Here is a 54711-nt window from a genome sequence, read left to right as displayed (position 1 = left end):
TGTGCGCGTGGAGCGGCGTCGCGCTGCGCCGCACGCGTGCCGACCGTCCCCGCTGGCCGTGGGAGCGCCGCGACGAGGAGTGACCGCCAGCCCGCCCGAGATGTGGGGGACGACGTCCGGATGCGCCGTTTCGGACGTCCGGATGTCGAAGAGGCGTGCATCTCGCAAGCCGGCGGGCAAGCAGCGACGAGCGGAATCCCGCCGATCTCCCCGCAATCGGTGCCGGATGTGCCTACCCTGGTGGGGTGGAGCGTTCGCTGGAGACGCAGGTCAGCCAGGCAGTTGATGCCTGGCTGCGCTGGTTGCCGCGCTGGGAGCCGGCCACTCACCGCGGCCGTGTCGCTCCGTGCAAGCGCTGCTTCGGATCGCCCGTCCTCGAGGCAGCGGGGCTGGGCGCTGACGTGCCGCACGGCGTGCAGCACGGGCTGTCCACCAGGGTGAAGACGATCATCGATCGGCACGTCGCCCGCTATACGGAGATGAACCTCCCCATGCTGCAGGCGGAGCTCGACCAGCAGACGGCCCGCAATCGGGCGCGCAGCTATCGCCCGGACGAAGGGCTCGAGCCGGAGCACGAGGGGATGCCGCTCGATCCGGAGCCCGTGCCCGGTGCACCGTTCCTGTTCACGATCGAGGGGCTGGCGACCGAGGCGGCTGCCGATGTGCCCAGCCTTCCTCCGCTGTCGGAGGAGGCGAAGGCCGCGCTGCGGCAGGAGGTCGCGCTCGCCGACGACTATGCGAACATGGTCGGCCGCGAGGCGTGCCAGCTGCTGGCGGAGCATCGGATGCGTGTTCAGCGAGCCGTCTCGGAGTTCGTCGAGCCGCAGGTGGAGAACATGCTCTCAGAGCTCACCCAGTCGCTGGACGCCCCCTTCGACCCTCGCGACTTCCACTAGCTGATGTCGGCTTACACCCATCCGGCGCGTCGGCGGCGCATTCCTTTTGACCCGGCGTGTCATTCCGCGTAATATGAATGGGCGTGCGCTCGAGCGCGCCCAACTCCGTGCCTCGGTGCGGACACGGGTGCTGGGCGCCGCATCGGGACCGGGCTGCGAACAGTCCGCCCCCACGGCATACCCGCCACGTTCCGACCACACCGGGCTTCCCGGGGTTCAGGCGGGTCTTACGTGAAACTTCACGAGCTGTCACCGTGCAGCACTGACAAGGAGAACTAGTGCCAACTATTCAGCAGTTGGTTCGCAAGGGGCGCCAGTCGAAGAGGACTTCGACGAAGGCGCCTGCTCTGAAGGCGAACCCGCAGCAGGCCGGCGTGTGCACCCGTGTGTACACCACCACCCCTAAGAAGCCGAACTCGGCGATGCGCAAGGTCGCTCGTGTGAAGCTGCGCAACGGCACGGAGGTCACGGCCTACATCCCCGGTGAGGGCCACAACCTCCAGGAGCACTCGCTGGTGCTCGTCCGCGGCGGTCGTGTCAAGGACCTCCCCGGTGTCCGTTACAAGATCGTCCGCGGTGCTCTCGACACCCAGGCCGTCAAGAACCGTGGCCAGGCTCGCAGCCGCTACGGCGCGAAGAAGGGCTGACCGCTATGCCACGTAAGGGACCCGCTCCGAAGCGTCCGGTCGTCAACGACCCGGTCTACGGCGCTCCGATCGTCACGCAGCTCGTCAACAAGATCCTCGTCGACGGCAAGAAGTCGCTCGCCGAGTCGATCGTGTACGGCGCGCTGCAGGGCGTCGAGGCCAAGAGCGGTCAGGACGCTGTTCCCACGCTCAAGAAGGCGCTCGACAACGTTCGCCCGACGCTTGAGGTCCGCAGCCGCCGCGTCGGCGGTTCGACCTACCAGGTGCCGGTCGAGGTCAAGCCGCACCGCGCGAACACTCTCGCGCTGCGCTGGCTCGTGAGCTACGCGAAGGGCCGTCGTGAGAAGACGATGACCGAGCGTCTCATGAACGAGATCCTCGACGCCTCGAACGGCCTGGGTGCCGCGGTCAAGCGCCGCGAGGACACCCACAAGATGGCCGAGTCGAACCGCGCCTTCGCGCACTACCGCTGGTAACCAGCTGTTCACGCAGGTTCCGGATGATCGGAGCCACCGGTCATCCGGAACCCGTCTGGAAATTTTCAGCCCTCCTACACGTAAGGACACGCCCGTGGCACAAGACGTGCTCACCGACCTCAAGAAGGTCCGCAACATCGGCATCATGGCGCACATCGATGCCGGCAAGACGACGACGACCGAGCGCATCCTGTACTACACGGGTGTGAACCACAAGATCGGCGAGACCCACGACGGTGGCGCGACGACTGACTGGATGGAGCAGGAGCAGGAGCGCGGCATCACGATCACGTCTGCCGCCGTGACCTGCTTCTGGGACGACAACCAGATCAACATCATCGACACCCCGGGTCACGTCGACTTCACCGTCGAGGTGGAGCGTTCGCTCCGCGTCCTCGACGGTGCTGTTGCCGTCTTCGACGGCAAGGAGGGCGTGGAGCCGCAGTCGGAGACGGTCTGGCGTCAGGCCGACAAGTACAACGTGCCCCGCATCTGCTTCGTCAACAAGATGGACAAGCTGGGCGCCGACTTCTACTTCACGGTCGACACCATCATCAACAAGCTGAAGGCCACCCCGCTTGTGATGCAGCTGCCGATCGGCAGCGAGAGCGACTTCGTCGGCGTCGTCGACCTGCTGCACATGAAGGCTCTCGTGTGGCACGGTGACGCCAAGGGCGATGTGACCATGGGCGCCGCGTACGAGACGCAGGAGATCCCCGCAGACCTGCAGGTCAAGGCCGAGGAGTACCGCCAGAAGCTGATCGAGGCCGTCGCTGAGACGGACGACGAGCTGATGGAGAAGTACTTCGGCGGCGAGGACCTCACGGTCGATGAGCTGAAGGCGGGTATCCGCAAGCTCACGATCGCGGGCGACGCGTACCCGGTGCTGTGCGGTTCGGCATTCAAGAACCGCGGCGTTCAGCCGATGCTCGACGCAGTCGTCGACTTCCTGCCTGGCCCGCTCGACGTGCCGGCCATCGAGGCGCACGACCCGAAGGACGAGGAGAAGATCATCGAGCGTCACTCCGACGCCGAAGAGCCCTTCGCCGCCCTCGCATTCAAGGTCGTCTCGCACCCGTTCTTCGGTCGCCTGACGTATGTGCGCGTGTACTCCGGTCATCTCGACTCGGGTGCGCAGATCATCAACTCGACCAAGGGCAAGAAGGAGCGCATCGGGAAGATCTTCCAGATGCACGCCAACAAGGAGAACCCGGTCGAGTCGGTCACCGCTGGCCACATCTACGCGGTCATCGGGCTCAAGGACACCACGACAGGTGACACCCTGAGCGACCCGAACTCGCAGGTCGTGCTCGAGTCGATGACGTTCCCTGAGCCGGTGATCGAGGTCGCCATCGAGCCGAAGACCAAGGCCGACCAGGAGAAGCTCGGCGTCGCCATCCAGAAGATGGCGGAAGAGGACCCGACGTTCCGCGTCGAGAACAACGCCGAGACCGGTCAGACCACGGTCAAGGGCATGGGCGAGCTGCACCTCGACATCATCGTCGATCGCATCAAGCGCGAGTTCCGCGTCGAGGCGAACGTCGGCAAGCCCCAGGTGGCGTACCGCGAGACGATCCGCAAGGCCGTCGACCGCCATGACTACACGCACAAGAAGCAGACCGGTGGTTCCGGCCAGTTCGCGAAGATCCAGTTCAAGATCGAGCCGCTCGAGGTTGAGGGCGACAAGATCTACGAGTTCGTGAACTCCGTCACCGGCGGTCGCATCCCGCGTGAGTACATCCCGTCGATCGACGCCGGCTTCCAGGACGCCATGAACGTCGGCATCCTCGCCGGCTACCCCATGGTGGGCGTGAAGGCGACGCTGAACGACGGCCAGTCGCACGACGTCGACTCCTCGGAGATGGCGTTCAAGATCGCCGGCTCGATGGGCTTCAAGGAGGCCATCCAGAAGGCGGGCCCCGTGCTGCTCGAGCCGCTCATGGCGGTCGAGGTGCGTACTCCTGAGGAGTACATGGGCGACGTCATCGGCGACCTGAACTCGCGTCGCGGTCAGGTGCAGTCGATGGAGGACGGCCAGGGCGTCAAGGTCGTCTCGGCCCTCGTCCCCCTCTCGAGCATGTTCGGCTACATCGGCGATCTGCGCTCGAAGACCTCGGGCCGTGCGGTCTACTCGATGGAGTTCCACAGCTACGCCGAGGTTCCGAAGGCTGTCGCCGACGAGATCATCCAGAAGGGCAAGGGCGAGTAGACTCGCCAGCCCCTTTGGCCAACGGGTGGGCCGTTCGTATGACGGCCCACCCGCGAAAACTTCACACTGACTGTCTATTAGACTGAAATCACCCATGTAGCAGGCCGGTCGCAATCCGGTGCCCGGTGCTGTTACTCGACCGTCCTAGGAGGACATAGTGGCTAAGGCCAAGTTCGAGCGGACCAAGCCGCACGTCAACATCGGTACGATCGGGCACGTCGACCACGGCAAGACGACGCTGACTGCCGCGATCTCGAAGGTGCTTGCGGAGAAGTTCCCGTCGAATGTCAACGTGCTGCGCGACTTCGGCTCGATCGACTCTGCTCCTGAGGAGCGCCAGCGCGGCATCACGATCAACATCTCGCACGTCGAGTACGAGACCCCGCAGCGTCACTACGCGCACGTCGACGCCCCGGGTCACGCTGACTACATCAAGAACATGATCACGGGTGCCGCCCAGATGGACGGCGCGATCCTCGTGGTCGCTGCGACTGATGGTCCGATGGCTCAGACGCGTGAGCACGTCCTTCTCGCCAAGCAGGTCGGCGTTCCCTACCTGCTCGTCGCCCTGAACAAGTGCGACATGGTCGATGACGAGGAGATCCTGGAGCTCGTCGAGCTCGAGGTTCGCGAGCTGCTGTCGTCGCAGGACTTCGACGGTGACAACGCACCCGTCATCAAGGTCTCGGGCTACCAGGCGCTTCAGGGCGAGGAGAAGTGGGTCAACTCGATCGTCGAGCTCATGGAAGCCGTCGACAGCTCGATCCCCGACCCGGTTCGTGACCGCGACAAGCCGTTCCTGATGCCGATCGAGGACGTCTTCACGATCACCGGTCGTGGCACGGTCGTCACCGGTCGCGCCGAGCGCGGCACCCTCAAGATCAACTCCGAGATCGAGATCGTCGGCATCCGCAACACCCAGAAGACCACGGTCACGGGTATCGAGATGTTCCACAAGCAGCTCGACGAGGCATGGGCAGGCGAGAACTGTGGTCTGCTGCTTCGCGGTCTGAAGCGTGAGGACGTCGAGCGCGGCCAGGTCGTCGTGAAGCCGGGTTCGGTTACGCCGCACACCAACTTCACCGGCACCGCCTACATCCTCTCGAAGGACGAGGGCGGCCGTCACAACCCGTTCTACACGAACTACCGCCCGCAGTTCTACTTCCGCACCACGGACGTCACGGGCGTCATCACGCTGCCCGAGGGCACCGAGATGGTCATGCCGGGCGACACCACTGACATGACGGTCGAGCTGATCCAGCCGATCGCCATGGAGGACGGTCTCGGCTTCGCGATCCGTGAGGGTGGCCGCACCGTCGGCGCCGGCACGGTGACCAGCATCATCAAGTAATCATCTGATTGCTGAGAAGGGCCCGAGCATCACGCTCGGGCCCTTTTCGCATGCCATGGCGCCGTGAAGCGATGCCCGCGAGATGCGCACCTTTTCGACATCCGGACGTCAGAACCGGCGCATTTCGACGAGGAGTGCGCATCTCGGCAGTCGGGTGCGCGGGATCCGCGAGAATGGGGAGGATGCGAGAGTCGTTGGGGCGGTCAGAGTCGGTGTGGCGCGCGCCCGGCATGCGGGCGCTGCTGGCGATGTCGGCGCTCGGGTTCGCCGGGTACGCGATGCTGCTGCCGACGGCTCCGCTGTGGGCACGGAGCAGTGGCGCGGACGAAGCCGGCGCGGGGCTCGTCAACGCTGTGCTGATGCTGGCAACGGTTCTCGTGCAGACGACCGTGCCGTGGGCGCTGCGCACGATCGGGTGGCGCGGCACGATGATCGCAGGGATGCTGCTGCTCGGGGCGCCGTCGGCGCTGTTCATCCTCACGGATGCGCTCTGGGGGATCCTGGCGCTCTCCGCGGTGCGCGGTGCCGGATTCGCCGTGCTCACCGTGTGCGGGGCGAGCGCCGTGGCACACCTCGTGCCGGAATCCCACCGCGGTCGCGCGATCGGGGCCTACGGGCTGTCGATCGCCGTGCCCCAGTTCTTCCTGCTGCCGGTGTCGGCGTGGATCGCCGAATCCGTCGACTTCCGCATCGTGTTCGCGCTCGGATGCCTGCCGGTGCTCGCTGTGCCGTTCGCCGCGCTGCTCGGCGCCCGCATACACAGAGGCGACGACGCGGTCGAGGAAGGCGCAGGCGCCGCGGAAGCGATCGGGAGGGGGCGGGTCCTTCTCTCGCTGGCAGTTCCGGCGCTCGTGCTGCTCGCCATCACCACGCCGGGCGGCGCGATCATCTCCTTCGCACCCCAGTTCGGATACGCGGCGGTCACCGTCGTCGTCGGGCTCTTCGCCTTCACCGGCGTCGCGGCCTTCACGCGATGGCTTGCCGGCGGTCTCGCCGATCAGTTCGGCCCCCATCGGTTCATCGCACCGCTGCTGATCATCGGCGCCGTCGGGCTCGTCGTGGCGGCGTGGGCCGTGGCCGCACCGGATCGCAGCCCCGTCGCGCTCGTCGGCGGCATGGTGCTCACAGGGGCCGCGTACGGCGCGCTGCAGAACCTCACGCTCGTCGTGTCGTTCGCCGTGGTGCCGAATCGGCTCCGCGACGTCGCGAGCACGATCTGGAACATCGGGTTCGACACCGGGACGGGGCTCGGATCCCTTGCCGTCGGCTTCATCGCGGCAGGCACGAGCTTCACCATGGGGCTGGCGGTGACGGCGGCGTTCTGCCTGGTCGCCGCTGTCGTCTACGGGCTCCGCCTCACCGGCCTGCGCCGCCGAGCCCGCACAGCACCGCCGGCGTTCTAGACCGACGCGCGTGCTCCATCGGGACACCGCGAAACCGCAGACGCAAGCATCGCGAGATGCGCACTTTTTCGACATCCGGGCGTCAAAACCGGCGCATCTCGACGAGAAGTGCGCATCTCGGCAGCCCTGGCGCGGCACCCCACGACTGAGAGGATGACCCGGCGCGACGCGATTCGCGCCTGAGCGCGTGCAGCGCAAGGCGGAGGAGGAAGGCGCATCCTCATGCGCCGACGACGACAACGCCGCGCTGTGCGCGCTCAGGCGCGAATCAGGCGCGGCCCAGGGCTCGGTAGGTCCAGCCGGCGGAGCGCCACTCGGCGGGGTCGAGGACGTTGCGGCCATCGAAGATCGAGCGGCGGGCGACGAGCTCGGCGGTCTGCTCGGGGTCGAGGTTGCGGAACTGACGCCATTCCGTGACGAGTACGACGGCCTCCGCCCCGGTCAGCGCGGACGCGAGCGAGTCGGCGTAGCCGAGCTGCGGATGCGTCCGTGACGCGTTCGGGATCGCTTCGGGGTCGTAGGCGACGACGTCGGCGCCGAGCTCGTGCAGCCGGGCGGCGACTTCGAGCGCGGGGGAGTCGCGGATGTCATCGCTGTCCGGCTTGAACGCCAGCCCGAGCACCGCGATTCTGCGGTCGGTCGCGTCGCCGTCGAAGGACTCCGTGACGATGTCGACGAGGCGCTGCCTGCGGCGCAGGTTGATCTGATCGACCTGCTTCAGGAAGGCGACCGACTCGCCGTTGCCGATCTCCTCGGCGCGGGCGGTGAACGCCCTGATGTCCTTGGGGAGGCAGCCTCCGCCGAACCCGACGCCGGCGTTGAGGAACTTGCGGCCGATCCTGGTGTCGTGCCCGATCGCGTCGGCGAGCGTGGTCACGTCGGCGCCCGTGGTCTCGGCGATCTCCGCCATCGCGTTGATGAACGAGATCTTGGTGGCGAGGAACGCGTTCGCGGAGACCTTCACCAGCTCTGCCGTCGCGTAGTCGGTGACGATTCGCGGAGTGCTGCGCTCGATGATCGATGCGTACACCTCGTCGAGCAGCGCGACGTCCTCGTCGTGCGTGGCGTCGGCGACGCCGTAGACCAGGCGGTCGGGGTCGACGGTGTCCTTCACCGCGTAGCCCTCACGCAGGAACTCGGGGTTCCACGCCAGGCGCGCTCCGGTGTCGGCGATCTCGCCTGCGAGGCGCGCCGCCGTTCCCACCGGAACGGTCGACTTGCCGGCGACGAGCATGCCGTGGCGCAGATGGGGCCTCAGCGAGGCCATTGCGGCATCGACGTATGTCAGGTCGGCACCGTCGCCGTCGCGGCTCTGCGGAGTGCCGACGCCGATGAAGTGCACGACCGCATCGGCGATGTCGGCGTAGTCGGTGGAGAAGCGCAGGCGACCGGATGCGAGACCCGCCTGCAGCGTCTCAGTGAGTCCCGGTTCGAAGAACGGCGCCTCTCCGGCTGTGAGCTTCGCCACCTTGGCCTCGTCCACATCGATTCCGACGACGTCGTGCCCGAGCGATGCCATGGCTGCTGCGTGCACGGCACCCAAGGAGCCGCATCCGATGACCGAAACTCGCATCCGTTCTCCCTCATGTCCTGCGCGGGCGCCCGCGCGGGCGACTCACCTCCGACAACGATACGGGGTCATGGCAGGCTGATCGGTCCGTCGACTGTGACGTGGGATCAGGGGCCAGGATGTCGCGGTGCGCGACAGGCGAGACCCGCATGATTACGGGGCGCACAGCGCGACACGCCCGGGTTGCAGGAAACCCCGGATCGATGGCAGAATAAACAGGTTCGACATTCTTGTGCCCACTTCGGTGCCGGCGCAGGATCACTGCCAGGGCAGTGCATAGGCGGCGTGGGTTCTTCTGAACCGCGTGACGAGTCTAGGCCGCGGGCAGCAGGACGATCCACAACCACTTTCGAGCGCGATGAGTCGTGCCCAGGAAGCGGTAGGGCGCTGTACAGCGTCCGGCTGACAGCAGAACAGTGGTGCGAACGCGTACAGCGCGGCACGTGCCAGGCATGCGAACCGTGTGCCGATGTGCGTCCAATGCCCTCGAGGTACGACGCGAGAAAGAGAGTGAACATGGCGGGACAGAAGATCCGCATTCGCCTGAAGTCGTATGACCACGCCGGTCTCGACTCCTCGGCGCGCAAGATCGTTGACACGGTCACGCGGGCAGGCGCCCAGGTCGTGGGCCCGGTGCCCCTTCCTACCGAGAAGAACGTGGTGGCGGTCATTCGTTCGCCCCACAAGTACAAGGACAGCCGCGAGCACTTTGAGATGCGCACGCACAAGCGTCTCATCGACATCGTCGACCCGACGCCGAAGGCCGTCGACTCGCTCATGCGTCTCGACCTCCCGGCTGACGTCAACATCGAGATCAAGCTCTGAGGTTCGACATGGCTGATATCAACACAAAGACTTCGAAGGGTCTGCTCGGCACCAAGGTCGGCATGACCCAGGTCTGGAACGAAGACGGCAAGCTCATCCCCGTCACGGTGATCGAGGTTGCTCCGAACGTCGTGACCCAGGTCCGCACGCCGGAGAAGGACGGCTACAACGCCATCCAGATCGCTGCAGGCGCGATCGACCCGCGCAAGGTCACCAAGCCCCTCACTGCCCACTTCGAGGCCGCCGGTGTCACGCCGCGTCGCCGCCTCACGGAGATCCGCACCGCTGACGCTGCCGAGTACACACTCGGTCAGGAGCTCACGGCCGACGGAGTCTTCGAGACCGGCCAGCTGGTCGACGTCGTCGGGACGAGCAAGGGCAAGGGCACCGCCGGTGTCATGAAGCGTCACAACTTCTCAGGTGTCGGCGCCTCGCACGGCCAGCACCGCAACCACCGCAAGCCCGGCTCCATCGGTGGCGCGGCGACTCCTGGCCGCGTGTTCAAGGGCATGCGCATGGCTGGCCGTATGGGCCACGAGCGTGTGACCGTCCTCAACCTCACGGTGCACTCCGTCGACGCCGAGAAGGGTCTGTTGCTCGTCAAGGGCGCCGTCCCCGGCCCGCGCGGCCGCGCCGTGTACGTCCGCAACGCTGTGAAGGGGGCCTGAGTTAGATGGCTGACTCGACTCTCGCTCTCGACGTCCGCGACACTGACGGCAAGAAGGTCGGCTCCGTCGACCTGCCCGCCGAGGTGTTCGACGTCAAGACGAACATTCCGCTGATCCACCAGGTCGTCGTCGCGCAGCAGGCTGCGGCGCGCCAGGGCACCCACTCGACCAAGCGTCGCGGTGAGGTCTCGGGCACCGGTGCGAAGCCGTTCCGCCAGAAGGGCACCGGTCGCGCTCGTCAGGGCTCGATCCGCCAGCCCGAGCACCGCGGCGGTGGCATCGTGCACGGCCCGAAGCCGCGCGACTACTCGCAGCGCACACCGAAGAAGATGGTCTCGGCCGCCCTCGCCGGCGCGCTCAGCGACCGTCTGCGCGGGGAGCGCATCCACGTCGTCGACGCGTTCGGCTTCGAGGCGCCCTCGACCAAGGCCGCTGCCGGCTACATCTCCGCCACTGCCCCGGGCAAGCGCGTCCTCGTCGTGCTCGACCGCACCGACGACTTCAGCTTCCTGAGCGTGCGCAACCTGCCGAGCGTCCACATCGTGACGCCGGATCAGGTCAACGCCTACGACGTGATCGTCTCGGACGACATCGTCTTCACCAAGGCCGCCATCGATGCGTTCCTCGCGCTCAAGGTCGGCGCCGCAGAGGAGGTCTCGGCATGACCGCGATCAACAAGGACCCGCGTGACATCATCCTGAAGCCGGTGGTGTCGGAGAAGAGCTACGGGCTCATCGACGAGGGCAAGTACACCTTCATCGTCGACCCGAATGCGAACAAGACGGAGATCAAGCTCGCGATCGAGAAGATCTTCGACGTCAAGGTCGCCTCGGTGAACACGATCAACCGTGTCGGCAAGTCCCGCCGCACCCGCTTCGGCACAGGCAAGCGCAAGGACACCAAGCGCGCGATTGTCTCGCTCAAGTCGGGCACCATCGACATCTTCACGGCAGTCGCCTGATAGCCGGAAGGATCTGAACAACTATGGCTATTCGCAACCACAAGCCCACGACCCCGGGTCGTCGCGGCTCCTCGGTGGCTGACTTCGCGGAGATCACCCGGTCCACGCCGGAGAAATCGCTGCTTCGTCCGCTGCCCAAGACGGGCGGCCGCAACAACCAGGGCCGCATCACGACGCGTCACATCGGTGGTGGCCACAAGCGCCAGTACCGCGTGATCGACTTCCGTCGCAACGACAAGGACGGCATCAACGCCAAGGTCGCTCACATCGAGTACGACCCCAACCGCACGGCACGCATCGCGCTGCTTCACTTCTTCGACGGCACGAAGCGCTACATCCTCGCGCCGAACAAGCTGAAGCAGGGCGACGTCGTCGAGTCGGGTCCGAACGCCGACATCAAGCCGGGCAACAACCTGCCGCTGCGCAACATCCCGACGGGTACCGTCGTGCACGCCATCGAGCTCCGTCCAGGTGGCGGCGCGAAGATGGCGCGTTCGGCCGGCGCCGCCGTTCGCCTCGTGGCGAAGGACGGCCCCTACGCCCAGCTGCGCCTGCCCTCGGGCGAGGTCCGCAACGTCGACGCGCGCTGCCGTGCCACGATCGGCGAGGTCGGCAACGCCGAGCAGTCGAACATCAACTGGGGCAAGGCAGGCCGCAATCGCTGGAAGGGCATCCGCCCGACAGTTCGCGGTGTCGTCATGAACCCGGTCGACCACCCGCACGGTGGTGGTGAGGGCCGCACATCCGGTGGTCGTCACCCCGTTTCGCCGTGGGGCCAGGCAGAGGGCCGTACCCGTCACGCCAACAAGGAAAGCGACAAGCTCATCGTGCGTCGCCGTACTGCAGGCAAGAAGCGTAAGTAGGAGTCAAGAAGATGCCACGCAGTCTGAAGAAGGGCCCCTTCGTCGACGAGCACCTGCTTCGCAAGGTTGTCTCGCAGAACGAATCGGGCGCGAAGAACGTCATCAAGACCTGGTCGCGTCGCTCGATGATCGTCCCCGCCATGCTGGGGCACACGATCGCCGTGCACGACGGACGCAAGCACATCCCCGTGTTCGTGTCGGAGTCCATGGTCGGCCACAAGCTGGGCGAGTTCGCGCCCACCCGCACCTTCCGCGGCCACGTGAAGGACGACAAGAAGGGCCGTCGCCGCTAACCCGGCGACGCAAGAGGAGAAGAAATGGTGGAGTCCATCGCACGCGTGCGACACATCCGCGTGACCCCTCAGAAGGCTCGTCGTGTTGTTGCGCTCATCAAGGGCAAGCAGGCCGAGGAAGCCCTCGCCATCCTGAAGTTCGCCGCGCAGAGCGCCAGCGAGCCGATCTACAAGCTTGTGGAATCGGCCATGGCCAACGCGCAGGTGAAGGCTGAGAAGGACGGCGAGTACCTCGACACTCAGGATCTGTTCGTGAAGAACGCCATCGTGGACGAGGGCACGACGCTGAAGCGTTTCCGCCCCCGTGCGCAGGGTCGTGCCGACCAGATCAAGAAGCGCACGAGCCACATCACGGTCGTGCTCTCGACGCCGGAGATCGCGGAGTCCGCGACCGCCGGCAGCGACAAGAAGGCGAGCAAGTAATGGGCCAGAAGATCAACCCTTACGGCTTCCGCCTCGGTGTCACGACGGACCACGTCTCGCGCTGGTTCTCTGACTCGACGAAGCCGGGCCAGCGGTACGCCGACTACGTGGCCGAAGACATCAGGATCCGCGAGATGCTGCAGAAGTCGCTCGATCGGGCCGGCGTCAGCCGTATCGAGATCGAGCGCACGAAGGACCGGGTCCGGATCGACATCCACACGGCCCGCCCCGGCATCGTGATCGGTCGTCGCGGCGCGGAGGCCGAGCGCATCCGCGGTGAGCTCGAGAAGCTGACCGGCAAGCAGATCCAGCTGAACATCCTCGAGGTGAAGAACCCCGAGGCAGACGCTCAGCTCGTCGCGCAGGGCGTCGCAGAGCAGCTTGCTGCTCGCGTGGCGTTCCGTCGCGCGATGCGCAAGGGTCTGCAGGGCGCCCAGCGCGCCGGTGCCAAGGGCATCCGGATCCAGGTCTCCGGCCGTCTCGGCGGCGCTGAGATGAGCCGCAGCGAGTTCTACCGCGAGGGTCGTGTGCCGCTGCACACGCTGCGCGCGAACATCGACTACGGCTTCTACGAGGCGAAGACCACCTTCGGCCGCATCGGCGTGAAGGTCTGGATCTACAACGGCGACCTCACCAACAAGGAGCTCGCGCGCGAGCAGGCCAACCAGAAGCCGGCACGCGATCGCGGCGGTGCTCGCCGCGGTGGCGCACCGCGCCGTGGCCAGAACGACGCGCCCGCGCAGAAGGCACCGGAAGGAGCGTCGGCCTGATGCTTATCCCACGCAAGGTCAAGTACCGCAAGCAGCACCACCCGAAGCGTTCGGGCCAGGCGACCGGCGGCACCAAGGTCACCTTCGGTGACTACGGCATCCAGGCGCTCACGCCCGCGTACGTGACGAACCGTCAGATCGAGGCGGCTCGTATCGCCATGACGCGTCACATTAAGCGCGGCGGCAAGGTGTGGATCAACATCTACCCCGACCGTCCGCTCACCAAGAAGCCTGCCGAGGTCCGCATGGGCTCCGGTAAGGGTTCGCCGGAGTGGTGGGTCGCCAACGTCAAGCCGGGTCGCGTCCTCTTCGAGGTCGCCGGTGTCAGCGAGCAGCTTGCTCGCGAGGCCCTGACCCGTGCCATGCACAAGCTGCCTCTCAAGGCACGCATCATCACTCGCGAGGAGGGCGACGCGTAATGGCCGTCGGCACTAAGGAGCTCGCTGTTTCCGAGCTCGACACGTACGAGGACCAGCGCCTCGTCGAGGAACTGCGCAAGGCCAAGGAGGAGCTGTTCAACCTCCGCTTCCAGTCGGCCACCGGCCAGCTGGACGCTCACGGTCGCATCCGCGCCGTCAAGCGCGACATCGCGCGCCTCTACACCGTGATCCGCGAGCGCGAGCTCGGGATCCGCGCCACCCCGGCCCCGGCCGAGAAGAAGGCGGCGAAGAAGAAGTCCAAAAAGGCCGAGGACGCCCCGGCCGAAGGAGAGGCTGACTGATGGCCACTGAGAACAAGACAGAGGAGACCGTCGAGCGCGGCTACCGCAAGTCTATTCGCGGCTACGTTGTGAGCGACAAGATGGAGAAGACCATCGTCGTCGAGGTCGAGGACCGCGTGAAGCACCCCCTCTACGGCAAGGTCATCCGTCGCTCCAGCAAGCTGAAGGCTCACGACGAGCAGAACTCCGCCGGCATCGGCGACCTCGTTGAGATCCACGAGACCCGTCCGGTCAGCGCCTCGAAGCGCTGGCGCCTGGTCGAGATCCTCGAGAAGGCGAAGTAAGAGATGATCCAGAACGAATCCCGCCTCAAGGTCGCAGACAACTCCGGCGCCAAGGAGCTGCTCACCATCCGCGTGCTCGGCGGCTCCAGCCGCCGCTACGCGGGCGTGGGTGACACCATCGTCGCCACCGTCAAGGACGCGATCCCCGGCGGCAACGTCAAGAAGGGCGACGTGGTCAAGGCCGTCGTCGTCCGTGCCGTCAAGGAGACCCGTCGCGCTGACGGCTCCTACATCAAGTTCGACGAGAACGCCGCCGTGATCCTGAAGAACGACGCGGAGCCCCGCGGCACCCGTATCTTCGGGCCGGTCGGCCGTGAGCTGCGCGACCGTCGGTTCATGAAGATCGTCTCGCTCGCCCCGGAGGTGCTGTAACTCATGGCGAAGATCAAGAAGGGTGACCTCGTAGAGGTCATCACCGGTGCCAAGCAGGACCGCGGCGGCGACCGCGGCAAGCAGGGCAAGGTGCTCGAGGTCATCGAAGGCGGCAACCGCGTCGTCGTCGAGGGCGTCAACTACATCACCAAGCACACGCGCGTCGGCCAGACCCAGCGCGGCACGAAGACCGGTGGCATCGAGACGCTCGAAGCCCCCGTGCACGTGTCGAACGTTGCGGTCGTCGATCCCGAGACGAAGAAGCCGACCCGTGTCGGCTTCCGCCTCGAGGAGCAGGTCAAGGACGGCGTCAAGAAGACTGTTCGCGTTCGTTACGCGAAGAAGTCGGGTAAGGACATCTGAGAATGAGTGACAACGCTACGCAGGCTGGCAAAATCCAGCCGCGGCTGAAGTCGGTTTACCGCGACGACATCCGTCAGAAGCTGCACGACGAGTTCGGCTACGAGAACGTCATGCAGATTCCGGGCCTGGTCAAGGTCGTCGTGAACACCGGCGTCGGTGAGGCTGCGCGCGACAGCAAGGTGATCGAGGGTGCGATCAACGATCTCACCGCGATCACCGGCCAGAAGCCGTATGTCTCGAAGGCGAAGAAGTCGATCGCCCAGTTCAAGCTCCGCGAGGGCCAGGCCATCGGCGCGCACGTCACCCTTCGCGGTGACCGCGCGTGGGAGTTCCTCGACCGGCTCATCTCGCTGGCGCTGCCGCGCATCCGCGACTTCCGTGGCCTGTCGGAGAAGCAGTTCGACGGCAACGGGAACTACACGTTCGGCGTTCAGGAGCAGTCGATCTTCCACGAGATCGACCAGGATAAGATCGACCGCGTCCGCGGCTTCGACATCACCGTCGTCACCAGCGCGAAGTCGGACGACGAGGGACGCGCACTTCTGCGTCACCTCGGCTTCCCCTTCGTGAACAAGGCGACGCAGGAAGCCTGATCGGGTCCGCCCACTTGGGCGGGCCCCTTCATAGAAGGTCGTCTGTCGTGTAACGGCAGCCGAAACCTCATGAGCAAAGGAAACACATCATGACAATGACAGACCCGGTCGCAGACATGCTGACCCGTCTGCGCAACGCGAACTCGGCGCACCACGACTCCGTGACTCTGCCGTCGAGCAAGCTGAAGACGCGGATCGCTGACCTCCTCCAGGTGGAGGGTTTCATCTCGGGCTACGAGGAGTCCGACGCGCGCGTCGGCAAGAACCTCACGCTCACGCTGAAGTACGGCCCGAAGCGCGAGCGCTCGATCGCCGGTATCAAGCGCGTGTCGAAGCCCGGCCTGCGCGTGTACGCGAAGTCGACTGAGCTGCCCACGGTGCTCGGCGGCCTCGGCGTTGCCATCCTGTCCACCTCGTCTGGGCTTCTCACGAACCGCCAGGCCGAGCAGAAGGGCGTAGGCGGGGAAGTCCTCGCTTACGTGTGGTGATCTAAATGTCGCGTATTGGACGTCTTCCCATCGACATCCCCGCCGGCGTCACCGTGACGATCGACGGGGACCAGGTTGCAGTCAAGGGCCCGAAGGGCGAGCTCGCTGCCCGCGTGGCCGCGCCGATCGAGGCCAAGGTCGAGGAGAACCAGGTTCTCGTCACCCGCCCCGACGACGAGCGCGAGTCGCGTGCCCTGCACGGCCTGACCCGTACCCTCATCAACAACAACATCATCGGCGTCACCACGGGTTACTCCAAGAGCCTCGAGGTCGTCGGCACGGGTTACCGCGTGCAGCAGAAGGGCCAGAGCGTCGAGTTCGCCCTCGGCTTCTCGCACCCCGTACTCGTCGAGCCGCCTGCAGGCATCACGTTCCAGGTCGAGGGCAACAACAAGCTCACGGTCACCGGAATCGACAAGCAGGCTGTCGGCGAGGCCGCCGCGAACATCCGCAAGATCCGTAAGCCTGAGCCCTACAAGGGCAAGGGTGTGCGGTACGCCGGCGAGCAGATCCGCCGCAAGGCCGGAAAGGCTGGTAAGTAACCATGGCTGTGAAGTCGAAGTCCGTCGCGCGCAAGCGCCGCCACGCTCGCCTTCGCAAGAAGGTCGTCGGCACCGAGGAGCGTCCGCGCCTGGTCGTGACCCGGTCCTCGCGCCACGTTTTTGTGCAGCTCATCGACGATGGCGCCGGTCACACCGTCGCCAGCGCGTCGACGCTCGAGACCGACCTTCGTGCCGCTGAGAGCGACAAAACCGCCAAGGCACGTAAGGTCGGCGAACTCGTCGCCGAGCGTGCGAAGGCCGCTGGCATCACCGACGCGGTATTCGACCGCGGCGGAAACCGCTACGCCGGTCGTGTTGCCGCGATCGCCGAGGGCGCCCGCGAAGGAGGGCTGAACCTGTGAGTGACAACAAGGAGACCGAAGTGACCACCGAAGCAGCCGCTCAGGCCGCCGCCCCAGAACAGGGCGCAGGCGAGCAGCCGCGCGAAGAGCGCCAGCAGCGTCGTGGCGGTCGTGGCGAGAAGCGCGGCAACGACCGCGGTGGCCGCGGCAACGACAGCAACTTCCTGGAGCGTGTCGTCACGATCAACCGCGTGTCGAAGGTCGTCAAGGGCGGTCGCCGCTTCAGCTTCACGGCCCTCGTGGTCGTGGGCGACGGCAACGGCCTGGTCGGCGTCGGCTACGGCAAGGCGCGCGAAGTGCCACTGGCGATCTCGAAGGGTGTCGAGGAAGCCAAGCGCAACTTCTTCCGCGTGCCCCGTGTCGGCAACACGATCCCCCACCCGATCCAGGGTGAGGCCGCCGCAGGCGTCGTGCTGCTCCGTCCGGCCGCGGCCGGTACCGGTGTCATCGCCGGTGGTCCGGTGCGCGCCGTGCTCGAGTGCGCAGGCATTCACGACGTGCTCTCGAAGTCGCTCGGTTCGTCGAACACGATCAACATCGTGGGCGCGACCGTCGCGGCGCTGAAGGGGCTCGAGGAGCCGCGTGCAGTTGCCGCGCGTCGTGGTCTCGAGTACGACCAGGTCGTGCCGGGAATCATCATCCGTAACGAGGCGAAGGCCGCCGCTGCCGCCGCCGAGAAGGCAGGTGCGTGATGGCCGAGCGTCTGAAGGTGACGCAGATCAAGTCCAGGGTGAGCGAGAAGCAGAACCAGCGTGACACGCTGCGCAGCCTCGGCCTCAAGCGGATCGGCGACTCCGTCGTTCGTCCGGACGACGCGCAGACGCGCGGTTACGTCAAGGCTGTTGCTCACCTCGTGAACGTCGAGGAGATCAACTAATGGCTGAGAACAGCGAAGAGAAGCGCCCAGGCGTTCTCAAGGTGCATCACCTGCGCCCGGTTCCCGGCGCCCACGCCGCGAAGACCCGCAAGGGTCGCGGTGAGGCATCGAAGGGCAAGACCGCAGGTCGTGGTACCAAGGGCACGCGGGCACGCAACACGGTGCGCGTGGGCTTCGAGGGTGGCCAGATGCCGCTGCACATGCGCACTCCGAAGCTGCGCGGGTTCAAGAACCCGTTCCGCACCGAGTACCAGGTGGTCAACCTGGCCAAGCTCGCGGAGCTGTACCCGTCGGGCGGCGACGTCAGCCGTGACGACCTTGTCGCAAAGGGCGCGGTTCGCAAGAACCAGCTCGTCAAGGTCCTCGGCGACGGCGACATCACCGTCGCGCTCAACGTGACGGTCGATAAGGTCTCGGCATCTGCCGAGCAGAAGATCGTCGCCGCGGGCGGCAGCATCAACTGACGCTCTGAGGGGTCGGGGGCCGTTGCGGCCCTCGACCCCTCTTGCGTACCCCTCGATCAATCGACGAAGCGCAGGCGGATGCAGCTCAGATCCTGAGAGGCTTCCTCGTGCGTTAGGCTGGTCCAGGTTGCGCCACCGCACAACTGTGTTCCCCAGGGAGGCTCCCCTTTGTTCAGCGCCATCGCGCGAATCTTCCGTACGCCCGACCTGCGTCGGAAGATCGGTTTCACCCTCGGCATCATCGTGCTCTACCGTCTCGGTGCGCACGTGCCGGCCCCGTTCGTCAACTTCGTCAATGTGCAGACCTGCGTTGCCGAGACATCCGGGACCGACGGCCTGCTCTCCCTGGTCAATCTCTTCTCAGGCGGCGCTCTGCTGCAGCTGTCGATCTTCGCACTCGGCGTGATGCCCTACATCACCGCGACGATCATCACCCAGCTGCTGCGCGTCGTCATCCCTCACTTCGAGGCGCTGCACAAGGAGGGGCAGGCCGGTCAGGCCAAGCTCACCCAGTACACGCGCTACCTCACGATCGCGCTGTCGGTGCTGCAGTCGACGACCCTCGTCACCACGGCGAGGACGGGCCAGCTGTTCGGCGTCAACGACGTCACCGAATGCACGCAGGTGCTCACCAATGACGTCTGGTGGGCACAGCTGCTCATCATCATCGCGATGACCGCCGGAACCGGCCTGATCATGTGGTTCGCCGAGCTCACCACCGAGCGCGGTGTCGGCAACGGCATGTCCCTGCTGATCTTCACATCGATCGCTGCGACGTTCCCGTCCGCGCTGTGGGGCATCTGGCAGGCGCGCGGCTTCGAGTTCTTCCTGCTCGTCATCGCCATCGGCGTCGTCATCATCTGCGCCGTCGTGTTCGTCGAGCAGTCGCAGCGGCGCGTTCCTGTGCAGTACGCCAAGCGCATGGTCGGCCGTCGCACCTACGGCGGCACGAACACCTACATCCCGATCAAGGTGAACATGGCCGGCGTCATCCCGGTCATCTTCGCCTCGTCGCTGCTGTACATCCCGTCGCTGATCGCGCAGTTCAATGCGACCCCGGACGCCGACGGCAACGTGCCGGCGTGGGTCAGCTGGATCAACAGCTATCTCGTCTCAGGCGACCACCCGGCGTACATGGCGCTGTACTTCCTGCTGATCATCGGATTCACCTACTTCTACGTCGCGATCACCTTCAACCCCGTCGAGGTCGCCGACAACATGAAGAAGTACGGCGGGTTCATCCCAGGAATCAGGGCAGGGCGCCCCACCGCGGAGTACCTCGACTACGTGATCACCCGCATCACGCTGCCCGGCTCGATCTATCTCGGCCTCGTCGCGCTGATTCCGCTGATCGCCCTCGCCACAGTGCAGGCGAACCAGAACTTCCCGTTCGGCGGCGCCTCGATCCTCATCATGGTGGGTGTCGGCCTCGAGACGGTGAAGCAGATCGACGCGCAGCTGCAGCAGCGCCACTATGAAGGGCTTCTTCGATGAGCAGGCTTCTCATCGTCGGACCGCAGGGGTCCGGCAAGGGCACGCAGGGCGCGGTGATCGCCGACGAGTACGGCGTCCCCGTCGTCTCGACCGGCGACATCTTCCGCGAGAACATCAAGAACGACACCGAGCTCGGCCAGAAGGTGAAGTCCATCACCGCGGCGGGCGACCTCGTTCCGGATGAGCTCACGGGCGAGATCGTGCGCGATCGGCTCCGCGAGGACGACGCGGCCGATGGCTTCCTGCTCGACGGCTACCCGCGCAACACGACTCAGGTCGGGCACCTCGACGAGTTCCTCTCGGAGCGCGGCGAACAGCTCGACGCCGTGATCCTGCTCGACGTGCCGCGCGATGAGAGCCTGAAGCGCCTCACGCTGCGCGCGGAGCAGGAGGGGCGCGACGACGACACGGCAGACGTGATCGCCAACCGCCTCGACATCTACGAGTCGGAGACGGCGCCGATCATCGACGTGTACGAACGGCGAGGCATCGTCGACCGGATCGACGGCGTCGGCTCGCTCGACGAGATCACCGAGCGCATCCGCACGGCCCTCGCAGCGCGCGGCATCGTTCGCCCCGCCAGCTGACCCGTGTTCCGCCGCTCGATGTACAAGACCCCTGCGCAGCTGCGCGGGATGGTCGAACCAGGGCGCATCACGCGGGAGGCGCTCGAGGCGGTTCGCGGTGCCATCCGTCCCGGCATGACGACGCTCGAGCTCGATCAGGTGGCCGAGGCGTCGATCCGTGCGCAGGGTGCGCGTCCGAACTTCCAGCTGGTGCCCGGCTACAGCCACACCATCTGCGTCTCGGTGAACGAGGAGGTCGTGCACGGTATTCCCGGGGCGCGCATTCTCGAACCCGGTGACATCGTGTCGATCGACTGCGGCGCGGAGACCGACGAGGGCTGGAACGGCGACTCAGCGATCTCGATCGTGCTGCCGGACCCGGATCGACCGGAGCTGGTCGCCGAGCGCGAGGAGCTGTCCAGGATCACGCGTGAGTCGATGTGGGCGGGAATCGCCGAGCTGGCATCCGCTCGCGGCCTCGGCGAAGTGGGTGCGCGGATCGAGCAGTTCATCGACGAGAACCCGCACCCCGGCACCGATCGCTCCCTCGGCATCCTGCGGGACTATGTCGGGCACGGCATCGGCCGCAAGATGCACGAGTCGCCCACGCTGTTCCACTATGCGACCCCGCAGCCAGGCGCACGGGTGAAGCCGGGCCTCTGCGTGTGCGTCGAGCCGATGATGGTCATCGGTGACGAGCACGTGCTGGTCGCGGACGACGACTGGACCGTGGTCACATCCGACGGTTCGTCCGGCGCACACTGGGAGCACAGCGTCGCCGTGCATGATGGAGGCATCTGGGTGCTGACCGCCGCCGACGGGGGCGCGGACGGTCTGGCACCCTTTGGGGTCACCCCGGTACCGATCGACTGAGGCGCCCGCGCCGAGAACGAAAGAGCAACTCATGGCAGCTGCCCGCAGGACCAATTGGCTGGCGATCTGGATCACCGCAGGGGTGGTCGTGGTCGTGGTGGCGATCGCCGCTGTCGCGGTGTGGATGAACAGGCAGGCGCTCGCGCTCGCGGAATCGCCGGGTGCGGCGGTCGTGAACGAGGAGACCGGCGTGATCACCATCGGCGACGGGCCGAATGTGCTCGATGAGTACGTCGACTTCATGTGCCCGTTCTGCGGCCAGTACCATGACTCGTTCAGCGAGACGGTCTCCGGTCTCGTCGAGGACGGCGACGTCACGCTGAACCTTCACCCCATCGCGATCCTCGACGCCAACTCGCAGGGCACCCAGTTCTCGACTCGTGCCGCGAGCGCCATGTACTGCGTGGCGGACGACAATCCCGATGCCGTGTACCCGTTCATGGATGCGCTGTTCGCCAACCAGCCGCGCGAGAACACGACGGGCCTCGACAACGACGAGATCATCGGATACGCGAAGGAAGCCGGTGCGTCCGACGCGGTCGAGAGCTGCATCGAAGAGACGGAGTACGCGGACTTCGTCGCGGCTCGCACTCAGGAGATCCCTCCCAACCCGTCGACCGGCAGTGTGTCGGCGCCGACGGTGGTGCTGAACGATGAGTACCTCAACCTCACGATGGACCCCGAGGTCGACCTGCTTCCGAAGCTGAACTGACGTGTCGAGACGACGCACCACTGGGTCGCATTTGCCGATCCGGGTCGCGTCGTCTAACATAGATCCTTGGTGCTTTGCGCCTCATTTCGGTGTGTCCTCTGACCCCGTCGAGAGCTGAGCACCCACCCACCCACCGCAGACCGATCGGTCTGCTTGAGCGATAGCGAGTTTATGGCTAAAGACGGTGTCATCGAGATCGAGGGCACAGTGTCCGAGTCGCTGCCGAACGCGATGTTCCGCGTGGAGCTGTCGAACGGCCACAAGGTGCTCGCCACGATCTCGGGGAAGATGCGGCAGAACTACATCCGGATCATCCCCGAGGACCGCGTGGTCGTGGAGCTCAGCCCCTACGACCTCACACGCGGGCGCATCGTCTACCGCTACCGCTGAGCCCGATCGGAAAGTAACGTCTCCCGGCTTCCGGGGAACGAAGACAGCGAACAGGAACATCATGAAGGTTCAGCCCTCCGTCAAGCCGATCTGCGACAGCTGCAAGGTCATCCGTCGCAACGGTCGCGTGATGGTCATCTGCAAGAGCAACCCGCGCCATAAGCAGCGCCAGGGCTGATTCGGCGCCCCGGATGATCCGGGGCGTGCAGATCACACAATTCAATATCTGAAACGGCAGGATCAGAACCCGCGCAATGCGGGGGACACCTCGGGTCGGAGGCCCGGGCACCGATCCTGCTCCACACCTCCACAGACCACAGGAGAAAGTCGCATGGCACGTCTCGCCGGCGTCGACATCCCGCGTGATAAGCGCGTGGTGATCGCCCTTACGTACATCTACGGCGTTGGCCGTACTCGCTCGAACGAGATCCTCACCGCCACGGGGATCGACGAGAACGTTCGAGTCAAGGACCTCACGGACGAGCAGCTGATCGCGCTCCGTGACCACATCGAGGGCACCTACCGCGTCGAGGGTGACCTCCGTCGCGAGGTCGCCGCTGATATCCGCCGCAAGGTCGAGATCGGCTCCTACCAGGGTCTGCGCCACCGTCGCGGTCTTCCTGTGCGCGGTCAGCGCACCAAGACGAACGCTCGCTCCCGCAAGGGCCCGAAGCGCACCGTCGCCGGTAAGAAGAAGGCCCGCTGAGCGCGGATAAGTAGGAGACGAGAGATATGGCTACCCCCAAGACCGCCGCGCGCAAGCCGCGCCGCAAGGAAAAGAAGAACATCGCGTTGGGCCAGGCCCACATCAAGTCGACGTTCAACAACACCATCGTTTCGATCACCGACCCGGCCGGCGCTGTCATCAGCTGGAAGTCGTCGGGCGGCGTGGGCTTCAAGGGCTCGCGCAAGTCGACGCCGTACGCCGCAGGCATGGCCGCGGACACCGCCGCCAAGGAGGCTCAGGCCCACGGCGTGAAGAAGGTCGATGTCTTCGTGAAGGGGCCCGGATCGGGTCGCGAGACGGCGATCCGCTCGCTGCAGGCTGCAGGCCTCGAGGTCGGTTCGATTCAGGACGTGACGCCGCAGGCCCACAACGGCTGCCGTCCGCCGAAGCGCCGCCGCGTCTGATGACGGGTGCACCCCGGGGGCCCATCGAGGCCTCCGGGGCACACTCGTTCTCGCGGGCGCCGCTCCGCCTGCGCTAACTCAATACCTCATTCACCAAGTGTCATATAGCGGTCACTTGATCGAAAGGAACACATAGTGCTTATTGCACAGCGTCCTACCCTGACCGAGGAGAAGGTCTCGGAGTTCCGCAGCAGGTTCGTCATCGAGCCCCTGGAGCCCGGCTTCGGGTACACGATCGGCAACTCGCTGCGCCGCAGTCTGCTCTCGTCGATTCCCGGCGCGGCCGTCACGAGCATCCGGATCGATGGCGTTCTGCACGAGTTCAGCACCATCCCCGGTGTGAAGGAAGATGTCACTGAGATCATCCTCAACATCAAGCAGCTCGTCGTCTCGAGCGAGCGGGATGAGCCGATCACCGCGTACCTGCGCAAGACGGGTGCCGGCGAGGTCACCGCCGCGGACATCTCCGCTCCGGCCGGCGTCGAGGTGCACAACCCCGAGCTCGTCATCGCCACGCTGAACGACACGGCGAAGTTCGAGCTCGAGCTCACGATCGAGCGCGGCCGCGGCTACGTGTCGGCCGTGCAGAACCGCAACGAGTACGCCGAGGCCGGCCAGGTTCCGATCGACTCGATCTACTCGCCCGTCACCAAGGTCGCCTACCGCGTCGAGGCGACGCGTGCCGGTGAGCGCACTGACTTCGACAAGCTCGTCGTCGACGTGGAGACCAAGGCGTCGATGGCGCCGCGCGACGCCGTCGCCTCGGCCGGTCGCACGCTCGTCGAGCTGTTCGGCCTCGCCCGCGAGCTGAACGAGGAGGCCGAGGGCATCGAGATCGGTCCCGCACCGGTCGCCGAGGTCCTCTCGAACGAGCTGTCCATGCCGATCGAGGACCTCGATCTGTCGGTCCGCTCGTACAACTGCCTCAAGCGCGAAGGCATCAACACGGTCAGCGAGCTCGTCGCTCTCTCGGAGACGCAGCTCATGAACATCCGCAACTTCGGGCAGAAGTCCGTCGACGAGGTGCGCGACAAGCTCGTCTCGCTCGGTCTGTCGCTGAAGGATTCGGTGCCCGGTTTCGACGGCGCCAACTTCTACAGCGGCTACGACGAAGAGCAGATCTGACCCGGCCTCGCCCTTCACCACATCTGGAGTAATCGAAAATGCCTAAGCCCACTAAGGGTGCCCGCCTCGGTGGCGGCGCAGCCCACGAGCGTCTGCTCCTCGCGAACCTCGCGTCGGCGCTGTTCACGCACAAGTCGATCAAGACCACAGAGACGAAGGCCAAGCGCCTGCGTCCCGTCGCCGAGCGACTGGTCACGTTCGCGAAGCGCGGCGACCTGCACGCGCGCCGTCGCGTGCTGTCGATCCTGGGGAACAAGGAAGCTGCGCACATCCTGTTCACCGAAATCGCTCCCCTCGTCGCCGATCGTGACGGCGGCTACACCCGCATCACGAAGATCGGCCCGCGTAAGGGCGACAACGCGCCGATGGCCGTGATCGAGCTCGTCACCGAGCCCGTCACCCCCAAGGCGAAGAAGTCGGTCGCGACTGAGACGCCTGTCGCGGAGGAGACTCCCGCCGAAGAGGTCGTCGAGGAGGGCGAGGCTGCGGCCGAGGCCCCCGCCGTCGACGAGACCGCCGACCCGGCTGCCGACGCCGGCGCAGAGTCGCCCGAGGAGGGCGAGGCTGCGGCCGAGGCCGCTGAGGACGCCGTCGTCGACAAGGACGAGGAGAAGTCGGAGTAACATCCGCTCACCCGACAGAAGAGGCCCGCACCGATAGGTGCGGGCCTCTTCTGCGTTCGCAACGGTGCCGCCTCGAGCGGAAGGTGGGGGTGATGCGCCAAAGCCGCTCCGAGTCGCGTCTGATTCAGAGCGCGGTCGCGAGGCGGCTCAGAGACGCGAAGGGACTCGGTCCGGCGGGTATGAGCACGCTCGTCGATGCGCCGGCCGCGCGGCGTGCGGTGAGCCCGGCGCTGACCCGCTCCGATGTGCCGGCGAGTGCGAGGTGAGGGATCCACGCATCGGGCAGCGAAGCGGCGAACTCATCACCATCGCGGCAGCCGGCCCGCAGTGCGGCGAGCTCGTCGGAGAAGGGGAGACCCGCCAGGTGCGGGCGCCAGTCCGGCTCGCCGAAGGGCGCGAGAGCAGGGCGCACAATCGTCCACGCCGCGGCGTCGGTGTCGGCGACCGCTGCGAGATCGTAGGTGACGACCTGGTGCGGGCCCGTGCCGCCGTCGTCCATCCGGTCGATGGCGGCCGCGATGTACGACGGCGGGGAGGGCTCTGCGAGCACGACGCCGTCGGAGACCTCCCCTGCGGCGGTGAGCGATTTCGGGCCACGAACGCCCAGCAGCACCGGCGGCGGCGTCGCGGGGATCTCGGTCAGCACGGTGCCGCCGACGTGCACGTGCGCTGTGTCCGGGGCGGGTTCGCCGCGTAGGAGCGCTCGGAACACGGTGGTGCAGTCGCGCAGCAGACCGAGAGGGCGTGCGGGCCACGCATCGACCTGCCGCATCCAGTCGGGCATGCCGTGTCCGATGCCGATCGTCACGCGCCCTGGATGCAGCTGAGTGAGGGTCGCGGCCTCCATCGCGGCGAAGGCGATGTTTCGGGCGCCCGCGGGGAGGATGCCAACGCCGACCCGGATGTTCGTCGTCGCCGCGAGCACGGCCGTCGCCTGAACGAAGCCGCCGCGGAAGCCGAGGTCCTCGACGACCCACAGCTCGCGGAAGCCGAGCTCCTCCGCCCTGCGAGCGAACGGCAGCACCTGCTCGATCGGAAGGTCTCTGGGCAGCAGGACGCCCACATCGGGCAGATCGGCGGCGCTCATGCCCTCACCGTAGTCCAGAGGCGGGGCCCTGTGACCCTCGCGGGTGCGCTCCTGCCTGAGCGCGGTGGGTTCGGGGGCGCGCCGACGTCGACCGGTGCACCCCCGAGGGGCTACGGGCGCTTCGCGTCCCTGCCTGCTTTCTCCGTTCGTCGCCACTCCTGCCATCCGGGATCATCTGCCATGAACGTCTCGATCTCCTCCTGCGTGGCCGTGAGCTTCGGGTCATGGCGCAGGTAGGCGCGGGTCTCCCGCGCGACGAGGCCGGAGAGCACCAGCAGTCCGATCAGGTTCGGCAGCGCCATCAGGCCGTTCATCACATCGGAGAACGCCCACACGACGCCGAGCTCGGTCGTGCAGCCGACGAAGACGACAAGAGCGAACAGCACGCGGAACGGCATCACCGAGCGGAGGCCGAGCAGCTTCTCGATGGCGCGCTCGCCGTAGTACGACCAGCCCAGGATCGTGGAGAACGCGAACAGTACGAGGCCGGTCGTGACGATCCAGTGCCCCCATTGGCCCGGCAGGCCCTGGGCGAACGCTTCACCGGTCATCAACGAGGCGTCCAACTGCTCGCCATCGGAGCCGGTGAACGAGTATGCGCCCGTCGTGACGATCACCAGGCCGGTCATCGTCACGACGATGATCGTGTCGATGAAGGTCTGCGTCATCGACACGAGACCCTGTCGGACGGGGTGGCTGGTGCGGGCGGCGGCCGCCGCGATCGCCGCGGACCCCATGCCGGACTCGTTCGAGAAGATGCCGCGCGCGACGCCGAACTGGATCGCGATGATGATGACCGATCCCGCGAAGCCGCCGGCGGCGGCGCTGCCGGTGAACGCGTCGTGGAAGATCATGCCGAGGGCCGCAGGGATGTCGCCGACGTTGACGAGCAGGATGTAGAGGGCCGCGACCACATAGATCACGATCATGATCGGAACGAGACCGGCCGTGACCCGGCCGATCGACTTGATCCCACCGACGAGCACGATGAGCGCGACCACCGTCAGCACGATCCCGGTCACCCAGGTGGGAACGGAGAAGCTGCGCTCGAGGTTGGCCGACACCGAGTTGCCCTGAGTGAGGTTTCCGATTCCGAAGCAGGCGAAGATCGTGAACAGTGTGAAGGCGACGGCGAGGGTCTTTCCGAACCAGTTCCGGATGCCGCGCTCGAGGTACTGCTGCGGCCCGCCGTTGCGCTCACCTGCGGCGTCGGTGGTGCGGAAGCGCACGCCGAGGAACGCCTCGGAGTACTTCGACGCCATGCCGAGCAGGCCGGTGACCCACATCCAGAACAGCGCGCCCGGCCCGCCGATGGCGAGCGCCGTGGCGACGCCGACGACGTTGCCGGTGCCGACCGTGGCCGCCAGCGCCGTGGTGAGGGCCTGGAACTGCGAGATGTCGCCCTCGGCGCCGGAGTCCTTCCTGCGGAAGATGCCGAGTCGCAGGGCCGCGCCGAGGCGCACGAACTGCAGTCCGCCGAGCCGGATGGTCAGATACAGCCCGGTTCCGAGGAGCAGGGGGATGAGCAGCCACGGCCCCCAGATGACTCCGCTGACGGCTTCGAGTGCGGCTTGGATGGCATCGGTCATTGTGCGATTCCCCGTCCTGTCGTGCGCACGGTCGCCCCACCTCCACCGGCCGCGCTCGATCGGTTTGGGGGAGAGTGTAGCGCCAAGCCGCCGAACTGCGCCGATATCGCCGAGACGCGCCGATATCGACGTGCTCTCGTCGAAGAGGTGCGCATCTCGCGGGCGCCCGAGACACAGCGAAGGCCGGGCATCCGCCGCAATGGGGATGCCCGGCCTTCGGAGTCTCTGGTCAGGGCAGGTTGCCTGTGAGCCTGCCGTGGAAGTCGCCGCTGGCGGTGTTGAGACCGATGATCTCGACCTCGGTGCCGTGGTCGCGATACTTCTGCTCGATTCCGTCGAGGGCCGCAACCGTCGACGCGTCCCACACGTGCGAGCGCGACATGTCGATGACGACGCGCTGAGGGTCCTCTGCGTATTCGAACTGCGTGGTCAGGTCATTCGACGAGGCGAAGAAGAGCTCGCCGTCGACTGCGTAGTGCGCCGTCGACTCGTCCGGGCTCACAGAGCGCGTCACGGTCGTGAAGTGCGCCACGCGGCGCACGAACAGGATCGCCGCGACGAACACCCCGATCACGACACCGATCGACAGGTTGTGTGTGATGAGCACCGGGATGACCGTGACGAGCATCACGATCGTCTCGCTCTTGGGCATCCGCTTCAGCGTCGCGGGCCGGATGGAGTGCCAGTCGAAGGTGAGGATCGCCACCATGAACATGACCGCGACGAGCGCGCCGATGGGGATCAGGCTCATGATCGGCCCGAGGAACCACACCAGGATCAGCAGGAAGACTCCTGCCGTGAACGTCGACACTCGCGTGCGGGCGCCGGATGCGCGCACGTTGATCATGGTCTGGCCGATCATCGCGCAGCCGCCCATGCCGCCGAAGAAGCCGGAGAGGATGTTCGCGCCGCCCTGGCCGATCGACTCGCGCGTCTTGTTCGAGTGCGTGTCGGTGATGTCGTCGACCAGTTTGGCCGTCATCAGCGACTCCATCAGGCCGACCGCCGCCATGCCGAGCGCGTACGGCGCGATGATCTGCAGCGTCTCGAACGTGAGCGGCACATCCGGGAAGTACGGCAGCGGCGGACCGCCTGGCAGCGTGCCGAGGTCGCCGACGCTCTTCACATCGAGGTCGAGTGCCCACACCGCCAGTGTCGCCACGATCACGACGACGAGCGGCGCAGGCACGGCCTTGGTGAGCTTCGGGAACAGCCACAGGATCAGCAGGCCGACGGCGACGATCGGGTAGATCATCCATGACGCGCCCTCGAAGTGCTCGAGCTGTGCCACCGCGATGAGGATGGCGAGAGCGTTGACGAAGCCGACCATCACGCTGCGGGGGATGAATCGCATCAGCTTGCCGACGCCGAGCAGACCGAGCACGACCTGGATGACGCCGCCGAGGATGACCGTCGCGATCAGGTAGTCGAGGCCGTACTGGTCGGCGACGGGCCGGATGACGAGCGCGATGGCGGCCGTCGCCGCGGTGATCATCGCCGGACGTCCGCCGAGGAACGCGATCGAGATCGCCATCACGATGGAGGAGAACAGGCCGACCTCGGCTGGCACGCCGGCGGCGAGGGCGAACGCGATGGCCTCCGGAATCAGTGCGAGACCGACCACGACGCCGGCGAGCACCTCCTTGGTGAGGAGCTTCGGCGAACGGAGGGCGTCCATCACCGTGGGGCGCGGACGGTAGCGATCCTTTTCGCGCGTGGTCGCGGACATGGGGCCTCCAGGGGCGGTGCGAGAAGATGGCGTGGCTGAGATGCCGGAGGGGCCGAGAACAGGCCCGATGCACAACTCTACCGTTACGGTAGGGTTGGGTGCCAAATCGAGGAGCGGTGGACATGGCGGGAACCATTCACATCGGCGAGGTCGCCGAGCGCACGGGGCTCTCGCTGCGCACACTGCGGCACTACGACGAGCTCGGGCTCGTCACGCCGAGCGACCGTACTCCAGGCGGGTTCCGGCTCTACACGGAGGCCGACGTGGATCGGCTGCTGCTCGTGCGCCGGATGAAGCCGCTCGGCTTCTCCCTCGATCAGACGGGTGAAGTGCTCGCGGCAGCCGACGCCCTCGCGGCGAATCCGGACGATCCGGGTGCTCGCGCCGCCCTGGGAACGTTCGTCGTCGATGCGGAGGAACGTCGAGACAAGCTCGCACGTCAGCTCGCCGCCGCCGACGAACTCATCGCCCGCCTCCGCGGCGTGTGACACCCCGGCACACCACTGCCGAGATGCGCACTTCTCGTCGAGATGCGCCGTTCTGGACGTGATTCTGTCGAAGAAGTGCGCATCTCGTGAGCCGGTGGGCGGGGTGCGGGCGCCGTGTTCCTGCAACGGACATCCGGATGAGCGCTTCATCCGGATGACTTAGCCTCGTATGGTGACGGCGAACCGCGTATATGTGATCCAAGTGGCGATGGACGAGGAGGCGCAGCCCTTCCTCGAAGCCGCGGGCGAGGTGAGCGAACCCGTGAGGATCGGCGGGGCCGTGCACCGTGGGCTCGACCTGGGCGGACGTACGGTCGTGCTCGTCACGAGCGGAATCGGCATGATCAACGCCGCCGGTGCGACCGCAGGGGCGATCCACCGCTACGGCGACGACGTCGCGATCATCGTCGCCGGCAGCTGCGGCGGCCTCGCCGCGGGAGTCTCGGTCGGTGACGTCGTGGTCGGCACCGACACGATCAACGTCGAGGCGGACGCCACGGCCTTCGGCTACGTTCCCGGCCAGACGCCAGGCATGCCCGCGTCCTATTCGGCTGACGCCGAGATCCGCGCCGCGCTCGCCGCGACGGCGCTCGACGGAGCCGTCGTGCGGGAGGGAGTGATGGGCGCGGGCGACAAGTTCGCGACCGTCGACATCGCGCACGAGCTGCGCGAATCCTTCCCAGGACTCCTCACGATCGACATGGAGACGGTCGCGGTCGCGCAGACTGCCCATAGCCACGGCGCGGCGTTCGCCGTCGCGCGTGCGGTCAGCGACCTGTGCGCACCGGACGGCACCGAGTTCGAGACCCACATCGACGATGCCGCCGAGCGCTCCGCGCGGGTCGTGATCGCCGCACTGGGAGCGCTGTGAGCACGCCGGATGGGAATGGGAGCGCGCCTCGCGATGCGGGCTCCGGCGCAGCTCCGAACGCGGGTGCGGCTCATCCCGGCACGTCGGATGATGCGCTCCGGCGCATCCGGTTCGACATCGCCTACGACGGCACTCAGTTCAAGGGGTGGGCGCGGCAGCCAGGACTGCGCACGGTGCAGGGCGTCCTCGAGGACGCGCTCGCGCGGGTTGCCGGCTCGGCGGTGCGGCTCACCGTCGCGGGGCGCACCGATTCGGGCGTGCACGCGACGGGTCAGGTCGCTCACGCCGACCTGACGCCTGACCAGTGGGAGCGCGTCACACGCCGACGCCGCATCGACAAGCCCCGCGAGCACGCCGGCGCAGAGGCGGATCGCGACCCCGCGTCCGTGCTGGCGCACAGGGCGACGGGTGTGCTCGGGCCGTACTCAGACGTCACGGTGACACGGACGTCGACGGCTCCCGACAGCTTCGACGCGCGCTTCTCAGCGGCGTGGCGGCGCTACGAGTACCGCATCGCCGACCAGACGGCGGGCTATGACCCGCTTCAGCGGCTGCGTACGACGCGGGTCAGGGGAAGGCTCGATACGGACACGATGGACAGGGCGGCCCGCGGGCTCATCGGCCTGCACGATTTCGCCGCCTACTGCAAGCCGCGTCCCGGCGCCACGACCATCAGGACCCTGCTCGAATTCGATTGGCGGCGCGACGAGCGCGGCCTGCTCATCGCGAACGTCAGAGCCGACGCGTTCTGTCACTCGATGGTGCGTGCGCTGGTCGGCGCCTGCGTCGCCGTAGGGGAGGGACGTCTCGCCCCAGGCGATCTCGAGGTGCTGCGCGACGAGCTCGTGCGCACGAGCTCGTTCAAGGTGCAGGAGGCGCGGGGCCTGACGCTGACCGACGTCGGCTACCCGGCCGAGGAGCAGCTGGCCGCGCGCGCCGAGCAGACCCGCAACCGCCGCGACCGCGAGTCGTGACCTCGCGACGGCCGAGTTCGTGCGCGGTTCGACGGCCGGAGGCGCGGTCCGAGGCGTAGCGTTGCGATCATGAAGGTGCTGTCCTACAATCTCCGCAAGCACGCGGCTGCCGGAGAACTCGCGAGACTCGTCGAACGCAATGAGCCCGACGTGCTCTGTCTGCAGGAGGCCGACGTGTCGGATCTTCCTGACCGCGTACAGGGTCTTCGACAGGCGGCCGCGACGGACAAGAACCGGCTCGGCCTCGCCGTCTACTACCGCGAGAACACCTATCGGCTCGTCGACAGCGTCTCGCTGGGGCTGAAGAAGTCGCTGCACGACATCGTGCTGCGCCCCGCGCATGAGCGGCTGCTCGGCGTGCAGCTGCACGACATCGACGCCGGCCGCGAGGTGACGATGGCGTCGTTCCACGCCGCACCGCTGACTGCGCTGAACTCGCTGCGGCGGTCGCAGATCACCTCGGCGCTGCAGGCGCTCGAACAGCTCGGGCCAGGCACGCCGACGCTGATGGTCGGCGACTACAACTATCCGATCTTCAAGGAGCGGCTCGGCGATCGCGTGCGCGAGCACGGCTACGACCTGACCCTCAGCGATTCGCGCACCTATACGCGCTACCGCTACTTCCGCGGGCACTACGACTTCGTCACCTCGCGGCAGCTCTCGATCGGTGACGTGCAGACCCTGCCCCAGGGATCGAGCGACCACCTCCCGATCCTCGTCGAGGCCGACTACCGCTCAGGCATGACGGGCAGAATCCAGCTCGTGTGACCCGGATCTCCGGATGCGGCGGCCGTGGGCCATCCGGCGACGCGCGTTCGGCAACAGAATGCGCGCAACTCAACAGATTCTGTGCGAGGCGATGTTCGGGAACGCGCGTTCTGTTGCGCTGTGCGCGCGGGCACCGGATGCGGGCGGCTCCGCCCGCGCCTACTCCGCTGAGGTGATCGTGCCGGCCGCGACGGTCGAGTTGGTCGACTCGTCGATCAGGATGAACGACCCTGTCTCGCGGTTCGACGCGTACGGGTCCGCCACCAGCGGCGTCGTGACCCTCAGCGCGACGCGGCCGATGCCGTTCAGATGCAGCTGGTCGGCTGCCTGATTGCGGTGCAGCGTGTTCACATCGAGCTCGTACTGCAGCTCCTTGACGACGCAGCGCGCCTCGCGGGTGCCGTGCAGCACCGTGTACTTCTTTCCCGGCACGAGGGGCAGCGTCTCGTCCATCCAGCACACCATGGCATCGATGTTCTGCGACACGTGCGGCTGATTGTGCGGACGGGCGATGACGTCGCCGCGGGAGATGTCGATCTCGTCCTCGAGGCGGATCGTGACGCTCATCGGCGGGAACGCCTGCGCGATCTCCCCGTCGGCCGTGTCGATGGCCTTCACATGCGAGGTGAGGCCGCTGGGCAGCACGATGACCTCGTCGCCGGTCCGGATGAGTCCGCTCGCCACCCGGCCGGCGTACCCGCGGTAGTCGATCGCGTCGGACTGCTGCGGGCGGATCACATACTGCACGGGGAAGCGCACATCCTGGAGATTGCGGTCGGCTCCGATGTACACGTTCTCGAGGTGGTGCAGCAGCGAGGTTCCCTCGTACCACGGCATGTTCTCGCTGCGTGTGACGACGTTGTCGCCGTTCAGCGCTGACAGCGGGATCGCCGTGATGTCGGTGATGTTCAGCTTCGCACTGAAGTCGAGGAAGTCCTGGCGGATCTCATCGAACACCTGCTCGTCGTAGTCGACGAGGTCCATCTTGTTCACCGCGAGCACGACATGCGGCACGCGCAGCAGCGACGCGATCGTGGCGTGGCGGCGCGACTGCTCGAGCACGCCCTTGCGCGCGTCGACGAGCACGACTGCGAGGTCGGCGGTCGAGGCGCCCGTGACCATGTTGCGGGTGTACTGCTGGTGGCCGGGAGTGTCGGCGATGATGAACTTGCGCTTGGGAGTCGCGAAGTAGCGGTAGGCGACGTCGATCGTGATGCCCTGCTCGCGCTCGGCCCGAAGGCCGTCGGTGAGCAGCGACAGGTCGACGTATTCGTTGCCGCGGCTCCTGCTCGTCTCCTCGACGCTGAGCAGCTGGTCCTCGAAGATCGACTTCGAGTCGTACAGCAGTCGGCCGATCAGCGTGCTCTTGCCGTCGTCGACGGAGCCGGCCGTGGCGAATCGCAGCATGTCCATCTCAGAAATACCCCTGCTTCTTCCGGTCCTCCATCGCGGCCTCGCTCACGCGGTCGTCGCCGCGCGTCGCACCGCGCTCGGTGATGCGCGTCGCGGCGACCTCGTCGATGATCCTGTCGACCGTGTCGGCGTCGCTCTCGACCGCCGCAGTGAGGGTCGCGTCTCCCACGGTGCGATAGCGCACCGTCCGCCTCGAGACCTCCTCGCCCTCTCTGGGGCGGCAGAACTCGTTGGCTTCGAACACCATGCCGTCGCGCACGAAGGTGTCGCGCTCGCTGGCGAAGTAGATCGGCGGAATCGCGACTTCGTCCTCCTTGATGTACTGCCAGATGTCGAGCTCGGTCCAGTTCGAGATCGGGAACACCCGGATGGACTCACCAGGGTGGACGCGACCGTTGTACAGGTCCCAGATCTCGGGGCGCTGGTTCTTCGGGTCCCATTGGCCGAACTCGTCGCGGAAGCTGAACACGCGTTCCTTGGCGCGGGCCCGCTCCTCGTCGCGGCGGGCGCCGCCGAGCATCGCGTCGAAGCCGTTCTTCTCGACCGTGTCGAGCAGCACCGGCGTCTGGATGCGGTTGCGCGACCCGTTGGGCTCCTCGCGGACCAGTCCGCGCTCGATCGCCTCAGGCACAGAACCGATGATCAGGCGGAGAGCGTTGCGGGCCACATGCTCGTCGCGGAAGTCGAGCACCTCTGGGAAATTGTGACCGGTGTCGATGTGCACGACGGGGAAGGGCAGCCTCGCCGGCGCGAACGCCTTCATCGCGAGGTGCAGCATGACGAGCGAATCCTTGCCGCCGGAGAACAGCAGCGCAGGGCGCTCGAGCTGTGCCGCCACCTCGCGGATGATGTGGATCGACTCGGCCTCGAGCTGTCTCAGCTGTGAGATCGAGTAGTGCGTTTCCGAGGACACGAGGGCTCCTTTCACTCCGGTTGCGCCGCGAGCGCGTCGTCGATCGCGCTCAGCACGCGATCCCGGATGCCGGGGCGGCAGACCACGAGATCCGGAAGGTAGGGGTCGGGCCGGTTGTAGACGAGGTCGCGACCGTCGAGGCGCGAAGCGTGCAGTCCCGCGGCGCGGGCGACGGCCACGGGCGCCGCGCTGTCCCACTCGTACTGCCCGCCGCCGTGCAGGTACGCGTCGGCTGTGCCGTTCACGACGGAGCAGATCTTCACCCCGGCCGAGCCCATCGGGATGAGCTCGGCGCCGAGAGCGGCCGCGACCCGGCGGACGATCCCCGGTGCGCGGCTCCTGCTGACGGCGATCCGGATCGGGTCGCCCACGGCATCCGGGCTGCCGGCGACGTCTGTCGACACGACCACCTCGTCCGGGCCGCCGAGCGCGACAGCGCCGAGGGCGAGCTCACCGTCGACGACGAGCGCGATGTGCACGGCCCAGTCGTCGCGCCCCTCGCTGTACTCGCGGGTGCCGTCGAGAGGGTCGATGATCCACACGCGCGATGCGGAGAGTCGAGCAGCACTGTCCGCGGCCTCCTCGCTGAGCACGGCGTCGGCCGGCGCGAGCTCGGCCAGGCGCGCGGCGAGAACGGCCTGCGCGCCCTGATCGCCCAGATCCTTCAGCGCCAGCCGGTCGGCATCCGGGTTCTCGCGCCGGATGCCGACGAGCCGGGTCGCCGCCTCGGTTGCGAGGGCGCGAGCGATGGCTGCGTCGCTGTTTCCTGCGTCTTCGGTAACCACGGTTCTGGGCCTCGCGAACGGTTCGGTTTGGGCTGTGCCGCCGGGGAGCGCCCCGCGGCGAGTTGACCATAACCCGGGCGACGGTCGATCCGGCTGTCGCATGACGCCCGGTTACTGCGGGCCTCGGGAACCCTGTCGGGTGTGGGATACCGTCGCGACCTATGGACTGGGCGATGTCGTCTGCGGCCCTCGGCGTGGGTGTCGTCGTGGGGCTGACCGGCATGGGCGGCGGCGCCCTGATGACGCCCGTGCTGGTGCTGGGTTTCGGGGTGAACCCGTTCACGGCGGTCTCGAGCGACCTGATCACGTCCGCAGTGATGAAGCCGGCAGGATCCATCGTGCACGCGCGCAGGGGCACCGTGAACTGGGGGCTCGTGCTGTGGCTGATGATCGGATCCGTGCCTGCTGCGTTCTGCGGGGCACTGATCATCTCGGTCTACGGCGAGGCGGCCGACGCATCGGCATTCGTCAAGACTTCGCTCGGCGCGGTTCTGGTCCTGGCTGCCGCCCTGATCGGTCTGCGCGCCTTCGTCGGAATGCGCAACCGTGCCCGCGAGCGTCGCGACGGCACGCACACGCGCCGCGACGATGGGGAGCCGGTGCGGGTGCGCCGGATCCCCACGCTGCTCGTCGGGATCGTCGGCGGTCTGATGGTCGGGCTGACCTCCGTCGGGTCGGGCTCGCTCATCATCATCGCGCTGATGCTGCTGTACCCCCTGCTCCCGATGGGGCGGCTCGTCGGCACCGATCTCGTGCAGGCAGTTCCGCTTGTGATCGCCGCGGCCATCGGGCACCTGCTGTTCGGCGAGGTGGACTGGTCGATCGTGCTGCCGCTGATCATCGGCAGCGTGCCAGGCACGATCATCGGTGCGCGGCTGTCGTCCACGCTGCCCAGCGGCATCGTGCGCCGCGCGCTCGCACTGGTGCTGCTGGCCTCCGGGCTGCGCATGCTCGACGTGGACATCCCGTGGACGATAGCCGCGGTCTCACTCGCCTTCGTCGCCGCGACGCTCGGCTGGATAGGCCTGCGGTCCGCCTACGGAATCCTGCCCGCCGCACGTCGTGAGCGAAAGGTGCCGGAATGAGGCCTTCTGTTGCCGGGGTGACCTGCGCGTCCACCGCCGAGATGCGCGCTTCTTCGACATCCGGACGCAGAAACCGGCGCATCTCGACGAGATGTGCGCATCTCGGCAGCTGGGCGCGGGGCCTCGGGGCCGGTGGGATTCAGCGGTGCATGGCCTCCAGGATCTGCGTGACGGCGTCATCCGGTGCGACGACGGCGGCATCGATGGTGAGGTCGGCGTCCGAGGGGATCTGATACGGGTCGCTGATGCCGGTGAACTCGGCGATCTCACCGGCGGCGGCCTCGGCATACAGCCCCTTGCGATCGCGTTCGGCGCAGACGGACACCGGGGTGGACACGTGCACGAGCAGGAAGCGACCGTGCTGTTCGACGCGCTCGCGCATCTCGCGGCGCATCGCTTCGTACGGCGCGATCGGCGCGCAGACGGCGATGCCGCCGTGCCGCGCGACAAGGGACGCGACCCAGCCGATCCGCTGCACGTTGAGCATCCGGTCCTCGCGGGAGAAGCCGAGGCCTTTCGACAGGATGAGCCGGACCTCGTCGCCGTCGAGCAGCGTGGTGGTGCGCTCGTCGGTCTCGGCGAGGCGCTCGACGAGCAGCTTCGAGATGGTGGACTTCCCGGAGCCGGAGAGCCCCGTCAGCAGGATCGCACACCCGGGGGAGGCGGGGATCGCGGTCTCCCAGACGTCGACGCGGTCGGCGATGAGCTGCTCTGCGACGTCGCGGACGGAAGCCGGATCGCTCGGCGAGGGCATCACCACGGCGCGGCGCCCTGCGTGCTCGACCCGGGCGACGGCGACGGCCAGGGCGGAGGAGTCGCCGCGATCCAGCACGATCACAGGGCCTGCACCATCCCATCCGGCGTCTTCCGGTTCCGGTACGGCCCCGGTGACCAGCACAGCCCGCCGAACGCGGGCGAATCCGGCGGCTGCGCGCAGCTCGGTGCGGTCGCGGTGTCCGAGCGGTCGGCGCGCCGACACCGCGCCGGAGACCAGCGTCTCGCCCGGCAGATCCGGCGCTGTTCCCGTGCCGATCTGCGCGACTCCGGCCGGGTGCGGCGGAACGACATCGACGTCGTCGGCGCGGAGCTCTGCGACATCCGTGCCCTCGGCATCGTGCAGCGTGACCGCATCGCCCTGCGCGATCTCGACGTCGCGCAGGCGCAGCCGAGCGCAGCTGTCGTTCGCGCCGGCCAGCGCGAGCTCGACATCGCGCAGCTGCGCGGACGACAGGGTTGCATGCACATCAGTCACTCGCCCATCCTGTGCCCGCTTTCGCTCCGTGCACAACCTTCGTTCTCGTTCTGCGCGCCGCCGCAGACCTGAGCGCGGTGATGCGGCGGGCCGTGAGTCGTGCTAAGCTATCTCGTTGGTGCGCGACCGCGCGCACTGCGAACGTGAGCCCTCCAACGTCTGCATTCCGGATCTTCGACTCGGAATCGGCACCGGAGCGGGATTCACGAACGTCTCCGTTCGAATAGAAAGCAGCACAACTGTGACTCGCACTTATTCCCCGAAGGCTGGCGACGCCCAGCGCGAGTGGCTCGTCATCGACGCCACCGACGTCGTTCTCGGCCGCCTCGCCTCGCACGCGGCCGCGCTTCTGCGCGGCAAGCACAAGGTGACCTTCGCTCCGCACATGGACATGGGCGACTTCGTCGTCGTCGTGAACGCCGACAAGGTGGCGCTCACGGGCAACAAGCTCCAGAACAAGCGTGCATACCGCCACTCGGGCTACCCGGGCGGCCTGAGCTCGGTCTCGTACGAGGAGCTCCTCGACAAGAACCCCGTGCGCGCCGTCGAGAAGGCGATCCGCGGCATGCTCCCCAAGAACAGCCTCGGCCGTCAGCAGCTCTCGAAGCTGAAGGTGTACACGGGTGCCGAGCACCCCCACGCCGCGCAGCAGCCCAAGACGTACACCCTCGACCAGGTCGCGCAGTAAGCGCGCAGCTAAGGATTCATCGTGGCGAACGACACTACCGACTTCCCGCAGAACTACAGCACCGAGTCCGAGGCCGCTGAGACCGTCGAGGCCGCACGCCCCGTCGTCAGCGTTCCCGGCGCCGCTGTTGGCCGCCGCAAGCAGGCCATCGCACGCGTGCGTCTGGTGCCGGGCAACGGCACCATCACGGTCAACGGGCGCACGCTCGAGGACTACTTCCCGAACAAGCTGCACCAGCAGCTGATCAACGACCCGTTCACGCTGCTCTCGCTGAACGGTGCGTACGACGTGATCGCCCGCATCACCGGCGGCGGCCCGTCCGGCCAGGCCGGCGCGCTTCGCCTCGGCATCGCGCGTTCGCTCAACGGCATCGACGTCGAGAACAACCGACCGACCCTCAAGAAGGCCGGCTTCCTCTCGCGCGACGCTCGCGTCAAGGAGCGCAAGAAGGCTGGTCTCAAGAAGGCCCGCAAGGCCCCGCAGTACTCGAAGCGCTAAAGCGAGCACTCTTCCGATGCCGCTGTTTGGCACGGACGGCGTGAGGGGGCTGGCCAACGGCTCCCTCACCGCCGACCTCGCTCTGTCCCTGGCCCAGGCGACTGCCGTCGTCCTGGGCCAGGGCCGTTCCGCGGAGGCGCGTCGTGCGGAAGGCCGCCGCGCCTCCGCGGTGATCGCGCGCGACCCGCGCATCTCCGGCGAGTTCCTCTCCTCCGCTGTTGCGGCCGGGCTCGCCTCCTCCGGCGTCGATGTCTATGACGCCGGCGTGATCCCGACGCCTGCGCTCGCCTACCTGATCGCCGACTTCGATGCCGACTTCGGCATCATGATCTCCGCATCGCACAACCCTGCTCCCGACAACGGGATCAAGGTGTTCGCGCGCGGGGGCGTGAAGCTTCCGGATGTCGTCGAACGGCGCATCGAGGAGCACATGCACGGGGAGAGATGGCTCCCGACCGGATCGCAGGTCGGACGCATCCGGCGCTTCTCCGACGCGGAGGATCGCTACCTCGTGCACCTGCTGTCGACGATGCCGCATCGGCTCGACGGCCTGCACATCGTGCTCGACTGCGCGCACGGGGCCGCGGCCGGGGTGTCTCCTGACGCCTTCCGCGACGCTGGAGCGGAACTCACCGTCATCGGTGCCGAGCCGGATGGTCTCAACATCAACGACGGCGTGGGCTCGACCCACCTCGACCATCTCGCGGAAGCCGTCGTGCGTCTCGGCGCCGACATGGGCATCGCCCACGACGGCGACGCCGACCGCTGCCTGGCGATCGATGCGGATGGCAACCAGATCGACGGCGACCGGATCATGGCGATCCTCGCGGCCTCGATGCATGAGCGCGGCGTGCTGGCTAACAGCACACTGGTCGCCACGGTGATGAGCAATCTCGGCCTGCACCGCGCCATGGGCGAACGCGGCATCGAGGTGCTGCAGACCGCAGTGGGCGACCGCTACGTGCTCGAGGGCATGAACGCCGGCGGCCACTCGCTGGGCGGCGAGCAGTCGGGGCACGTCATCATGAGCGAGCACGCGACGACCGGCGACGGCGTGCTCACGGGCCTGCACCTGGCCGCAGAAGTGGCGCGCACGGGCAAGTCGCTCGCCGAGCTGGCAGCGATCATGACCGTGTACCCGCAGGTGCTGATCAACGTGACCGGCGTCGACAAGGATCGAACCGATGACGAGCCGCTCGTGGCCGCCGTGAATGCCGTGGCAGCCGAGCTGGGGGAGACCGGCCGTGTGCTGCTGCGTCCTTCCGGCACGGAACAGCTCGTGCGCGTCATGGTCGAAGCCGCCGACAGCGAGACCGCGCGGCGCCATGCAGATCACCTCGCGAAGGTCGTCCGGGAGCGACTCGGTCACTGATCGTCGTCTCCGCTCCGATCCCGCTTTCTGGCACGCGTCCCCAGGACGTCCTGTGCGGACGCGTGCCAGAAACGAGGAACGGCCTGGCCTACCGGTCGCCCTCCCAGCCGAGCTGCTCGATGTAGCGGAGCATGACGCCTTCGCGCAGCGCCCACGGGCTGACCTCCAGCTCGTCGACACCGAGTGACCTCATCGCCTCGTGCAGCACGACGGCGCCCGCGGTGATCTGGAACGTGCGGTCGGCGGTGATGCCGGGCAGCTCCTGCCTCGCCTCGGCGGGGATGCGCGCCAGCACCGGGATCCACGCACCCAGCGCCGCTCGAGGAAGGCGCCAGCGCTCGTCTCCCGCCCATCCGGGCTGTGCGTAGCCGGCGAGTTTCGCCAGTGACCGGATGGTCTTCGACGAGCCGACGACGAAATCCGGTTTCGGCACGGCCCTGAACCGCTTCGCGAGGGGCTTCAGGATGCCGCGCGCGTGCTCGCGGAGGCCTTCTATCTCGTCGTCGCCTGCCGGGTCATCAGGGAGGTGCTCGATCGTCATCCGGCCGGCGCCCAGCGGCACCGACTCGGCGAGTCGTGGCAGCTCCTCGCTGCCTCCCGCGACCTCGAGCGAACCGCCGCCGATGTCGAACATCAGGATCTGACCGGCCGACCAGCCGAACCAGCGCCGGATGGCGAGGAACGTCAGCCGTGCCTCATCCGTGCCGCCGAGCACCTGCAGCGGCTGGCCGAGCGCATCCTCGACCCTGGCGATGATGTCGCCGCCGTTGGTCGCCTCCCGCATCGCCGATGTCGCCGTGGCGAGCAGTTCGACGACGCCCTCCTCTTCGGCCACGGCCTTCGCCTGGCGCACGGCGGCGACGATCGCTTCCGCGCCCTCGCGTGAGATCGACCCGTCCGGCGTGAGGTACCGCATCAGGCGCAGCACGCTCTTATCGCTCGTGGTGGCCAGCGGCCGCCCGCCCGGATGCGCGTCGGCGACGAGCAGGTGCACCGTGTTCGAACCGATATCGAGGACGCCGAGTCGCATGGGGAACACGATAGCGCCGACCGTTCGGTGTGTCGGTGCGCCGGGTGCGGCGGCGCGGCGCAGGAGATCCGGTGCCGGGGCGGTTGCGCTCCCGCAGGGGTCCGTATGCCGTGCCCGTGTATCCGGGGCGAATCGACGGCTTCGTGCGCGCCGGTAGAATGTCGCGGGTGACTTCCGATCCGCAGCTCTCGCTGTACCGCCAGATCGCGCGGTCCGACTGGTCTCGGCTCGCAGCGGACATGGACCAGCCGCTGACCGAGGCCGAGGTGGTGCAGATCCGCGGCATCGGAGACCGGCTCGACGTCGACGAGATCCGCGAGGTCTACCTGCCGCTGAGCCGATTGCTGTCGATCTGGGCGAACGCGTACCAGCGCATCGGAACCGACGTCTCCGACTTCCTCGGCCGCAGCCAGGACATCCGCACGCCCTTCGTCGTTGCCGTGGCCGGATCCGTGTCCGTCGGCAAATCGACGATCGCGCGTCTGCTCCGAGAGCTGATGAGTCGCTGGTCGACGACGCCGCGCGTCGACCTCGTCACGACCGACGGCTTCCTGCATCCGAACGCCGAGCTCGAGCGCCGCGGACTGATGACCCGCAAGGGATTCCCCGAGTCGTATGACCGGCGGGCGCTGGTCGACTTCCTCACGAAGGTGAAGAGCGGTGAGGACGTCGTGCACGCGCCGTTCTACTCGCACGTGCGCTACGACATCGTTCCGGATGCCCAGGTCACGGTGCGCAGACCGGATGTCGTGATCGTCGAAGGGCTGAACGTGCTGCAGCCGCCTCCCGCACCGAACGATGTCGCCGTCAGCGACCTGTTCGACTTCTCGATCTACGTCGACGCCGACACCGACCACATCGAGCGGTGGTTCGTCGATCGGTTCCTGAAGCTGCGCGCAGGCGCCTTCGCGAACCCCGCGTCGTACTTCAACGTGTTCGCCGGGCTCAGCGACGCCGAGGCCGAGCAGACCGCACTGGGCTTCTGGCGAGACATCAACATGCCGAACCTCGTAGAGAACGTGCTCCCCACGAAGCATCGGGCCACGCTGGTGCTGCAGAAGGGGGCGTCGCACGCCGTCGAGTCCGTCCTCCTCCGCAAGGCGTAGCGGCGCACGGTGGGCGGGCCCGCACGCCTGCGCGCTTCCCCAGGAACGCCGCTCTAGACTCGTACCCATGTGTGGAATCGTCGGATACGTCGGCCAGCGCGAGAGCCAGGACATCCTGCTCGCAGGCCTTGCTCGCCTGGAGTACAGGGGCTACGACTCGGCGGGGATCGCCGTCATCGACAGTGCGGGTGACCTGCACGCCGAGAAGAAGGCGGGCAAGCTGGCGAGGCTGCGCGAGCGGCTGGAGGCTGCGCCGATCGCTGCGGGCACGACCGGCATCGGGCACACGCGCTGGGCGACTCACGGCGGCCCGACCGACCTGAACGCGCACCCGCACCTCGCTGACGATGATCGCCTCGCGGTGATCCACAACGGCATCATCGAGAACTTCGCCGAGCTGCGTGCGGAGCTGACAGAACAGGGCTTCGAGCTGCTCAGCCAGACCGACACCGAGGTCGCCGCGGTGCTGCTCGGCCGCGAGTACCGGGCCAGCGACGGCGATCTGGTCGCCGCGTTCCGCGCCGTCGCCGCGCGGCTCGAAGGCGCGTTCACGATCCTCGCCATGCACGAGGACCACCCCGGCCTCGTCGTCGGCGCCCGCCGCAACTCGCCGCTCGTGATCGGGCTGGGCGACGGCGAGAACTTCCTCGGCAGCGATGTCGCCGCGTTCGTCGAGCACACCCGCAGCGCGCTCGCGATCGGTCAGGACCAGATCGTGGCCATCACCCCCGACGAGGTGCGCGTCACCGACTTCGACGGCAACGAGGTCGAGACCAGTCCCTTCGAAGTGATGTGGGACGCCGCGGCCGCCGAGAAGGGCGGATGGTCGAGCTTCATGGCCAAGGAGGTCTCGGAGGAGCCGGAGGCCGTGGCGAACACGGTGCGCGGCCGCGTCAGGGACGGTGCCGTCGCGATCTCCGAGCTCGACGGTCTCGACGAGCTCTTCGCCGACGTCAGCCGCATCATCGTCATCGCCTGCGGAACGGCCAGCTACGCCGGACAGGTCGGCAAGTACGCGCTCGAGAAGTGGGCGCGCGTGCCCGTCGACGTCGAGCTGGCGCACGAGTTCCGCTATCGCGACCCGATCGTCGGTCCCGACACGCTCGTCGTCTCGATCAGCCAGTCGGGCGAGACGATGGACACGCTGATGGCGGTCAAGGAGGCCGCACGCCTCGGCGCCAGGACGCTGTCGATCTGCAACACCCAGGGTGCGACGATCCCGCGCGAGTCCGACGCGATCGTCTACACGCATGCAGGACCAGAGGTGGCCGTCGCCTCCACGAAGGCCTTCGTCGCTCAGATCACAGCGCTGTACCTGCTGGCGCTGCACATCGGTCGCGTGCGCGGAACGATCAGCACCGAGACCACCGCTGACGCCGTGGCGGAGCTCGAGTCGCTGCCAGAGAAGATCCAGTGGATCCTCGACAACGAGCAGGAGCGCATCGAGCAGCTCGCGCACTGGATGGCCGACACCCGTTCCGTGCTGTTCCTCGGCCGTCACGTGGGCTTCCCGATCGCGCTCGAGGGGGCGCTGAAGCTCAAGGAGATCTCGTACATCCACGCGGAGGGCTTCGCCGCCGGCGAGCTCAAGCACGGACCGATCGCGCTGATCGAGCCGGGCCAGCCCGTGTTCGTGATGGTGCCGTCGCCGCGCGGAGCGGCGACCCTGCACGCGAAGGTCGTCTCGAACATCGAGGAGATCCGCGCGCGCGGCGCCCGCGTCATCGCCGTGGCGGAGCAGGGCGACACCGCCGTGCTGCCGCATGCCGACGAGATGCTGCGGGTGCCGCTGGCCGGTCCGCTGTTCGAGGCGATCCTCGCGGTTGTGCCGCTGCACATCTTCGCGATGGGGCTGGCCACGGCCAAGGGCCTCGACGTCGACCAGCCCCGCAACCTGGCGAAGTCCGTCACGGTCGAGTGACCGGTGGCGGCATGATCATCGGGATCGGCGTCGACATCGTCGATGTCGAGCGCTTCCAGCAGCAGATCGAGGGGTCGCCGCGGCTCGCCGAGCGCCTGTTCAGCGCGCACGAGCGCGAGCTTCCGCTGCGATCGCTGGCCGCGCGCTACGCCGCCAAAGAAGCACTGATCAAAGCACTGGGCGGAAGCGAAGGCGTGAACTGGCGCGACATCGAGGTGCCGCGGCTCGGCGAGCGTCAGGCTCCGAGCTACGTGATCGACGGTGAGACGGCTGCGACGGTGACCGCCCGCGGAGTGACGAGCCTGCACCTGTCGCTCTCGCACGATGCAGGCCTCGCCGTCGCGTACACCGTGCTCGAGGGCGAGGCACCTGATGGACGGGGCGCCGAACCGGATGGACGGGGCGAGGCGGATGACTGAGGCCCGGATGCGCTCGGCTCCAGGACGAAGAGGAACCAACCGTGCGTGAGAACGACCAGGCAGCGCCCCCGCGCGAGGCGATCGTCGACGCCTCGGCGATCGAGCACAACGTGCGGGTGCTGCGCGACATCGCGGGCACGCCGGAATGCATCGCGGTGGTCAAGGCCAACGGATACGGCCACGGTGCGCCGACAGCCGCGCGCGCCGCGCTCGCCGGAGGAGCGACCCGCCTCGGCGTCGCCGACATCCGTGAAGCGCTCGCCCTCCGTGAGGCGGGCATCACCGCGCCCGTCATTGCGTGGCTGCATGCGCCGGACGCCGACTTCGCCGAGGCGGCGCGCTCAGGCATCGAACTCGGGCTGTCGAGCTTCGCGCAGGTGCATGCGGCGGCGGCCGCGGGTGCGCGCACCGGCCGCTGCGTCGCAGCGCACCTCAAGCTGGAGACGGGTCTCGGCCGGAACGGGGCCCACCGCAGCGAGTGGGACGAGCTGTTCGCGGCCGCCGCGGCCGAGGAGGCCGCGGGACACCTCAGGGTCGTCGGCATCTTCAGCCACCTCAGCGGCACGAGTCGCGCGGACGATCTCGCACAGGTCCAGGCGTTCCACGACGGGGTCGCCCTCGCCGAACAGCACGGCTTCGACGGGCGGCTGCGTCATATCGCCGCCACAGCAGCGGCCATCGACATCCCCGAGGCCAGGCTCGACGCCGTGCGGGTCGGCATCGGCATCTACGGCGTCTCGCCCCTCGCCGACCGCACACCCTCCGACCTCGGGCTGCGCCCCGCGATGACGGTGCGCTCCAGGGTCGCTGCGGTGCGCAGGGTCGCCGCCGGTCACGGTGCCTCGTATGGGTACCGCTACCGCGCGCCCAGGGAGACGACCTACGCGCTGGTGCCGCTCGGCTACGCCGACGGCATGCCGCGGCAGGCTTCGAACGCCGGCCCCGTCACCATCCGGGGCGAGCGCTTCCGCGTTGCCGGCACGATCGCGATGGACCAGTTCGTCGTCGATGTGGGGGATCTGCCCGTCGAGGTGGGCGACGAGGTGCTCGTGTTCGGCGACCCCGCGGCGGGCGCCCCGCTGGCGGAGGAATGGGCGCAGGCCGCAGGCACGATCGGCTACGAGATCGTCACCCGCATCGGCCCCCGCGTCACCCGAACCGATGGGCCGGGCCTGCGGCCCGCCGGGCTCACCTGACGCAAGATGTCGGTGAACTGCGGCGGAACGAGCATTTGGCGTCAGGTGAACCCGCGCGGAGCGCCGACGGTATGTTGGATGGCTGGAAGGCGAGGACGGGAGGAGGCGCGGTGATCGCTGACGAGATGCTCGGCACGCACGAGGTGCCGGCGGCCGAGGTGATGGAAGACCTCGGACGCCGGATCGGCGAGGGTCTCGTCGCCGGCGACCTGCTGGTGCTGACCGGTCCTCTCGGCGCGGGCAAGACGACCTTCACCCGCGGTCTCGCCGAGGGCATGGGCGTGCGCGGCCCGATCCAGAGCCCGACCTTCGTGATCGCCCGCACCCACCCGTCGCTCACCGGCGGTGCGCCGCTCGTGCACGCCGACGCCTATCGTGTCGGCGACGCGATGGAGCTCGATGATCTCGACATCGATGCCGACGCGTCCGTCGTCGTGATGGAATGGGGCAGGGGCAAGGCGGAGGGCCTTCGCGAGACGTGGTGGGAGGTCGAGATCGCCCGCCCCGTCGGCGGACGCGGAGCCGACACGATGTGCGGTGACGTGTCGCGCTCGGCCGAAGACCTCGACGCCGACGCCCCGCGCATCGTGACCATCAGCCGCGCGCACTGACTGCACGCACGCACGACCGGCCGTCCGACCGTGCCCACCGCCGCTTCTGACGGCTCACGACCTGCGGAAGGCGCAGACGAACCGGATGGCGACCATTGCGGTACCGGGCGGGTAACGGTCCAGGTGCAATCAAGCCTCCTCCAGGTACGCGTCGATACGCTGGGAGCGTGATTCTCGCCGTCGATACGTCGATCGGGTCGACCGCAGCCGTGGTCGCTCCGGATGGCGTCGTGCTCGGTCACGCCGAGAGCGCCAGCCCGAGGGGGCACGCCGAGGTGATCGGCGATCTGCTCGTCGCGGCACTCGAAGACGCCGGCGTCGTGGCCGCCGAGATCACGCATGTGGCAACCGGCATGGGGCCGGGGCCGTTCACCGGCCTGCGCATCGGCATCGCGGCGGGTCGCGCGTTCGCCGTGGGGCGGGGAATCGACGTGGTGCCCGTGGCCAGTCACGACGCCGCGGCGCTCGCTCACATCGAACGCACCGGTGACGGCGGCGCGTTCGCGATCGTGACCGATGCCCGACGCAGAGAGAACGCCGTCTCGGTGTACCGCGGTATCGACGAGCACGGCCTGCCGGTCAGGATCTCCGGGCCTGAGCTTCACCCGCAGGCCGCCGACCTCGCAGCGATCCTGCCGAGCGCGACCGTGATCGTGCCGACCGGCACCGCCGCTGATGATGCGAATCCAGCAGATGCACCCACCTCGATCATCCGGGCCGCCGACCTCGGCCGCGTCGCGGCCCGCGTACTCGCCGCGGGTGTCGCACCGGGAGCGGACGAGCCCCTGTACCTGCGATCGCCCGACGTCACGGTCGGCCATGTCCGCAAGCGGGTGAGCACATGACGGGCGGGGTCGAGGCGCACGGCGCCGCCAACATGCACGCCGCCGAGACGGTCGCAGTCGACATCCGCATCGCAACTCCGAACGACCTCGCCGCGATCATGGCGATCGAGCGGGGCTCGTTCGCGACCGACGCGTGGAGCGAGTCGTCGATGGCGGCGGAGCTGGCCAGCCCGCACGGCCGCTACCTCGTCGTCGAACGCGGGGGAGACGTGGTCGGGTACGGCGGACTGCGTGCCATCCCCGGCGCCAAGGACGGCGACATCCAGACGATTGCGCTCGCCGCCGCCGCGCGCGGCTCCGGACGGGGCAGGGCGCTGCTGCGCGCACTGCTCGACGCCGCAGCGCAGCGCCGCGTGCGCGAGGTGTTCCTCGAGGTGCGCGCCGACAACCCGACGGCGCACGGGCTGTACGTCTCAGAAGGGTTCGAGGAGATCGGCAGGCGTCCGAGGTACTACCAGCCGGACGACGTCGACGCGATCGTGATGAAGCTCGACGTGCGCAGATGGCAGGAGCGAACGGATCCGGATGAGGAGGTGCGCCGATGACGGAACAGACCGCAGCCGACGCGACCGCGTCATCTGGGCCCCTCGTGCTGGGCATCGAGACCAGCTGCGACGAGACCGGCATCGGCATCGTGCGCGGCCGCACGCTGCTGAGCAACACGATCGCCAGCAGCATGGACGAGCACTCCCGTTTCGGCGGCGTGGTTCCCGAGGTCGCCGCGCGCGCGCACCTGGAGGCGCTGCAGCCGGCCATCGAGCGTGCGGTCGCCGAGGCGGGCATCCGGCTGGGCGACCTCGACGCGGTTGCGGTGACGAGCGGACCGGGGCTGGCAGGGGCGCTGATGATCGGCGTCGGCGCGGCGAAGGCGCTTGCCGTGTCCCTCGGCAAGCCGCTGTACGCCGTGAACCACCTGGTCGGGCACATCGCCGCGGACATCCTGACGGAGGGCACCGAGCCGCTCGAGTACCCGACGATCGCGCTGCTCGTCTCCGGCGGGCACACGTCGCTGCTGCACGTGCGCGATCTCACGACCGATGTCGAGATGCTCGGTGAGACGATCGACGACGCCGCAGGGGAGGCGTTCGACAAGGTCGCGCGCATCCTCGGCCTGCCGTATCCGGGGGGTCCGCAGATCGACCAGGCGGCGCTGGAAGGCGACCCCGACGCGATCCGGTTCCCCCGGGGGCTGTCGCGGGCGAGTGACAGGGAGAAGCACAGATGGGACTTCTCGTTCTCCGGCCTGAAGACCTCTGTGGCCAGGTGGATCGAACAGCGAGAAGCGGCGGATGAGCCGATTCCGGTGGCCGACGTGGCGGCGAGCTTTCGCGAGGCGGTCGTCGACGTGCTCGTCACCAAGGCGCTCGACGCGTGCGAGGAGAGGGGTGTTCCGCGCCTGCTGCTCGGCGGAGGCGTGATCGCGAACAAGCGGCTGCGCGACGTGGCGACCCGGCGCGCGGCTGAGCGGGGTGTGACGGTGCGGATCCCGCCGCTGAGCCTGTGCACCGACAACGGCGCTATGATCGCCGGGCTCGCGGCCGAGCTGATCGCGTCGGGTCGGAGGCCGTCGACACTGGTGTTCGGCGCCGACTCGACGCTGCCGGTCACCGAGATACAGGTGGCCGAGGCGCCATGAGCACACCCTCGCGTGCCGACGACCCGGCGAAGCTGATCGAGGAGCTCGCCGGCGATCGGCCGAGCCCTGCTGAACCTCGCGTCGAGTCCGGAGGGCCCGCAGTATCGCGCGCGGAGCAGCGCGCGGCAGCGGCGCGCGAGGAGAAGCGTCGCCACGAGCGTCGCGAACCGAAGCGCTGGAAACCGCCGCAGCCGCTGGCCGGGTGGGCGCTGATGTGCGCGATGTTCGGCCTGTCGATGTCGTGGTTCATGCCGTGGGCGATGCCCGTATCGATTCTGGGCGTGATCCTCGGTTCGGTCGCGCTGTCCCGCCGCTGGGAGGACCGCGCGTCAGCCGGCTGGGCCCTCGGCCTCGGCATCGTCGGCACCGCATCCGCCGCCTTCTGGGCTCTCTGGATCTACAACGCCATCCAGACCGTCCCCGCCGCCTGACGGCCTCGCGTCCCGCTCGCGAGATGCGCACTTCTCATCGAGATGCGCACCTCTGGACGCGATCTCGTCGTAGAAGTACGCATCTCGGCAGCCGGAGACCCGCGCCTAGACTGGGACGCATGACGGATGAGCTGCCATCGATCGCATTCCTCGGAGCCGGTTCGATGGGAGGGGCGATCCTGCGCGGGCTCGTCGCCAGCGCCATCCCGGTCTCCGGCGGCATCCGGGTCACGAACCGGACCGCCGAGAAAGCCGCCGCTCTCGCCGAGCTCGACGGCGTCGAGTCGATCGCGCTGTCGGAGCATCCGGACGGCAACGTCGAAGCGGTCGCCGGATCGCGGGTCGTCGTCGTCGGAGTGAAGCCGCAGATGGTCGGCGATCTGCTCACGCAGCTCGCACCGCACCTGCGTGAGGACGCGATCGTGGTCAGCATCGCCGCCGGCGTGACGCTCGGGACGTTCGAGCGGCACCTGCCAGGTGCGGCCGTGGTGCGATCCATGCCGAACACTCCGTCGACAGCCGGCAAGGGCGTCACCGGCATCGCCGGCGGCACGCATGCCACCGATGAGGACATCCGGATCGTGCGCCGTCTGTTCGAGACCGTCGGCGACGTCTTCGAGGTGGCCGGTGATGACGGCATCGACGCCATCTCGACGATCACCGGCTCCGGCCCCGCGTATGTGTTCCTGCTCATCGAGGAGTTCACGAAGGCGGCGAGGCACCAGGGCTTCGGCGACGAGGACGCCGCGCGGCTGGCCGCTGCGACGTTCGCCGGCGCGACCGCACTGCTCGACGCGTCCGGCGACGAACCAGCCGAGCTGCGCCGCCGCGTCACGAGCCCCCATGGCACGACCGAGCGCGCAGTCGAGGTGCTGCAGGCGGCTGACCTCGGCGGCACGTTCTCGGCCGCGACCGACGCCGCCTACGCCCGTGCGAAGGAGCTCGCCGCCGGAGCGTAGCGACCGCGGCACCTGGTTCGCGCCTCGTCGCCGGCCCGACGACGAGGCCGCTGCGCCGGGCGCGACGCCGCCCTGAGTTGCACGGCGGCGGAATGGGCGTACGCTCAACCCTCGTGACGCGAAAAGCGCAGAGGCGCGAGCGATCGTTCCGGACCCGGGTCCGATTCATCCGGGCCCTCGCTCCCGCGCAGGTGATCGTGATCGGCTTCGGCCTGACCGCACTTGTCGGTGCAACCCTGCTGTGGCTGCCGATCTCGAGCGTCGACGGCTCCGCGAGCATCGTCGAAGCGCTGTTCACCGCTGTCTCCGCGCTGTGCGTGACGGGCCTGGTCGTCGTCGACACGGCGGTGCACTGGAGCCCGTTCGGACTGGGCGTGATCCTCGCCCTCATCCAGCTCGGCGGCCTCGGCATCATGGTGTTCGCCGCGATGGTCGGGATCGTGCTCGCCCGGCGGGTGTCGGTGAGAACCCGGATGAACACGGCGCTCGAAACGAAGTCCGCCGGCCTGCCCGATGTGGGGCGTCTGGTGCGGAACATCGTCAGGACGTCGCTGACGATCGAGGCCGTGCTGGCGGCGCTGCTGGCCGCGCGATTCGCATTCGGCTACGGATACGATGCGCCGAAGGCCGTGTGGCACGGCGTCTTCCACTCTGTGTCGGCCTTCAACAACGCCGGCTTCGCGCTGTACAGCGACAGCATGGTGCGCTTCGTCGCAGACCCGTGGATCACATTGCCGATGTGCGCCGCAATCGTGCTCGGCGGGCTCGGCTTCCCTGTGCTGCGCGAGCTCGCTCGAGAGTGGCGCAAGCCGCTGCACTGGTCGATGAACACACGGATCGTGCTGCCCGTCACCGCGGCACTGCTGCTGATCGGGTGGCTCGCGATCGCGGTGATCGAGTGGAACAACCCGCGCACTCTCGGCGCGGAGAGCGGCTGGACACGTGTGCTCGCGGCGCTGTTCCACTCCGTGCAGACCAGAACGGCTGGCTTCAACTCCATCGACGTCGGCGCCATGCACGACGAGACGTGGCTGATCATGGATGTGCTGATGTTCATCGGCGGCGGCCCAGGCGGCACAGCCGGCGGCATCAAGGTGACCACGTTCGCAGTGCTGTTCTTCATCCTGGTCACCGAGCTGCGCGGCGGAACCGCGGTGAACATCTTCGGCAAGCGGCTCGCGCGCTCCGTGCACCGCCAGGCGATCGCGGTCGTGCTGCTGTCGCTCGCAGCGGTGATGGGCGCAACGGTGGCGATCCTCGCCATGACCGACCTCGACCTCGACCGTGTGCTCTTCGAGACGATCTCGGCGTTCGCGACGGTCGGCCTGTCCACCGGTATCACCGGCGACCTTCCGGCTGCGGGCCAGCTGTGCCTCGTCGTGCTGATGTTCCTCGGCCGAATCGGCCCGCTCACCCTCGGTTCGGCACTCGCACTGCGCGAGCGCCGCGCATCCTACGAGCTTCCGAAGGAGCGACCGGTCATCGGCTGACCGGCGCAGAAAGGACGACATCCATGGGTTCATTCCTCTCGTTCGGGGAGAAGTCCCGCCATATCGCCGAGGCCGATTCGGTCGCCGTGATCGGGCTCGGACGGTTCGGGCGCTCCGTTGCGCTCGAGCTGATGGCGTCGGGAACGGAGGTGCTCGGCATCGACTCCGATCCGGATACGGTGCGGGCGCTGAACGGGCAGCTCACACAGGTCGTGCGCGCCGACGCGTCGAAGGAGGACGTGCTGCGGCAGCTGGCCGTGCAGGACTTCGATCGAGCAGTGGTGGCGATCACCGGCGACCTGAAGGCGTCGATCCTCGTCACCTCGATGCTGCTCAAGCTCGGCGGGCCGGTCGTCTGGGCCAAGGCCAGGGATGAGCAGCACGGCACGATCCTGGAGCAGCTCGGCGTGCACCACACCGTGTATCCCGAGGCGGACATGGGGCGTCGTGTCGCCCATCTCGTGCGCGGCGCGGCCAAGGACTACCTCGAGATCGACCACGGCTACGCGCTCGTCAAGGTCGCCGCCCCGAGCGAGATCCAGGGCACGCCGCTGGGTCAGACGGAGCTGCGCAAGCGCCGCGGCGTCACCATCGCGGCATGGCGCTCGGGCGAGGGCGAGTGGCAGTACGCCGACAGCGCCACGACCCTGGGCCCTGGTGACACCGTGCTCGCTGTGGGCCCCACCAAGCGCGTGGAAGGATTCGCGCAGCTGCAGTAGGGCCCGTTCGTCTGCGTCGTGCGCTGGGTTGCCACGACGCAGACGACGACAAAGGCACAAACGAAGCGCACGGCTGCCGCGCGGGCGCTCGCTCGGCGACGCTCAGCGGTCCAAGCTTGCGAAGCGTTCGACGTCGTCGGACGTCCCCGACACGATGATCAGGTCGTGGTTGGTGACGACGGTGCTGGCCTCGGCGTAGCGGAACGGCTTGCCAGGGCTCTTCACACCGACGATCGTGACGCGGTACTTCGTCCGCACGCCCGACTCGTTCAGACCACGGCCCCTGATGAACTTGGGCGGATACATCTTCGTGAGCACGAAGTCGTCGTCGAACCGGATGAAGTCGAGCATCCGACCGCCGACGAGGTGAGCCACGCGCTCGCCCGCCTCGCGTTCTGGGTAGACGATGTGGTTGGCACCGACGCGGGCGAGGATCTTGCCGTGCGAATGGGAGACGGCCTTCGCCCAGATCTGCGGGATGCCGAGGTCGACGAGGTTCGCTGTGATCAGCACAGACGCTTCGATGGAGGAGCCGATCGCGACGACCGCCACCTGGAAGTCGCCCGCGCCGATCTGCTTCAGTGCGTCGAGATTGCGCGCGTCGGCCTGCACGGTGTGCGTGACGCGCTCCGACCACTTCTGCACGAGGTCGAGATCGGCGTCGATCGCGAGCACATCGCGGTCGAGCCGGTCGAGCTCCCCTGAGCACGCGGCACCGAACCGACCGAGACCGATCACGAGGACGGGTGCGTCACCCCGAATCTGCTCAACCATGCTGACCAGCCTACGTCGAAGGCGCCGTGACCGTCAGCCGACGATCGGGCGTTCGACCGGGAACGCGTAGTGCTGCTGGCGAGACGTTGCGGCGACAGCGGCAGCCAGCGTCACGGTGCCGACGCGCCCCATGAAGATGACCACGGCCATGACGATCAGCGCCGGTGTCGACAGGTTCTCGGTCAGACCGGTCGACAGGCCCACGGTGCCGAAGCCGCTGATCACGTCGAACAGCACCTCGGCGATCGGCGCGTGGGTGATCTGGGCGATGATGATCGTGCCGAGTGCGACGATCGTGGCGCCCCATGCGAGGACCGCGACGGCCACGCGCTGCACATCCGACGGCACCCGGCGCCCGTACGCCTGCACCGAGACGCGCCCTCGCGCCTCCGACCACACGGCCAGCGCGAGCACCGCGAGGGTTGTGACCTTGATGCCGCCGGCCGTCGATGCCGACCCGCCGCCGATGAACATCAGCATCGAGCCGACGATCATTCCTGAGCCGTACAGTTCGCCCTGGTCGACGACGGAGAAGCCCCCCGACCGGGTCATGGTCGACATGAACAGCGACTGGAACACCGTCTCGCCCGCGGGCATCGCCCCGAACGTGCCCGGATTGCCGTATTCGAGGAGGAGTAGCGCTCCCGCGCCGCCGAACAGCAGGATCACGCTCGTGACGATCGTCAGCTTCACGTGCAGCGACCACGTGCTCGGCCGGATCAGGTGC

Annotated in this window: 68 protein-coding genes (2 of these 68 cut by a window edge); 57 read left to right on the top strand and 11 right to left on the bottom strand. The window is 67.7% G+C overall.

Going from position 1 to position 54711, the window contains the following annotated elements:
• From CIK77_RS15340 to CIK77_RS15310, 7 genes are all read left to right on the top strand, one after another.
• Positions 1-83, top strand: partial view of a hypothetical protein gene (locus CIK77_RS15340; RefSeq protein WP_087054865.1) — the 3' end only. The gene continues 385 nt to the left of window position 1, outside the view; 83 of the gene's 468 nt are visible here — the last part of the coding sequence; its start codon lies off the left edge, out of view; its stop codon occupies positions 81-83.
• Between the two features lie 162 nt (positions 84-245).
• Positions 246-896, top strand: coding sequence for a spermidine/putrescine ABC transporter substrate-binding protein (locus CIK77_RS15335; RefSeq protein WP_087054866.1), 651 nt, complete (start codon positions 246-248; stop codon positions 894-896).
• A gap of 278 nt (positions 897-1174) precedes the next feature.
• Positions 1175-1543 carry a 30S ribosomal protein S12 gene (gene rpsL, locus CIK77_RS15330; protein WP_087054867.1) on the top strand — a complete coding sequence of 123 codons (369 nt, stop codon included), beginning with the start codon at positions 1175-1177 and terminating at the stop codon, positions 1541-1543.
• Positions 1544-1548: 5 nt separating this feature from the next.
• Positions 1549-2019 (top strand): 30S ribosomal protein S7, encoded by a 471-nt coding sequence (gene rpsG, locus CIK77_RS15325; RefSeq protein ID WP_087054868.1) that lies wholly within the window; start codon positions 1549-1551, stop codon positions 2017-2019.
• A gap of 94 nt (positions 2020-2113) precedes the next feature.
• Positions 2114-4228, top strand: a complete 2115-nt coding sequence (fusA, locus tag CIK77_RS15320) for an elongation factor G (protein ID WP_087054869.1) — start codon at positions 2114-2116, stop codon at positions 4226-4228.
• A gap of 157 nt (positions 4229-4385) precedes the next feature.
• Positions 4386-5579 (top strand): elongation factor Tu, encoded by a 1194-nt coding sequence (tuf, locus tag CIK77_RS15315; RefSeq protein WP_087054870.1) that lies wholly within the window; start codon positions 4386-4388, stop codon positions 5577-5579.
• Between the two features lie 182 nt (positions 5580-5761).
• Positions 5762-6982, top strand: coding sequence for an MFS transporter (locus CIK77_RS15310; RefSeq protein WP_212647482.1), 1221 nt, complete (start codon positions 5762-5764; stop codon positions 6980-6982).
• 268 nt (positions 6983-7250) lie between these two features.
• Here the strand turns inward: CIK77_RS15310 and CIK77_RS15305 are convergent, their stop codons facing one another.
• Positions 7251-8555: a UDP-glucose dehydrogenase family protein gene (locus CIK77_RS15305; protein WP_087054871.1), complete on the bottom strand. Its 1305-nt coding sequence runs from the start codon at positions 8553-8555 to the stop codon at positions 7251-7253.
• Between the two features lie 513 nt (positions 8556-9068).
• On the opposite strand from CIK77_RS15305, the gene rpsJ reads away from it, so the two are divergent.
• The 30 genes from rpsJ (at position 9069) to rplQ (ending at position 25335) form a co-directional block, all read left to right on the top strand.
• On the top strand, positions 9069-9377 hold the full coding sequence (rpsJ, locus tag CIK77_RS15300; protein ID WP_087054872.1) for a 30S ribosomal protein S10: 309 nt from the start codon (positions 9069-9071) through the stop codon (positions 9375-9377).
• 8 nt (positions 9378-9385) lie between these two features.
• Positions 9386-10045, top strand: a complete 660-nt coding sequence (rplC, locus tag CIK77_RS15295) for a 50S ribosomal protein L3 (RefSeq protein WP_087054873.1) — start codon at positions 9386-9388, stop codon at positions 10043-10045.
• Positions 10046-10050: 5 nt separating this feature from the next.
• A complete protein-coding gene (gene rplD, locus CIK77_RS15290) occupies positions 10051-10710 on the top strand; it encodes a 50S ribosomal protein L4 (protein ID WP_087054874.1) in 660 nt (219 codons plus the stop codon).
• A complete protein-coding gene (gene rplW / locus CIK77_RS15285) occupies positions 10707-11006 on the top strand; it encodes a 50S ribosomal protein L23 (RefSeq protein ID WP_087054875.1) in 300 nt (99 codons plus the stop codon). The genes rplD and rplW overlap by 4 nt, the downstream gene beginning before the upstream one ends.
• A gap of 23 nt (positions 11007-11029) precedes the next feature.
• Entirely contained in the window at positions 11030-11869 is an 840-nt protein-coding gene (gene rplB / locus CIK77_RS15280; RefSeq protein WP_087054876.1) for a 50S ribosomal protein L2, read from the top strand.
• An 11-nt stretch (positions 11870-11880) separates the two neighbouring features.
• Positions 11881-12162: a 30S ribosomal protein S19 gene (rpsS, locus tag CIK77_RS15275; protein WP_087054877.1), complete on the top strand. Its 282-nt coding sequence runs from the start codon at positions 11881-11883 to the stop codon at positions 12160-12162.
• 24 nt (positions 12163-12186) lie between these two features.
• Positions 12187-12585 (top strand): 50S ribosomal protein L22, encoded by a 399-nt coding sequence (gene rplV, locus CIK77_RS15270; protein WP_087054878.1) that lies wholly within the window; start codon positions 12187-12189, stop codon positions 12583-12585.
• The gene (gene rpsC, locus CIK77_RS15265) at positions 12585-13355 is read left to right on the top strand and encodes a 30S ribosomal protein S3 (RefSeq protein WP_087054879.1); all 771 of its coding nucleotides are present in this window, start codon (positions 12585-12587) and stop codon (positions 13353-13355) included. The genes rplV and rpsC overlap by 1 nt, the downstream gene beginning before the upstream one ends.
• The gene (gene rplP, locus CIK77_RS15260; protein ID WP_087054880.1) at positions 13355-13774 is read left to right on the top strand and encodes a 50S ribosomal protein L16; all 420 of its coding nucleotides are present in this window, start codon (positions 13355-13357) and stop codon (positions 13772-13774) included. Before rpsC ends, rplP begins: the two co-directional genes overlap by 1 nt.
• Positions 13774-14076: a 50S ribosomal protein L29 gene (gene rpmC, locus CIK77_RS15255; RefSeq protein WP_087054881.1), complete on the top strand. Its 303-nt coding sequence runs from the start codon at positions 13774-13776 to the stop codon at positions 14074-14076. Before rplP ends, rpmC begins: the two co-directional genes overlap by 1 nt.
• The gene (rpsQ, locus tag CIK77_RS15250) at positions 14076-14360 is read left to right on the top strand and encodes a 30S ribosomal protein S17 (RefSeq protein ID WP_087054882.1); all 285 of its coding nucleotides are present in this window, start codon (positions 14076-14078) and stop codon (positions 14358-14360) included. Before rpmC ends, rpsQ begins: the two co-directional genes overlap by 1 nt.
• Positions 14361-14363: 3 nt before the next feature.
• Positions 14364-14732 carry a 50S ribosomal protein L14 gene (rplN, locus tag CIK77_RS15245; protein WP_087054883.1) on the top strand — a complete coding sequence of 123 codons (369 nt, stop codon included), beginning with the start codon at positions 14364-14366 and terminating at the stop codon, positions 14730-14732.
• Between the two features lie 3 nt (positions 14733-14735).
• The gene (rplX, locus tag CIK77_RS15240; protein WP_087054884.1) at positions 14736-15095 is read left to right on the top strand and encodes a 50S ribosomal protein L24; all 360 of its coding nucleotides are present in this window, start codon (positions 14736-14738) and stop codon (positions 15093-15095) included.
• A gap of 2 nt (positions 15096-15097) precedes the next feature.
• Positions 15098-15688, top strand: a complete 591-nt coding sequence (gene rplE, locus CIK77_RS15235) for a 50S ribosomal protein L5 (RefSeq protein ID WP_087054885.1) — start codon at positions 15098-15100, stop codon at positions 15686-15688.
• 89 nt (positions 15689-15777) lie between these two features.
• A complete protein-coding gene (gene rpsH / locus CIK77_RS15230; protein WP_087054886.1) occupies positions 15778-16176 on the top strand; it encodes a 30S ribosomal protein S8 in 399 nt (132 codons plus the stop codon).
• Positions 16177-16181: 5 nt separating this feature from the next.
• Positions 16182-16718 carry a 50S ribosomal protein L6 gene (gene rplF / locus CIK77_RS15225; protein WP_087054887.1) on the top strand — a complete coding sequence of 179 codons (537 nt, stop codon included), beginning with the start codon at positions 16182-16184 and terminating at the stop codon, positions 16716-16718.
• Positions 16719-16720: 2 nt separating this feature from the next.
• Positions 16721-17080, top strand: coding sequence for a 50S ribosomal protein L18 (gene rplR, locus CIK77_RS15220; protein ID WP_087054888.1), 360 nt, complete (start codon positions 16721-16723; stop codon positions 17078-17080).
• Positions 17077-17772, top strand: coding sequence for a 30S ribosomal protein S5 (gene rpsE, locus CIK77_RS15215; protein WP_087054889.1), 696 nt, complete (start codon positions 17077-17079; stop codon positions 17770-17772). The genes rplR and rpsE overlap by 4 nt, the downstream gene beginning before the upstream one ends.
• A complete protein-coding gene (gene rpmD, locus CIK77_RS15210) occupies positions 17772-17957 on the top strand; it encodes a 50S ribosomal protein L30 (protein WP_087054890.1) in 186 nt (61 codons plus the stop codon). Before rpsE ends, rpmD begins: the two co-directional genes overlap by 1 nt.
• The gene (gene rplO / locus CIK77_RS15205) at positions 17957-18421 is read left to right on the top strand and encodes a 50S ribosomal protein L15 (RefSeq protein WP_087054891.1); all 465 of its coding nucleotides are present in this window, start codon (positions 17957-17959) and stop codon (positions 18419-18421) included. Before rpmD ends, rplO begins: the two co-directional genes overlap by 1 nt.
• A gap of 168 nt (positions 18422-18589) precedes the next feature.
• Positions 18590-19915 carry a preprotein translocase subunit SecY gene (gene secY / locus CIK77_RS15200; protein WP_087054892.1) on the top strand — a complete coding sequence of 442 codons (1326 nt, stop codon included), beginning with the start codon at positions 18590-18592 and terminating at the stop codon, positions 19913-19915.
• Positions 19912-20502: an adenylate kinase gene (locus tag CIK77_RS15195; RefSeq protein ID WP_087054893.1), complete on the top strand. Its 591-nt coding sequence runs from the start codon at positions 19912-19914 to the stop codon at positions 20500-20502. Before secY ends, CIK77_RS15195 begins: the two co-directional genes overlap by 4 nt.
• Before the next feature lie 18 nt (positions 20503-20520).
• The gene (map, locus tag CIK77_RS15190) at positions 20521-21354 is read left to right on the top strand and encodes a type I methionyl aminopeptidase (RefSeq protein WP_087055070.1); all 834 of its coding nucleotides are present in this window, start codon (positions 20521-20523) and stop codon (positions 21352-21354) included.
• A 31-nt stretch (positions 21355-21385) separates the two neighbouring features.
• Positions 21386-22066 (top strand): DsbA family protein, encoded by a 681-nt coding sequence (locus tag CIK77_RS15185; RefSeq protein WP_087054894.1) that lies wholly within the window; start codon positions 21386-21388, stop codon positions 22064-22066.
• A 171-nt stretch (positions 22067-22237) separates the two neighbouring features.
• Positions 22238-22456, top strand: coding sequence for a translation initiation factor IF-1 (infA, locus tag CIK77_RS15180; protein WP_087054895.1), 219 nt, complete (start codon positions 22238-22240; stop codon positions 22454-22456).
• A gap of 61 nt (positions 22457-22517) precedes the next feature.
• Positions 22518-22634 carry a 50S ribosomal protein L36 gene (gene rpmJ, locus CIK77_RS15175; protein WP_087054896.1) on the top strand — a complete coding sequence of 39 codons (117 nt, stop codon included), beginning with the start codon at positions 22518-22520 and terminating at the stop codon, positions 22632-22634.
• Between the two features lie 153 nt (positions 22635-22787).
• On the top strand, positions 22788-23162 hold the full coding sequence (gene rpsM / locus CIK77_RS15170) for a 30S ribosomal protein S13 (protein WP_087054897.1): 375 nt from the start codon (positions 22788-22790) through the stop codon (positions 23160-23162).
• A gap of 26 nt (positions 23163-23188) precedes the next feature.
• On the top strand, positions 23189-23587 hold the full coding sequence (gene rpsK, locus CIK77_RS15165; protein ID WP_087054898.1) for a 30S ribosomal protein S11: 399 nt from the start codon (positions 23189-23191) through the stop codon (positions 23585-23587).
• A 135-nt stretch (positions 23588-23722) separates the two neighbouring features.
• Positions 23723-24712 carry a DNA-directed RNA polymerase subunit alpha gene (locus CIK77_RS15160; protein WP_087054899.1) on the top strand — a complete coding sequence of 330 codons (990 nt, stop codon included), beginning with the start codon at positions 23723-23725 and terminating at the stop codon, positions 24710-24712.
• 38 nt (positions 24713-24750) lie between these two features.
• Complete coding sequence (gene rplQ / locus CIK77_RS15155; RefSeq protein ID WP_087054900.1) at positions 24751-25335, top strand: 50S ribosomal protein L17; 585 nt, start codon at positions 24751-24753, stop codon at positions 25333-25335.
• 124 nt (positions 25336-25459) lie between these two features.
• Here the strand turns inward: rplQ and CIK77_RS15150 are convergent, their stop codons facing one another.
• From CIK77_RS15150 to CIK77_RS15140, 3 genes are all read right to left on the bottom strand, one after another.
• On the bottom strand, positions 25460-26422 hold the full coding sequence (locus CIK77_RS15150) for an LLM class flavin-dependent oxidoreductase (RefSeq protein ID WP_087054901.1): 963 nt from the start codon (positions 26420-26422) through the stop codon (positions 25460-25462).
• A 110-nt stretch (positions 26423-26532) separates the two neighbouring features.
• Positions 26533-28011, bottom strand: coding sequence for an alanine/glycine:cation symporter family protein (locus tag CIK77_RS15145; protein ID WP_087054902.1), 1479 nt, complete (start codon positions 28009-28011; stop codon positions 26533-26535).
• A gap of 229 nt (positions 28012-28240) precedes the next feature.
• A complete protein-coding gene (locus CIK77_RS15140) occupies positions 28241-29740 on the bottom strand; it encodes a SulP family inorganic anion transporter (protein WP_087054903.1) in 1500 nt (499 codons plus the stop codon).
• Positions 29741-29862: 122 nt separating this feature from the next.
• Here CIK77_RS15140 and CIK77_RS15135 point away from each other — a divergent pair, with 122 nt between their 5' ends.
• The 4 genes from CIK77_RS15135 to CIK77_RS15120 all read left to right on the top strand — a co-directional run bounded on the left by CIK77_RS15135 (position 29863) and on the right by CIK77_RS15120 (position 32841).
• Positions 29863-30228, top strand: coding sequence for a helix-turn-helix domain-containing protein (locus CIK77_RS15135; RefSeq protein ID WP_087054904.1), 366 nt, complete (start codon positions 29863-29865; stop codon positions 30226-30228).
• A 172-nt stretch (positions 30229-30400) separates the two neighbouring features.
• Positions 30401-31099: a 5'-methylthioadenosine/S-adenosylhomocysteine nucleosidase gene (mtnN, locus tag CIK77_RS15130; RefSeq protein WP_170934123.1), complete on the top strand. Its 699-nt coding sequence runs from the start codon at positions 30401-30403 to the stop codon at positions 31097-31099.
• Positions 31100-31203: 104 nt separating this feature from the next.
• Positions 31204-32073, top strand: a complete 870-nt coding sequence (locus CIK77_RS15125) for a tRNA pseudouridine synthase A (RefSeq protein ID WP_249268595.1) — start codon at positions 31204-31206, stop codon at positions 32071-32073.
• Between the two features lie 69 nt (positions 32074-32142).
• Complete coding sequence (locus tag CIK77_RS15120) at positions 32143-32841, top strand: endonuclease/exonuclease/phosphatase family protein (RefSeq protein WP_087054907.1); 699 nt, start codon at positions 32143-32145, stop codon at positions 32839-32841.
• Between the two features lie 159 nt (positions 32842-33000).
• Here CIK77_RS15120 and cysN read toward each other — a convergent pair whose 3' ends face one another.
• From cysN to CIK77_RS15105, 3 genes are read right to left on the bottom strand one after another with little or no spacing between them, the layout of a single operon-like run.
• The gene (cysN, locus tag CIK77_RS15115) at positions 33001-34254 is read right to left on the bottom strand and encodes a sulfate adenylyltransferase subunit CysN (protein WP_087054908.1); all 1254 of its coding nucleotides are present in this window, start codon (positions 34252-34254) and stop codon (positions 33001-33003) included.
• Between the two features lies 1 nt (position 34255).
• Positions 34256-35167: a sulfate adenylyltransferase subunit CysD gene (gene cysD, locus CIK77_RS15110; protein WP_087054909.1), complete on the bottom strand. Its 912-nt coding sequence runs from the start codon at positions 35165-35167 to the stop codon at positions 34256-34258.
• An 11-nt stretch (positions 35168-35178) separates the two neighbouring features.
• Positions 35179-35952: a 3'(2'),5'-bisphosphate nucleotidase CysQ gene (locus CIK77_RS15105; RefSeq protein ID WP_249268582.1), complete on the bottom strand. Its 774-nt coding sequence runs from the start codon at positions 35950-35952 to the stop codon at positions 35179-35181.
• A gap of 173 nt (positions 35953-36125) precedes the next feature.
• On the opposite strand from CIK77_RS15105, the gene CIK77_RS15100 reads away from it, so the two are divergent.
• Positions 36126-37037: a sulfite exporter TauE/SafE family protein gene (locus CIK77_RS15100; RefSeq protein ID WP_212647484.1), complete on the top strand. Its 912-nt coding sequence runs from the start codon at positions 36126-36128 to the stop codon at positions 37035-37037.
• A 139-nt stretch (positions 37038-37176) separates the two neighbouring features.
• On the opposite strand, the gene cysC is transcribed toward CIK77_RS15100, so the two are convergent.
• Entirely contained in the window at positions 37177-38289 is a 1113-nt protein-coding gene (gene cysC / locus CIK77_RS18205) for an adenylyl-sulfate kinase (protein WP_249268583.1), read from the bottom strand.
• Positions 38290-38530: 241 nt separating this feature from the next.
• Between cysC and rplM the strand changes: the two genes are divergently transcribed.
• From rplM to glmM, 3 genes are read left to right on the top strand one after another with little or no spacing between them, the layout of a single operon-like run.
• Complete coding sequence (rplM, locus tag CIK77_RS15090) at positions 38531-38977, top strand: 50S ribosomal protein L13 (RefSeq protein ID WP_087054912.1); 447 nt, start codon at positions 38531-38533, stop codon at positions 38975-38977.
• A 21-nt stretch (positions 38978-38998) separates the two neighbouring features.
• Complete coding sequence (gene rpsI, locus CIK77_RS15085; protein WP_087054913.1) at positions 38999-39475, top strand: 30S ribosomal protein S9; 477 nt, start codon at positions 38999-39001, stop codon at positions 39473-39475.
• A 16-nt stretch (positions 39476-39491) separates the two neighbouring features.
• On the top strand, positions 39492-40847 hold the full coding sequence (glmM, locus tag CIK77_RS15080) for a phosphoglucosamine mutase (protein WP_087054914.1): 1356 nt from the start codon (positions 39492-39494) through the stop codon (positions 40845-40847).
• An 88-nt stretch (positions 40848-40935) separates the two neighbouring features.
• Here glmM and CIK77_RS15075 read toward each other — a convergent pair whose 3' ends face one another.
• A complete protein-coding gene (locus tag CIK77_RS15075; protein WP_087054915.1) occupies positions 40936-41877 on the bottom strand; it encodes a Ppx/GppA phosphatase family protein in 942 nt (313 codons plus the stop codon).
• Between the two features lie 158 nt (positions 41878-42035).
• Between CIK77_RS15075 and coaA the strand changes: the two genes are divergently transcribed.
• From coaA to CIK77_RS15015, 12 genes are all read left to right on the top strand, one after another.
• Positions 42036-42983, top strand: coding sequence for a type I pantothenate kinase (coaA, locus tag CIK77_RS15070; RefSeq protein WP_087054916.1), 948 nt, complete (start codon positions 42036-42038; stop codon positions 42981-42983).
• Between the two features lie 67 nt (positions 42984-43050).
• Positions 43051-44904 carry a glutamine--fructose-6-phosphate transaminase (isomerizing) gene (gene glmS, locus CIK77_RS15065; protein ID WP_087054917.1) on the top strand — a complete coding sequence of 618 codons (1854 nt, stop codon included), beginning with the start codon at positions 43051-43053 and terminating at the stop codon, positions 44902-44904.
• 11 nt (positions 44905-44915) lie between these two features.
• Entirely contained in the window at positions 44916-45323 is a 408-nt protein-coding gene (locus tag CIK77_RS15060) for a holo-ACP synthase (protein WP_087054918.1), read from the top strand.
• A 41-nt stretch (positions 45324-45364) separates the two neighbouring features.
• Positions 45365-46519, top strand: a complete 1155-nt coding sequence (gene alr / locus CIK77_RS15055) for an alanine racemase (protein ID WP_087054919.1) — start codon at positions 45365-45367, stop codon at positions 46517-46519.
• Between the two features lie 110 nt (positions 46520-46629).
• On the top strand, positions 46630-47130 hold the full coding sequence (tsaE, locus tag CIK77_RS15050; protein ID WP_441895032.1) for a tRNA (adenosine(37)-N6)-threonylcarbamoyltransferase complex ATPase subunit type 1 TsaE: 501 nt from the start codon (positions 46630-46632) through the stop codon (positions 47128-47130).
• Positions 47131-47297: 167 nt separating this feature from the next.
• Complete coding sequence (gene tsaB / locus CIK77_RS15045) at positions 47298-47975, top strand: tRNA (adenosine(37)-N6)-threonylcarbamoyltransferase complex dimerization subunit type 1 TsaB (RefSeq protein ID WP_087054920.1); 678 nt, start codon at positions 47298-47300, stop codon at positions 47973-47975.
• Positions 47972-48520: a ribosomal protein S18-alanine N-acetyltransferase gene (rimI, locus tag CIK77_RS15040; RefSeq protein WP_249268584.1), complete on the top strand. Its 549-nt coding sequence runs from the start codon at positions 47972-47974 to the stop codon at positions 48518-48520. Before tsaB ends, rimI begins: the two co-directional genes overlap by 4 nt.
• Complete coding sequence (tsaD, locus tag CIK77_RS15035; protein ID WP_087054921.1) at positions 48517-49611, top strand: tRNA (adenosine(37)-N6)-threonylcarbamoyltransferase complex transferase subunit TsaD; 1095 nt, start codon at positions 48517-48519, stop codon at positions 49609-49611. The genes rimI and tsaD overlap by 4 nt, the downstream gene beginning before the upstream one ends.
• Positions 49608-50042: a hypothetical protein gene (locus CIK77_RS15030; RefSeq protein WP_087054922.1), complete on the top strand. Its 435-nt coding sequence runs from the start codon at positions 49608-49610 to the stop codon at positions 50040-50042. Before tsaD ends, CIK77_RS15030 begins: the two co-directional genes overlap by 4 nt.
• A gap of 119 nt (positions 50043-50161) precedes the next feature.
• Positions 50162-51001 (top strand): pyrroline-5-carboxylate reductase, encoded by an 840-nt coding sequence (gene proC / locus CIK77_RS15025; RefSeq protein WP_087054923.1) that lies wholly within the window; start codon positions 50162-50164, stop codon positions 50999-51001.
• A gap of 113 nt (positions 51002-51114) precedes the next feature.
• Entirely contained in the window at positions 51115-52491 is a 1377-nt protein-coding gene (locus tag CIK77_RS15020) for a TrkH family potassium uptake protein (RefSeq protein WP_249268585.1), read from the top strand.
• A gap of 23 nt (positions 52492-52514) precedes the next feature.
• Positions 52515-53210, top strand: coding sequence for a potassium channel family protein (locus tag CIK77_RS15015; protein WP_170934125.1), 696 nt, complete (start codon positions 52515-52517; stop codon positions 53208-53210).
• A 102-nt stretch (positions 53211-53312) separates the two neighbouring features.
• Here the strand turns inward: CIK77_RS15015 and CIK77_RS15010 are convergent, their stop codons facing one another.
• Together CIK77_RS15010 and CIK77_RS15005 are read right to left on the bottom strand one after the other, a co-directional pair.
• On the bottom strand, positions 53313-53984 hold the full coding sequence (locus CIK77_RS15010) for a potassium channel family protein (RefSeq protein WP_087054925.1): 672 nt from the start codon (positions 53982-53984) through the stop codon (positions 53313-53315).
• A gap of 33 nt (positions 53985-54017) precedes the next feature.
• Positions 54018-54711, bottom strand: the 3' end of a protein-coding gene (locus tag CIK77_RS15005; protein WP_441895042.1) for a TrkH family potassium uptake protein. 779 nt of this gene lie beyond the right edge of the window; the window shows 694 of its 1473 coding nt (coding positions 780-1473); its start codon lies off the right edge, out of view; the stop codon is at positions 54018-54020.

It is taken from the genome of Microbacterium sp. JB110 (assembly GCF_003335195.1).
Taxonomy (GTDB): domain Bacteria; phylum Actinomycetota; class Actinomycetes; order Actinomycetales; family Microbacteriaceae; genus Microbacterium.
This window is presented reverse-complemented; position numbering and strand designations above follow the sequence as displayed.

Coding starts and splice junctions, on each gene's coding strand:
- CIK77_RS15120 (WP_087054907.1), top strand. CDS start 32,143: ATGAAGGTGCTGTCCTACAATCTCCGCAAGCACGCGGCTGCCGGAGAA.
- rpsK (WP_087054898.1), top strand. CDS start 23,189: ATGGCTACCCCCAAGACCGCCGCGCGCAAGCCGCGCCGCAAGGAAAAG.
- rplW (WP_087054875.1), top strand. CDS start 10,707: ATGACCGCGATCAACAAGGACCCGCGTGACATCATCCTGAAGCCGGTG.
- rplB (WP_087054876.1), top strand. CDS start 11,030: ATGGCTATTCGCAACCACAAGCCCACGACCCCGGGTCGTCGCGGCTCC.
- cysN (WP_087054908.1), bottom strand. CDS start 34,254: ATGGACATGCTGCGATTCGCCACGGCCGGCTCCGTCGACGACGGCAAG.
- CIK77_RS15140 (WP_087054903.1), bottom strand. CDS start 29,740: ATGTCCGCGACCACGCGCGAAAAGGATCGCTACCGTCCGCGCCCCACG.
- rplP (WP_087054880.1), top strand. CDS start 13,355: ATGCTTATCCCACGCAAGGTCAAGTACCGCAAGCAGCACCACCCGAAG.
- rpsG (WP_087054868.1), top strand. CDS start 1,549: ATGCCACGTAAGGGACCCGCTCCGAAGCGTCCGGTCGTCAACGACCCG.
- map (WP_087055070.1), top strand. CDS start 20,521: ATGTACAAGACCCCTGCGCAGCTGCGCGGGATGGTCGAACCAGGGCGC.
- proC (WP_087054923.1), top strand. CDS start 50,162: ATGACGGATGAGCTGCCATCGATCGCATTCCTCGGAGCCGGTTCGATG.
- rpsC (WP_087054879.1), top strand. CDS start 12,585: ATGGGCCAGAAGATCAACCCTTACGGCTTCCGCCTCGGTGTCACGACG.
- CIK77_RS15100 (WP_212647484.1), top strand. CDS start 36,126: ATGTCGTCTGCGGCCCTCGGCGTGGGTGTCGTCGTGGGGCTGACCGGC.
- rpsH (WP_087054886.1), top strand. CDS start 15,778: ATGACAATGACAGACCCGGTCGCAGACATGCTGACCCGTCTGCGCAAC.
- CIK77_RS15060 (WP_087054918.1), top strand. CDS start 44,916: ATGATCATCGGGATCGGCGTCGACATCGTCGATGTCGAGCGCTTCCAG.
- rpsQ (WP_087054882.1), top strand. CDS start 14,076: ATGGCCACTGAGAACAAGACAGAGGAGACCGTCGAGCGCGGCTACCGC.
- rplQ (WP_087054900.1), top strand. CDS start 24,751: ATGCCTAAGCCCACTAAGGGTGCCCGCCTCGGTGGCGGCGCAGCCCAC.
- rplF (WP_087054887.1), top strand. CDS start 16,182: ATGTCGCGTATTGGACGTCTTCCCATCGACATCCCCGCCGGCGTCACC.
- CIK77_RS15310 (WP_212647482.1), top strand. CDS start 5,762: ATGCGAGAGTCGTTGGGGCGGTCAGAGTCGGTGTGGCGCGCGCCCGGC.
- rplV (WP_087054878.1), top strand. CDS start 12,187: ATGGTGGAGTCCATCGCACGCGTGCGACACATCCGCGTGACCCCTCAG.
- rpmC (WP_087054881.1), top strand. CDS start 13,774: ATGGCCGTCGGCACTAAGGAGCTCGCTGTTTCCGAGCTCGACACGTAC.
- coaA (WP_087054916.1), top strand. CDS start 42,036: ATGTCGCGGGTGACTTCCGATCCGCAGCTCTCGCTGTACCGCCAGATC.
- rpsM (WP_087054897.1), top strand. CDS start 22,788: ATGGCACGTCTCGCCGGCGTCGACATCCCGCGTGATAAGCGCGTGGTG.
- glmM (WP_087054914.1), top strand. CDS start 39,492: ATGCCGCTGTTTGGCACGGACGGCGTGAGGGGGCTGGCCAACGGCTCC.
- rpmJ (WP_087054896.1), top strand. CDS start 22,518: ATGAAGGTTCAGCCCTCCGTCAAGCCGATCTGCGACAGCTGCAAGGTC.
- CIK77_RS15075 (WP_087054915.1), bottom strand. CDS start 41,877: ATGCGACTCGGCGTCCTCGATATCGGTTCGAACACGGTGCACCTGCTC.
- rplR (WP_087054888.1), top strand. CDS start 16,721: ATGGCTGTGAAGTCGAAGTCCGTCGCGCGCAAGCGCCGCCACGCTCGC.
- CIK77_RS15305 (WP_087054871.1), bottom strand. CDS start 8,555: ATGCGAGTTTCGGTCATCGGATGCGGCTCCTTGGGTGCCGTGCACGCA.
- rplE (WP_087054885.1), top strand. CDS start 15,098: ATGAGTGACAACGCTACGCAGGCTGGCAAAATCCAGCCGCGGCTGAAG.
- CIK77_RS15150 (WP_087054901.1), bottom strand. CDS start 26,422: ATGAGCGCCGCCGATCTGCCCGATGTGGGCGTCCTGCTGCCCAGAGAC.
- CIK77_RS15145 (WP_087054902.1), bottom strand. CDS start 28,011: ATGACCGATGCCATCCAAGCCGCACTCGAAGCCGTCAGCGGAGTCATC.
- rplN (WP_087054883.1), top strand. CDS start 14,364: ATGATCCAGAACGAATCCCGCCTCAAGGTCGCAGACAACTCCGGCGCC.
- rplX (WP_087054884.1), top strand. CDS start 14,736: ATGGCGAAGATCAAGAAGGGTGACCTCGTAGAGGTCATCACCGGTGCC.
- rpmD (WP_087054890.1), top strand. CDS start 17,772: ATGGCCGAGCGTCTGAAGGTGACGCAGATCAAGTCCAGGGTGAGCGAG.
- tsaD (WP_087054921.1), top strand. CDS start 48,517: ATGACGGAACAGACCGCAGCCGACGCGACCGCGTCATCTGGGCCCCTC.
- CIK77_RS15195 (WP_087054893.1), top strand. CDS start 19,912: ATGAGCAGGCTTCTCATCGTCGGACCGCAGGGGTCCGGCAAGGGCACG.
- infA (WP_087054895.1), top strand. CDS start 22,238: ATGGCTAAAGACGGTGTCATCGAGATCGAGGGCACAGTGTCCGAGTCG.
- rpsJ (WP_087054872.1), top strand. CDS start 9,069: ATGGCGGGACAGAAGATCCGCATTCGCCTGAAGTCGTATGACCACGCC.
- CIK77_RS15015 (WP_170934125.1), top strand. CDS start 52,515: ATGGGTTCATTCCTCTCGTTCGGGGAGAAGTCCCGCCATATCGCCGAG.
- CIK77_RS15135 (WP_087054904.1), top strand. CDS start 29,863: ATGGCGGGAACCATTCACATCGGCGAGGTCGCCGAGCGCACGGGGCTC.
- CIK77_RS15010 (WP_087054925.1), bottom strand. CDS start 53,984: ATGGTTGAGCAGATTCGGGGTGACGCACCCGTCCTCGTGATCGGTCTC.
- rplC (WP_087054873.1), top strand. CDS start 9,386: ATGGCTGATATCAACACAAAGACTTCGAAGGGTCTGCTCGGCACCAAG.
- rpsS (WP_087054877.1), top strand. CDS start 11,881: ATGCCACGCAGTCTGAAGAAGGGCCCCTTCGTCGACGAGCACCTGCTT.
- rplD (WP_087054874.1), top strand. CDS start 10,051: ATGGCTGACTCGACTCTCGCTCTCGACGTCCGCGACACTGACGGCAAG.
- rplO (WP_087054891.1), top strand. CDS start 17,957: ATGGCTGAGAACAGCGAAGAGAAGCGCCCAGGCGTTCTCAAGGTGCAT.
- CIK77_RS15030 (WP_087054922.1), top strand. CDS start 49,608: ATGAGCACACCCTCGCGTGCCGACGACCCGGCGAAGCTGATCGAGGAG.
- CIK77_RS15185 (WP_087054894.1), top strand. CDS start 21,386: ATGGCAGCTGCCCGCAGGACCAATTGGCTGGCGATCTGGATCACCGCA.
- glmS (WP_087054917.1), top strand. CDS start 43,051: ATGTGTGGAATCGTCGGATACGTCGGCCAGCGCGAGAGCCAGGACATC.
- rimI (WP_249268584.1), top strand. CDS start 47,972: ATGACGGGCGGGGTCGAGGCGCACGGCGCCGCCAACATGCACGCCGCC.